The sequence below is a fragment of the Desulfovibrio sp. Huiquan2017 genome (assembly GCF_017351175.1).
Lineage (GTDB): Bacteria > Desulfobacterota > Desulfovibrionia > Desulfovibrionales > Desulfovibrionaceae > Pseudodesulfovibrio.
The window spans coordinates 1-56,040 of record NZ_JAFMPN010000011.1 but is presented as its reverse complement, the minus strand read 5'-3'; the positions used below and the strand labels follow the sequence as shown (position 1 = coordinate 56,040).

At 62.3% G+C, this 56,040-nt stretch carries 54 protein-coding genes (1 of these 54 only partly in view); 29 read left to right on the top strand and 25 right to left on the bottom strand.

Going from position 1 to position 56,040, the window contains the following annotated elements; translation table 11 throughout:
• The 5 genes from J0909_RS10800 to J0909_RS18410 all read left to right on the top strand — a co-directional run.
• On the top strand, positions 1-1,033 hold the end of the coding sequence (locus tag J0909_RS10800) for a molybdopterin-containing oxidoreductase family protein (protein WP_286181957.1). 1,142 nt of this gene lie to the left of the window's left edge; 1,033 of the gene's 2,175 nt are visible here — the last part of the coding sequence; the start codon falls outside the window, past its left edge; it ends in the stop codon at positions 1,031-1,033.
• Positions 1,033-1,788 carry a 4Fe-4S dicluster domain-containing protein gene (locus tag J0909_RS10795; RefSeq protein ID WP_207262751.1) on the top strand — a complete coding sequence of 252 codons (756 nt, stop codon included), beginning with the start codon at positions 1,033-1,035 and terminating at the stop codon, positions 1,786-1,788. Before J0909_RS10800 ends, J0909_RS10795 begins: the two co-directional genes overlap by 1 nt.
• A complete protein-coding gene (locus J0909_RS10790; RefSeq protein WP_207262750.1) occupies positions 1,778-2,509 on the top strand; it encodes a formate dehydrogenase subunit gamma in 732 nt (243 codons plus the stop codon). The genes J0909_RS10795 and J0909_RS10790 overlap by 11 nt, the downstream gene beginning before the upstream one ends.
• 65 nt (positions 2,510-2,574) lie before the next feature.
• On the top strand, positions 2,575-3,666 hold the full coding sequence (locus J0909_RS10785; protein WP_207262749.1) for a rhodanese-like domain-containing protein: 1,092 nt from the start codon (positions 2,575-2,577) through the stop codon (positions 3,664-3,666).
• Between the two features lie 62 nt (positions 3,667-3,728).
• On the top strand, positions 3,729-4,790 hold the full coding sequence (locus tag J0909_RS18410; protein WP_286181954.1) for a rhodanese-like domain-containing protein: 1,062 nt from the start codon (positions 3,729-3,731) through the stop codon (positions 4,788-4,790).
• On the opposite strand, the gene J0909_RS10770 is transcribed toward J0909_RS18410, so the two are convergent.
• On the bottom strand, positions 4,733-5,362 hold the full coding sequence (locus J0909_RS10770) for a TorD/DmsD family molecular chaperone (protein WP_207262745.1): 630 nt from the start codon (positions 5,360-5,362) through the stop codon (positions 4,733-4,735). The genes J0909_RS18410 and J0909_RS10770 overlap by 58 nt on opposite strands.
• Positions 5,363-5,462: 100 nt before the next feature.
• On the opposite strand from J0909_RS10770, the gene J0909_RS10765 reads away from it, so the two are divergent.
• A complete protein-coding gene (locus J0909_RS10765) occupies positions 5,463-5,756 on the top strand; it encodes a metal-sensitive transcriptional regulator (protein ID WP_207262744.1) in 294 nt (97 codons plus the stop codon).
• A gap of 26 nt (positions 5,757-5,782) precedes the next feature.
• Complete coding sequence (locus J0909_RS10760) at positions 5,783-6,040, top strand: EF-hand domain-containing protein (protein ID WP_207262743.1); 258 nt, start codon at positions 5,783-5,785, stop codon at positions 6,038-6,040.
• Positions 6,041-6,120: 80 nt separating this feature from the next.
• Here the strand turns inward: J0909_RS10760 and era are convergent, their stop codons facing one another.
• From era to J0909_RS10740, 4 genes are all read right to left on the bottom strand, one after another.
• A complete protein-coding gene (gene era, locus J0909_RS10755; RefSeq protein ID WP_207262742.1) occupies positions 6,121-7,029 on the bottom strand; it encodes a GTPase Era in 909 nt (302 codons plus the stop codon).
• A 9-nt stretch (positions 7,030-7,038) separates the two neighbouring features.
• Positions 7,039-7,449, bottom strand: a complete 411-nt coding sequence (locus tag J0909_RS10750; protein ID WP_207262741.1) for a DnaJ family domain-containing protein — start codon at positions 7,447-7,449, stop codon at positions 7,039-7,041.
• Between the two features lie 134 nt (positions 7,450-7,583).
• Positions 7,584-8,747 carry an ATP-grasp domain-containing protein gene (locus J0909_RS10745; RefSeq protein WP_207262740.1) on the bottom strand — a complete coding sequence of 388 codons (1,164 nt, stop codon included), beginning with the start codon at positions 8,745-8,747 and terminating at the stop codon, positions 7,584-7,586.
• On the bottom strand, positions 8,747-10,126 hold the full coding sequence (locus J0909_RS10740) for a sigma-54-dependent transcriptional regulator (protein WP_207262739.1): 1,380 nt from the start codon (positions 10,124-10,126) through the stop codon (positions 8,747-8,749). The genes J0909_RS10745 and J0909_RS10740 overlap by 1 nt, the downstream gene beginning before the upstream one ends.
• 143 nt (positions 10,127-10,269) lie before the next feature.
• Between J0909_RS10740 and J0909_RS10735 the strand changes: the two genes are divergently transcribed.
• The 4 genes from J0909_RS10735 (at position 10,270) to J0909_RS10720 (ending at position 13,265) form a co-directional block, all read left to right on the top strand.
• Positions 10,270-10,851 (top strand): 5-formyltetrahydrofolate cyclo-ligase, encoded by a 582-nt coding sequence (locus J0909_RS10735; RefSeq protein WP_207262738.1) that lies wholly within the window; start codon positions 10,270-10,272, stop codon positions 10,849-10,851.
• Entirely contained in the window at positions 10,839-11,603 is a 765-nt protein-coding gene (locus tag J0909_RS10730; RefSeq protein WP_207262737.1) for a purine nucleoside phosphorylase YfiH/LACC1 family protein, read from the top strand. Before J0909_RS10735 ends, J0909_RS10730 begins: the two co-directional genes overlap by 13 nt.
• A gap of 93 nt (positions 11,604-11,696) precedes the next feature.
• Complete coding sequence (locus J0909_RS10725) at positions 11,697-11,873, top strand: hypothetical protein (RefSeq protein WP_207262736.1); 177 nt, start codon at positions 11,697-11,699, stop codon at positions 11,871-11,873.
• A 3-nt stretch (positions 11,874-11,876) separates the two neighbouring features.
• On the top strand, positions 11,877-13,265 hold the full coding sequence (locus tag J0909_RS10720) for a B12-binding domain-containing radical SAM protein (RefSeq protein ID WP_207262734.1): 1,389 nt from the start codon (positions 11,877-11,879) through the stop codon (positions 13,263-13,265).
• Between the two features lie 117 nt (positions 13,266-13,382).
• Here J0909_RS10720 and rimO read toward each other — a convergent pair whose 3' ends face one another.
• Positions 13,383-14,708 carry a 30S ribosomal protein S12 methylthiotransferase RimO gene (gene rimO / locus J0909_RS10715; RefSeq protein ID WP_207262732.1) on the bottom strand — a complete coding sequence of 442 codons (1,326 nt, stop codon included), beginning with the start codon at positions 14,706-14,708 and terminating at the stop codon, positions 13,383-13,385.
• Between the two features lie 102 nt (positions 14,709-14,810).
• On the opposite strand from rimO, the gene J0909_RS10710 reads away from it, so the two are divergent.
• The 4 genes from J0909_RS10710 (at position 14,811) to purT (ending at position 20,928) form a co-directional block, all read left to right on the top strand.
• Positions 14,811-16,292: a two-component system sensor histidine kinase NtrB gene (locus J0909_RS10710; RefSeq protein ID WP_207262730.1), complete on the top strand. Its 1,482-nt coding sequence runs from the start codon at positions 14,811-14,813 to the stop codon at positions 16,290-16,292.
• Between the two features lie 40 nt (positions 16,293-16,332).
• Entirely contained in the window at positions 16,333-16,941 is a 609-nt protein-coding gene (rdgB, locus tag J0909_RS10705) for an RdgB/HAM1 family non-canonical purine NTP pyrophosphatase (protein WP_207262729.1), read from the top strand.
• Between the two features lie 747 nt (positions 16,942-17,688).
• Positions 17,689-19,200, top strand: coding sequence for a P-loop ATPase, Sll1717 family (locus J0909_RS10700; RefSeq protein WP_207262728.1), 1,512 nt, complete (start codon positions 17,689-17,691; stop codon positions 19,198-19,200).
• Between the two features lie 546 nt (positions 19,201-19,746).
• Positions 19,747-20,928, top strand: a complete 1,182-nt coding sequence (gene purT, locus J0909_RS10690) for a formate-dependent phosphoribosylglycinamide formyltransferase (protein ID WP_207262727.1) — start codon at positions 19,747-19,749, stop codon at positions 20,926-20,928.
• A 130-nt stretch (positions 20,929-21,058) separates the two neighbouring features.
• Here the strand turns inward: purT and J0909_RS10685 are convergent, their stop codons facing one another.
• Positions 21,059-22,228: an aminoacetone oxidase family FAD-binding enzyme gene (locus J0909_RS10685; RefSeq protein WP_207262726.1), complete on the bottom strand. Its 1,170-nt coding sequence runs from the start codon at positions 22,226-22,228 to the stop codon at positions 21,059-21,061.
• Positions 22,229-22,336: 108 nt separating this feature from the next.
• Here J0909_RS10685 and J0909_RS10680 point away from each other — a divergent pair, with 108 nt between their 5' ends.
• Together J0909_RS10680 and J0909_RS10675 are read left to right on the top strand one after the other, a co-directional pair.
• Complete coding sequence (locus tag J0909_RS10680; protein ID WP_207262725.1) at positions 22,337-22,924, top strand: DJ-1/PfpI family protein; 588 nt, start codon at positions 22,337-22,339, stop codon at positions 22,922-22,924.
• Between the two features lie 447 nt (positions 22,925-23,371).
• Entirely contained in the window at positions 23,372-24,139 is a 768-nt protein-coding gene (locus J0909_RS10675) for an exodeoxyribonuclease III (RefSeq protein ID WP_207262724.1), read from the top strand.
• A 167-nt stretch (positions 24,140-24,306) separates the two neighbouring features.
• Here the strand turns inward: J0909_RS10675 and thpR are convergent, their stop codons facing one another.
• From thpR to J0909_RS10640, 7 genes are all read right to left on the bottom strand, one after another.
• Positions 24,307-24,861 (bottom strand): RNA 2',3'-cyclic phosphodiesterase, encoded by a 555-nt coding sequence (gene thpR / locus J0909_RS10670; RefSeq protein WP_207262723.1) that lies wholly within the window; start codon positions 24,859-24,861, stop codon positions 24,307-24,309.
• Positions 24,862-24,863: 2 nt separating this feature from the next.
• Positions 24,864-25,043 carry a hypothetical protein gene (locus J0909_RS10665; RefSeq protein WP_207262721.1) on the bottom strand — a complete coding sequence of 60 codons (180 nt, stop codon included), beginning with the start codon at positions 25,041-25,043 and terminating at the stop codon, positions 24,864-24,866.
• Positions 25,044-25,204: 161 nt separating this feature from the next.
• A complete protein-coding gene (locus J0909_RS10660) occupies positions 25,205-25,447 on the bottom strand; it encodes a phosphopantetheine-binding protein (RefSeq protein ID WP_207262719.1) in 243 nt (80 codons plus the stop codon).
• A 179-nt stretch (positions 25,448-25,626) separates the two neighbouring features.
• Positions 25,627-26,946 (bottom strand): malic enzyme-like NAD(P)-binding protein, encoded by a 1,320-nt coding sequence (locus J0909_RS10655; protein ID WP_207262717.1) that lies wholly within the window; start codon positions 26,944-26,946, stop codon positions 25,627-25,629.
• A gap of 263 nt (positions 26,947-27,209) precedes the next feature.
• Complete coding sequence (locus tag J0909_RS10650; RefSeq protein WP_207262715.1) at positions 27,210-28,232, bottom strand: TAXI family TRAP transporter solute-binding subunit; 1,023 nt, start codon at positions 28,230-28,232, stop codon at positions 27,210-27,212.
• A 187-nt stretch (positions 28,233-28,419) separates the two neighbouring features.
• Complete coding sequence (locus tag J0909_RS10645) at positions 28,420-30,348, bottom strand: TRAP transporter permease (protein ID WP_207262713.1); 1,929 nt, start codon at positions 30,346-30,348, stop codon at positions 28,420-28,422.
• Positions 30,349-30,564: 216 nt separating this feature from the next.
• Positions 30,565-31,533, bottom strand: coding sequence for a TAXI family TRAP transporter solute-binding subunit (locus J0909_RS10640; RefSeq protein ID WP_207262711.1), 969 nt, complete (start codon positions 31,531-31,533; stop codon positions 30,565-30,567).
• Positions 31,534-31,854: 321 nt separating this feature from the next.
• Between J0909_RS10640 and J0909_RS10635 the strand changes: the two genes are divergently transcribed.
• Entirely contained in the window at positions 31,855-32,613 is a 759-nt protein-coding gene (locus J0909_RS10635; RefSeq protein ID WP_207262709.1) for an RNA methyltransferase, read from the top strand.
• A gap of 87 nt (positions 32,614-32,700) precedes the next feature.
• On the opposite strand, the gene J0909_RS10630 is transcribed toward J0909_RS10635, so the two are convergent.
• The 3 genes from J0909_RS10630 to J0909_RS10620 all read right to left on the bottom strand — a co-directional run bounded on the left by J0909_RS10630 (position 32,701) and on the right by J0909_RS10620 (position 36,571).
• A complete protein-coding gene (locus J0909_RS10630; RefSeq protein WP_207262707.1) occupies positions 32,701-35,181 on the bottom strand; it encodes an EAL domain-containing protein in 2,481 nt (826 codons plus the stop codon).
• 126 nt (positions 35,182-35,307) lie between these two features.
• Entirely contained in the window at positions 35,308-36,099 is a 792-nt protein-coding gene (locus J0909_RS10625) for a GGDEF domain-containing protein (protein ID WP_207262705.1), read from the bottom strand.
• Between the two features lie 10 nt (positions 36,100-36,109).
• Complete coding sequence (locus J0909_RS10620) at positions 36,110-36,571, bottom strand: hypothetical protein (RefSeq protein ID WP_207262703.1); 462 nt, start codon at positions 36,569-36,571, stop codon at positions 36,110-36,112.
• 170 nt (positions 36,572-36,741) lie between these two features.
• Here J0909_RS10620 and J0909_RS10615 point away from each other — a divergent pair, with 170 nt between their 5' ends.
• From J0909_RS10615 to J0909_RS10605, 3 genes are read left to right on the top strand one after another with little or no spacing between them, the layout of a single operon-like run.
• Positions 36,742-37,143: a hypothetical protein gene (locus tag J0909_RS10615; RefSeq protein ID WP_207262701.1), complete on the top strand. Its 402-nt coding sequence runs from the start codon at positions 36,742-36,744 to the stop codon at positions 37,141-37,143.
• A gap of 13 nt (positions 37,144-37,156) precedes the next feature.
• Entirely contained in the window at positions 37,157-37,720 is a 564-nt protein-coding gene (locus tag J0909_RS10610) for a hypothetical protein (protein WP_207262699.1), read from the top strand.
• A 55-nt stretch (positions 37,721-37,775) separates the two neighbouring features.
• A complete protein-coding gene (locus J0909_RS10605) occupies positions 37,776-38,582 on the top strand; it encodes a nitroreductase family protein (RefSeq protein WP_207262697.1) in 807 nt (268 codons plus the stop codon).
• Positions 38,583-38,826: 244 nt separating this feature from the next.
• Here J0909_RS10605 and J0909_RS10600 read toward each other — a convergent pair whose 3' ends face one another.
• Positions 38,827-39,321, bottom strand: a complete 495-nt coding sequence (locus J0909_RS10600; protein ID WP_207262695.1) for a 3D domain-containing protein — start codon at positions 39,319-39,321, stop codon at positions 38,827-38,829.
• A 303-nt stretch (positions 39,322-39,624) separates the two neighbouring features.
• Between J0909_RS10600 and J0909_RS10595 the strand changes: the two genes are divergently transcribed.
• Together J0909_RS10595 and J0909_RS10590 are read left to right on the top strand one after the other, a co-directional pair.
• Positions 39,625-40,899, top strand: a complete 1,275-nt coding sequence (locus tag J0909_RS10595) for a hypothetical protein (protein ID WP_207262693.1) — start codon at positions 39,625-39,627, stop codon at positions 40,897-40,899.
• A 146-nt stretch (positions 40,900-41,045) separates the two neighbouring features.
• Positions 41,046-41,390, top strand: coding sequence for an Hpt domain-containing protein (locus tag J0909_RS10590; protein WP_207262692.1), 345 nt, complete (start codon positions 41,046-41,048; stop codon positions 41,388-41,390).
• Positions 41,391-41,463: 73 nt separating this feature from the next.
• Here the strand turns inward: J0909_RS10590 and J0909_RS10585 are convergent, their stop codons facing one another.
• Positions 41,464-42,075 carry an OmpH/Skp family outer membrane protein gene (locus J0909_RS10585; RefSeq protein ID WP_207262691.1) on the bottom strand — a complete coding sequence of 204 codons (612 nt, stop codon included), beginning with the start codon at positions 42,073-42,075 and terminating at the stop codon, positions 41,464-41,466.
• Positions 42,076-42,388: 313 nt separating this feature from the next.
• Between J0909_RS10585 and J0909_RS10580 the strand changes: the two genes are divergently transcribed.
• The 3 genes from J0909_RS10580 to J0909_RS10570 all read left to right on the top strand — a co-directional run bounded on the left by J0909_RS10580 (position 42,389) and on the right by J0909_RS10570 (position 46,356).
• Entirely contained in the window at positions 42,389-43,999 is a 1,611-nt protein-coding gene (locus J0909_RS10580) for a flagellar hook protein FlgE (protein WP_207262690.1), read from the top strand.
• A gap of 126 nt (positions 44,000-44,125) precedes the next feature.
• Positions 44,126-45,475: a tetratricopeptide repeat protein gene (locus J0909_RS10575; RefSeq protein WP_207262689.1), complete on the top strand. Its 1,350-nt coding sequence runs from the start codon at positions 44,126-44,128 to the stop codon at positions 45,473-45,475.
• A gap of 2 nt (positions 45,476-45,477) precedes the next feature.
• The gene (locus tag J0909_RS10570; RefSeq protein WP_207262688.1) at positions 45,478-46,356 is read left to right on the top strand and encodes a carbohydrate kinase family protein; all 879 of its coding nucleotides are present in this window, start codon (positions 45,478-45,480) and stop codon (positions 46,354-46,356) included.
• A 77-nt stretch (positions 46,357-46,433) separates the two neighbouring features.
• Here the strand turns inward: J0909_RS10570 and J0909_RS10565 are convergent, their stop codons facing one another.
• Positions 46,434-47,462: a lytic transglycosylase domain-containing protein gene (locus J0909_RS10565; RefSeq protein WP_286181952.1), complete on the bottom strand. Its 1,029-nt coding sequence runs from the start codon at positions 47,460-47,462 to the stop codon at positions 46,434-46,436.
• A gap of 154 nt (positions 47,463-47,616) precedes the next feature.
• On the bottom strand, positions 47,617-48,807 hold the full coding sequence (locus tag J0909_RS10560) for a PhoH family protein (protein WP_207262686.1): 1,191 nt from the start codon (positions 48,805-48,807) through the stop codon (positions 47,617-47,619).
• A gap of 554 nt (positions 48,808-49,361) precedes the next feature.
• Here J0909_RS10560 and J0909_RS10555 point away from each other — a divergent pair.
• Entirely contained in the window at positions 49,362-49,586 is a 225-nt protein-coding gene (locus tag J0909_RS10555) for a flagellar biosynthesis anti-sigma factor FlgM (protein ID WP_207262684.1), read from the top strand.
• Positions 49,587-49,790: 204 nt separating this feature from the next.
• A complete protein-coding gene (gene dgt, locus J0909_RS10550) occupies positions 49,791-51,122 on the top strand; it encodes a dGTP triphosphohydrolase (RefSeq protein WP_207262682.1) in 1,332 nt (443 codons plus the stop codon).
• A 113-nt stretch (positions 51,123-51,235) separates the two neighbouring features.
• Here the strand turns inward: dgt and J0909_RS10545 are convergent, their stop codons facing one another.
• The 3 genes from J0909_RS10545 to J0909_RS10535 all read right to left on the bottom strand — a co-directional run bounded on the left by J0909_RS10545 (position 51,236) and on the right by J0909_RS10535 (position 54,370).
• Positions 51,236-51,598 carry a hypothetical protein gene (locus J0909_RS10545; RefSeq protein WP_207262680.1) on the bottom strand — a complete coding sequence of 121 codons (363 nt, stop codon included), beginning with the start codon at positions 51,596-51,598 and terminating at the stop codon, positions 51,236-51,238.
• 162 nt (positions 51,599-51,760) lie between these two features.
• Positions 51,761-53,650 (bottom strand): molecular chaperone HtpG, encoded by a 1,890-nt coding sequence (htpG, locus tag J0909_RS10540; RefSeq protein WP_207262677.1) that lies wholly within the window; start codon positions 53,648-53,650, stop codon positions 51,761-51,763.
• Positions 53,651-53,764: 114 nt separating this feature from the next.
• The gene (locus J0909_RS10535) at positions 53,765-54,370 is read right to left on the bottom strand and encodes a MerR family transcriptional regulator (RefSeq protein ID WP_207262675.1); all 606 of its coding nucleotides are present in this window, start codon (positions 54,368-54,370) and stop codon (positions 53,765-53,767) included.
• A 274-nt stretch (positions 54,371-54,644) separates the two neighbouring features.
• Here J0909_RS10535 and J0909_RS10530 point away from each other — a divergent pair, with 274 nt between their 5' ends.
• Positions 54,645-55,127, top strand: coding sequence for a DoxX family protein (locus J0909_RS10530; RefSeq protein WP_207262674.1), 483 nt, complete (start codon positions 54,645-54,647; stop codon positions 55,125-55,127).
• Between the two features lie 194 nt (positions 55,128-55,321).
• Here the strand turns inward: J0909_RS10530 and J0909_RS10525 are convergent, their stop codons facing one another.
• Positions 55,322-55,780, bottom strand: coding sequence for an RT0821/Lpp0805 family surface protein (locus J0909_RS10525; RefSeq protein ID WP_207262673.1), 459 nt, complete (start codon positions 55,778-55,780; stop codon positions 55,322-55,324).
• Positions 55,781-56,040 lie beyond the last annotated feature (260 nt).

Genomic DNA, 56,040 nt, shown 5'->3' with positions numbered 1-56,040 from the left:
TCAGGAGGACCGCATCGACGCGGGCAAGGTGCCCATGATGTTCGAGCACGAGGGATCCTTCCTGGTCACCCGCGATTCGGTCCTGGCCGACGATCCGTATCCCATCCGGGGCTGGTTCATCTACAAGACCAACCCCATGGGCACGGCCCCCAACCGCCGGAAGACCATCGAGATGATGAACAAGATGGACTTCGTCACCGTGGTGGACATCGCCATGTCCGATACCGCCTGGATGGCCGATCTGGTCCTGCCGTCGCAGTCCTACCTGGAGCGCAAGGACCCGTGTTCCGGGTTGCAGGGCTCCGTGGCCTGCGCCTGCGTGGTCAAGCGCGACCCGGTCATCGAGCCGCTGTACGAGTCCCGCGCCCTGTTCGACATCATGAAGGGCATTGCGGGGCGTCTGGACCTGGGCGAGTACTTCGACTTCACCATCGACGAATATCGCGAGCGGCAGACCCGCGAGATTCCCGAGGCGCTCGGCGTCATGGACCGCGACGGCGTGTACTACAACCCGTCCAAGGTTTACGGCATCTACGACGGGCGCATCTACAAGACCCTGTCCAAGAAGGTCGAGCTGTACAACCAGCGCTACGAGCAGATGGGCATCGACCCGCTGCCCAACTACACGCCTCCGGCCGGGCCGCCCGAGAACCGCTTCCGCATGGTCATCGGCCGCAATGCCATGATCACCCAGACTTCCACGGCGAACAACTCGCTGTTGCACGAGTTCGTGCCCACCAACACCCTGTGGCTGAACACCGGGGCCGCCGGTAAACTGGGCATCAAGGACGGCGATCTGGTCGAGGTGGCCAGCCCGGTGGGCCGGCAGGAACTCAGGGCCGAGGTCACGGACAAGATCCGTCCGGACACCGTGTTTATGCTTTCGGGCTACAACACTCTGTCGACCATGCAGCACCTGTCCCACGGCAACGGCGCCTCCATCAACGAGATCCTGGACGACGATTACGACGCCGTCACCGGCAACGCGTCCATGCACACCACGTTTGTCACCGTAACAAGGAAGGTGGCGTAATGGCACAGCAACTTGCCATGGTCATCGATGCGGCCAAGTGCATCGACTGCAAGGGGTGCGTGGCCGCCTGCAAGGTGGCCAACAACGTGCCCGAGGGCCAGTCCCGCAACTGGATCAAGCATGCCGACGTGCCGGTGGCGCCCGGCGTCGCCCAGGCCAAGGCCCGGTTCCAGCCCGGGGCCTGCATGCACTGCGAGAACCCCACATGTGTGGCCGCCTGTCCCACGGGCGCGACCTACAGGGACCCGGAGACCGGGATGGTCGTTATCGACGAGACCCTGTGCATCGGCTGCGGCAACTGCCTTCCGGCCTGCCCCTACGACGCCCGCTACCGCAACGCGGTCACACGCAAGGCGGACAAGTGCAACTACTGTCCCGAACGGCGCGCCGTCGGGCTGCCGCCCGCCTGCGTGGACACCTGCCCGACCAAGGCGCGTGTCTTCGGCGACATCAACGACCCGACCAGCGCGGCGGGCGTCCTCTACCGCAAGAACGAGGAGCGCCTGACCCGGGTGGCGGCCGGGACCGACACCAAGCCGAACATGTACTACCTCGGCGATCCCGGGCCCGAGGCCTGGGGGCGCAAGGCCGTGGTGCCCGCCTCCATGACGGTCATGAAGGAGTCTGCGCCGTTCATCAAGGGCATCGTGGCCCTGTCCGGCCTCGGCGTTCTGGCCATGCTGGGCCGCCAGCTCTTCGCGGGGGACGGCGACACGCACGACACGAAGCACAAGGAGGACGGCGATGCCCGGTAAAACCTACAAGCGGCACGACCGCTCCGACATCTTCATCCATTGGTTCAACGCGGCCTGCTGGCTGCTGCTCCTGCTCACCGGCGTGGGGCTCATCCAAAACCCGGACATCGATCCGTTCGGCTCGGGCTATCCGGCCTGGCTGCGTTCGGCGGTCGGCGGCGGGGGCAATCTGCTGGCCATCCACGAATTCATCGGCCTGGCCTGGATCGCGGGCTTTATCCTCTACCTGCTGGTCAACTTCCGGGGAGCCCGTTTCTTCCTGGCCGAGGTCTTCGCGGTCAGCCCGGCCCGGGACATGGGCTGGATGCTCAAGAAGATGATCCTCATGACCCTGGGGCCCAAGGCTCTGAAGATGGTCGGCGTCAGCCCGGACCTGCCGGACCAGGGATACTACAACATGGGCCAGAAGGCGTTCGCCCAGGCCTCGGTGGTCGGCGGCGTGGTCATTGCCGCCACCGGCGTGATCATGTACCTGTCCGACCGCACCTTCGGCGCCGAGTCCACGGGTATGATCGGCTGGGCCGTGACCCTGCATTTCCTTGCCGTGGGCCTGGTTTTCGCGGGCCTGCTGGTCCACGTTTACATGGCGGCCGTCTCGCCCGAGGAGCGGCCCGGTTTCAAGTCCATGTTCACCGGCGTGGTCCCGGACGACTACGCCCGGCACCATCACCGTCTCTGGTGGGAAAAGGTCAGGATCGAATCCGAGAGGGGCTCGGAGTAGCGACATAGAGGCAGCCGCCCCGGCTGGGGGACGGCAGAAAACAATTCTTAGGAAGGGAGTTTATCATGCACAGGAAATTGATTGCCGCGGCCCTGCTGCTGGCGTTTGCCGTGACGGCCGTGGCCGCTCCGGCCATGGCTCAAGAGCAGGTCAAATTCAAGCAGTTTCATTCCATCGTGGACTACAAGTTCGTGGCCAAGTACGCCAAGATGCCCAAACCCAAGGGCGTGATGATCATCGATTCCAGACCGTACAAGCCCAAGTACGTGGACGGCTACATCCCCACGGCCGTGTCCATTCCGGCCAGCCAGTTCGACAAGATGATCGACAAGCTGCCCGAGGACAAGAGCGCGCTGCTGGTCTTCTACTGCGGTGGCTATGCCTGCCCCCTGTCGCACAAGTCCGCCTTCGCGGCCGAGGCTCTGGGCTACACCAACGTCAAGGTCTACGCCGCCGGGTTCCCGGACTGGAAGAAGCACGCGCCCTACTACTCCATCGGCCTGGAGAACCTTTCCGCGCGCATCAATGAAGGCGGCAAGTATATGCTCATCGACGCACGGCCCTACAAGAAGTTTCTGGAAGGGGCCATCCCGTCGGCCATCGGCATTCCCGAGCGCGACTTCGCGGACAAGCGCGGCCTGCTGCCCGTGGACAAGGCCGATTCCACGCTGATCTACTATTGCGGCGGCTATGCCTGCGCCCTGTCCCACAAGTCCGCGGTCATGGCCCGCTCGCTTGGTTACAAGAACGTGCTCGTGGCCGAGGCGGGCTATCCCGGCTGGAAGGAGATGTTCGGCGGCACGGACAGCGCCGTGGTCGCGGGCGAGGCCGAGGGCGCGGTGGACACCGAGTGGTTTCTGAAGACCATCAAGGACAGTCCGTCCGCCATCCTGCTCATCGACGTGCGCGACCCCGAGGAGTTCGCAGCGGGGCATTTCCCGTCCGCCATCAACATGCCCGTGGACATGGTCGAGAAGCAGGCCAAGGAGATCCCCACGGACAAGCCCATCGTCTTCTCCTGCGTCACGGGAGCGCGCGCGGGCGAGGCCTATTACCTGTTCAAGGACATTCGTCCCGACGTGGAAAACGTCTTCTATCTTGAAGCCACCAATTCCTTCGGCGACGACAACAGCTACGAGGTCCATCCCAACAAGTAGGGGACGGCCACGGACGGCCGGGGTCGGCCCCGGCACGCCAAATCGCAAGGCGGGGAGCATTTATGTCGAGAAACATCATCCGTATGGCATGGCTGCTCCTCGCCTCGTGCGTTCTGGCCGCAGCGCCCGCCCGGGCCGACGAAAACGAGGTCTGGTGGGCATCGGCCCAGGCCGAGGCCCGGCGCGACGACTATCGCCTGATCGACGACGACGGGCTGAAAAGGTTGGTTGACGACAAGACGGACATGGTCCTGCTCGACGCCCGGGCGGATTACGAATTCGAGGCCGGGCACATCCCCGGCGCGGCCAACCTGGAGTTCGACCTGGGCGACGATCTGGATCTCTCCCCGGAGAAACGCCGGGCCCTGGCCGCTCTCATGGGGCCGGACCGGGATAGGCTGCTGGTCATCTACTGCCGGAGCTTCAGGTGACTGCGCAGCTCCATTGCGGCGCGCTGGGCAGCGCGTCTCGGCTACACCCGGGTATATCGGTATCCGGCGGGTTTTCACGGTTGGAAGGAGCGGCATCCCGACCGGATCGAGGGTACGCCCCAGGCGGTCCATGTACTGGCCGTTGGCGACGACTTCCCCACCTGCCGGGTGGCGGTGCTCAACGGCGACGAGGACCGGGAGTACCTGGAACTGCCCGAGGGGGCCCGGTTCCTGCAACTCTCGGAACTCAAGGCGCGCTTCGTGCTCATTCAGCTCTACAACACCCTGTGCAACGATTGCGTGGCCGAGACCAAGATGCTGACGCGGTTTTTCAAGAAGGTGGAGGCGGACCCGGAGCTGGCCGGGGTGCTCAAGATCATCGGCATCGGGGTGTACGATTCCAACTTGGCCGTGGTCCGGTTCCGCAAGCATTACGACGTGGCCTACCCGCTGTTTTCGGACCGAAGCGGGCAGATATTCGAGTGCCTGGGCCAGGCCGAGCTGCCCCTGGCCTACCTGGTCCGGGCCCGGGGCGACGGCACTTGGCGCATCGAATTGATCAAGCGGGGATACTTCGAGCCGGACGAGCGGTTCCTCGACGTGCTCCGTTCGGCGGTCAAGCGGCCGTCCGGGGGTCAGCCTTCGGCCACGACCGTGAGCAGGGCCAGGACAAGGTCGGCTCCGGCCAGGTAGACCTGGCCCGGTCCCGCCTCCGTCCCGGCCGCAGCCAGGGCCTCGCGGAAGCGGCTCACCCACGGAAGCATGACTTCTCCCGCGAATCGGGCGCCCTGTTCGGCTGCGCCAGGCTCGTCAGTCCAGCCCTTGGAGCAGAGGTGGAAGAGATATTCCAGCTCCAGGGACAGGTGGTCGGGCGGCTCGTTGGACATGGACCCGACTTCGAGCCCGACTTCGGTCAGCCGGTCGCGCATGGCCAGGGAGCTTGCGCCCATGACCCGGCGACCGGCGTTGGAATGGCAGGATTCGTAGAGCGGGACCGGCACGCCGCCCGGTGCGGCGATGAACAGGCGGACGTATTCCGCTTCCAGCGCCGAGAAGAAGCCTATGTCGGCGTAGGACGCGAGCGCGTCGCCGAAGGCCGTGATGGCGTCGGCCGGGAAGCCGGGAAATTCCTGGACACGGTCAAGGAGTTCGGGCACTGCATGGGTGGCCATTTGGGCCCACTCCTGTTCGCTCGGCCCCCGGAACACGGCGGCGCATAATTCCGTCATCTTGAGCAGAAAGAGATTCGATTGGGAAATGGACATGAGAGGGACCCCCGGATGCCTTGCGGATGATACCCTACGACAGTATGGTAAAGCCTGCGGCATGGCAATGGGAACATGGCTTGAGACAAAGGAGAACGAGATGGAAGAGCACCTGAGCGTCGAGGAACAGACCCTGAAGAAAAACGTGCTGTCCCGCATGAAACGCATCGAGGGACAGGTGCGCGGCATCCAGGGCATGATCGAATCCGGCAAGGAGTGCCAGGACATTCTGGTTCAGGTGCGGGCCGTGCGTTCCGCCCTGCAATCGGCCAACAAGCTGATCCTCAAGCGCTACCTGCTCAGGTGCTACGCCGAGTCCGTGGAGAGCGGCCAGGATTCCAAGGAGTCCCTGGACAAATTCATCTCCGTGGTCACCGGCTTCATCGAAGGCTGATCAGTCGAAATTCATGGAGTGATTGAATGAGAACATTGTTTTTTGCATTGGCTTTCGCCCTGCTGCTTTGCCAGCCCGTGGCCGCGAAGACCAACTATTACGTCAACTTCCATTCCCTGGACGCGGACGTGGACGGCTGGATGTCCAAGGGCGAGTTCCTGGTGGCCTTTCCCGACGGCGACACCTCGGTCTTCGACCAGGCCGACACGAACAAGGACGGTTCGGTGTCCCGCGAGGAGTGGGAAGCCTACAAGCAGGCCCAGGGCTCCAAAAATCACGAATAGCCGTCTTTGCCCGAACGACGAAGGGGGCGCCGTCCACATGGACGGCGCCCCCTTCGTCGTTTGGGCTTTCCGCGGCCGGGTTATTCGCCCAGGCCCAGTGTGCGCAGGAAGCCGGGGTCCTCGGTCCAGCCCTCGCGGACCTTGACCCATAATTCCAGGTGGACCTTTTGCCCGATGAGCTCGGCGATCTCCTGACGGGCCTGCGTGCCGATGGCCTTGAGGTTCGCGCCTTGCTTGCCGATAATCATGCCCTTGTGCCCCTTGCGCGAGGTGTAGATGACCGCGTTGATGACGACCATGTCCTCGCGGGAGTCCTCGTCCCATTGCTCGATCTCCACGGCCGTGGAATAGGGCAGTTCCTGACGGAGCGAATAGAACAGCTTTTCGCGGATGATCTCCGAGGCCATGAAGCGCAGGGGCACGGTGGAGATCTGGTCCTCCGGGAACATCTGCGGCCCTTCGGGGGTGTGCGCCAGAATCCGCTCAAGCAGCTCTTCCGTGCCCTTGGCCCTCAGGGCCGACACGGGCACGAATTCGGCTTCGGGCCACAGCTCGGAAAGCCGGGCCATGAACGGCAGGAGCTGATCTTTTTCCTTGATGCGGTCGATCTTGTTCACGGCCACCAGCACCGGGCGTCCGGACTCGCCGACAGGCTTGACCAGGGGGCCTATCTCCTTGTCGATGAGCTGGGGTTTGGCGCAATAGAGCGCCGCGTCCACCAGGACCACCACGGCGTCGGACGAGGCCAGGGCGTTCCAGGCCGACTCCAGCAGGAAGCGGTTCATCTTGCCGCGCAGCCGGTGGATGCCGGGGGTATCCAGAAAGACCAGTTGCGCGTCGTCCGTGGTCAGGATGCCGCTGATGCGGTTGCGCGTGGTCTGGGGCTTGGGCGAAACGATGGCCACCTTCTGACCGAGATAGGTGTTCATCAGGGTGGATTTGCCCGCATTGGGCGGCCCGATCAGGGCGATCATACCGAATTTATGCATGTATTTCCTTTACTGGTGTCCCTTGTCGGGATTGCCGAACCGTTCCTCTGCGAGGCGCACCTTTTCGACGATGCGGCGGTAATAGTCGCTGGACGAGTCCAGGGTCACCGGGCGGTTCCGGCGTTCGTTCATCTGCATTATCATGACGTTCAACTTCTGCACCTGGCGGTACCGCTCCTGCTCGTCATCCATATGTTCGAGCAGGTCGATGGCGCAGGTGATCTCCTTTTCCTCAAGGATGTCCGGCGGCAGGTGCCCGGAGCTCTTGAGGATGCGGTAGGCCATGCGCAGCTCAGGGGGCAGGTTCGCGGCTTCGTCGGGCGCAAGGGGCTGTCCCATGCCTTCGAGGTCGTCGAATTTGCCCTCCTCCTGGGCCTTGCGGATGAGCTCTTCGGCGATGACCGCCGTGACGTTGAACATGCGGGGGATTTTCCCATACTCCGATGGGGGAGTCAAAGGGTGTGTTGGCTGCGGAATCCGCACATGTTTCCGCGCCCGAGCACCTTCCGAAGGGCCCGGGCCGGGCGCGGCTTGCCATCCGCCGGGAGGCCCGCCTAGTCCATGATCGCGAAGCGGGTGAAGTCCTGGGCGAGGGCGGCTTTGAACGCTTCGAGTTCGTCTTCGGGAATGGCGGCGAAGGCAAAGGCGAAAACCGGGTACTGGTGGTAGTCGATTTCTCTAAATTCCAGGATGTTGGAGAAAAACGCCCGGAACCCGGCATAGTCGATGCCGCGAATGCGGGAGCGGTCGAGCCCGGAAGGCAGGTCGCCGATGACCATGAGGGTGGCCATGCCCCGGTTTTCGGTCAGGATGGCGTCCCAGTCCGGCCGCAGCTCCTTGAAATAACACTCGTAGGGGTTGAAGCCCCAGGCGAAGGAGGTCAGGTCGGCCACGCACCAGCCCGCGAAGCGCAGGGGGTTGGCCTCGATGGGGATGATGTCGCCGTCGGCGGTGACGCGCACTTCGATGTGGGTGACGAAATTGCGGAAGGCGCACTCCCTGGCCACCTCGCGGAGATAGTCGGTGAAGGGCAGCATCCAGGTTTCGATGATCCCGGCCGAGGTGTAGTAGAGGCGGTCCGAGACGTCGTCCTCGGAAATAAAATGGTGGTGCAGGATGTTGGTGATCACCGGGTTGCCCTCGGCGTCGAAGTAGACGTCGATGGCGTATTCCTCGCCCGGGATGGACTGTTCGACGAGGAACTCGCCGCCGCTGACCACGGTCTCGGGATATTCGTCGTTGAGGGCGGCGCGTTCGGCCGCGATGGCCCGGACCACGGCAGGCCAGTCGGCGGGCGTGTTGACCACGTGCACGCCTAGGGAGAAGAACCCGCGCGTGGGCTTGACGATGAACGGGCAGGGTATGTCCGGGATGGCGGATTCGGTCAACCCCTCGAAGGGAACGCGCAGGAAACGGTAGCCCGGATGCAGCGCGGCCACGGTCTCGCGGAAGAGCGCCTTGTCTTTGCAGATGTCGATCTGGCGGGCAAGGTCTTCATTGCAGCGGCAGCGCAGGACGTGTCCCAGTCCGTTTTCGGAGTTGGTGTAGACCTTGCCGCCCAGGGCGAGACGGGCGGAGAACTCGATTTCGTCGATATAGTCCAGGGGGGCGTCCCCGGCCAGAGTCCTGGCCTGGGGCGTGTCGAGCACGGGCAGGCCGAGTTCCAGGACGGAATCCACAAGGAGCCGGGAGACATAGGGGTAGTCGAGGACGATCATTATTTCGCCTTGCCCGTCAGGCCGTATTTTTTCAGTTTATATTGCAGGTTGGACTTGGACAGGCCGAGCATTTCGGCGGCCTTGACCTGGACGAAGTCGGTGCGGACCAGGGCGCGCTTGACCAGGGCGCCCTCGATCTTGTCCATGGTGTCGGCCAGGTTCAGCTTGGCGGGCAGCAGGTCCACGGCGGACTTGAACTGGGCTTCCTCGTCCTTGATCTCGGGCGGCAGGTCATCGGCGTCGATAACGTCGGCCCGCGCCAGGACCGTGCACCGCTCGACCACGTTTTCGAGCTGGCGGACGTTGCCCGGCCATTCGTAGGCCGACAGATAGTCCATGGCCGCCGAGGTGAAACCGGTGATCTCCATCTGGTTTTCCTTGTTGTATTTTTCAAGGAAATGCGCGGCCAGCAGCGGGATGTCCTCGCGCCGTTCGCGCAGGGGCGGCAGGAAGATGGAGACCACGTTGAGGCGGTAGAAGAGGTCTTCGCGAAACTCGCCCCGGGCCACGGCGTCCTGGAGATTCTTGTTGGTGGCGGCCACGATGCGGATGTCCACGTCAAAGGTCTCGGTGCCGCCCACGCGCTCGATCTGGTGTTCCTGGAGCACGCGCAAGAGCTTGACCTGGAGCTCGGGGGTCAGTTCGCCGATCTCGTCCAGGAAGAGTGTGCCCTTGTTGGCCTGCTCGAAGCGTCCCTTGCGCATGGCCGTGGCCCCGGTGAAGGAGCCCTTTTCATGGCCGAAAAGTTCGGATTCGAGCACCCCGGGATTCAGCGCCATGCAGTTGACCGTGATGAAGGGGGCCTCGCGCCGGGGCGAGGAGGTGTGGATGGCTCGGGCGATGAGCTCCTTGCCCGTGCCGGACTCGCCCAGGATGAGCACCGTGGATTTGCTCGGCGCGGCGCGATCGACCATGTCCAGGACCTGCTGCATGCCCTTGCCCCGGGCAATGATGTTGCCCTTGGAGTAGCGGTCGCGGATCTCCTTTTTCAGCCGGATGTTCTCCTGCTGGGTGGAGGCGTACTGCACGGCCTTGGAGATGGACAGGAGCAGCTCCTCGTTGGCGAAGGGCTTGGTGATGTAGTCGTAGGCCCCGATGCGCATGGCCTCCACCGCGGCCTCGATGGAGCCGAAGGCGGTCATGATCAGCACCGGGATGTGCGGATAGTTCTTTTTGCAGTGTTCAAGCACGTCCTGGCCGGTCAGGCCGGGCATCTTCATGTCCGTCAGGACCACGTCCACCTCGGAGTCTTCGAGATAGGCCAGGCCCATCTCCGGGTCGGACAAGGTGGTCACGTGGTACCCCTCGTCCTCCAGGATGGATTCCAGGATGAGCAGATAGTTTTTTTCGTCGTCGAGAATCAGGATGTTTGCGGCCATTCGGTCTCCGTTCGGGGTGGCTGATGCGTATCAACAGCCAAGATAGATCAAGACGGATCGAAAACCAAGGGGCATGTCGGTGTCACCCGGATTTCACCGCTTGGCGCTGGATTGTCCGCCCGGCTCATGGTATGGTGCGGGGCATGGAAGAAATGGAGAAGACCACATTGCGGAAGCGCCTCATGGAGCGCCGCGCCGCCCTGTCCGCCGACGAGGTGGCCCGGGCCAGCGAAGGCGCCGTGTCGCTCATCCGCACCCTGTACGAATGGAAGAACGCCACCGAGGCCTTGCTCTACTGGCCGGTGCGCGGCGAAATCGACCTGCGTCCCCTGGCCGCCGAGCTGTGGCGGCGCGGCTGCCGCGTGCTTTTTCCCCGCTGCCGCCCGGACCGGCCCGGCGAGATGGACCTGGCCTGCGCGGCCTGCGAAGACGAAATGACACCCGGCGCATTCTCCATCCTGGAGCCGGACGCGACCAAGTGTCCGGCCGAAGATTCGTGTCGCCCGCAGATCGCGCTCATTCCCGGCGTGGGCTTTGATCGCCAGGGCAACCGGTTGGGTTTCGGCGGCGGGTACTATGACCGGCTGCTGGCCAGGGACGCCATGCGCGACACTCTGATTGTGGGCGTGGGGCACGAGTTCCAGCTTGTCGATCGGGTCCCCACCCAGCCGTGGGACAAGCCGGTCCACGTAGTCTGCACCGACGAGAACTTATGGCGGCCATAGCTTTTTTCCCTTTTCAGTTCGTGGATGTCCCGCAGGTGGCCTGTGCCTTCACCTCCCGCCAGGGGGGCGTGTCCGAGCCGCCTCACGACTCGGCCAACATCTCCTTCGACGTGAACGACGACCCCGGAGCCGTGGCCGCCAACCGACGGGCGGTCTTCACGCGCATGGGGTTGACCGGCTGGTGTGAACTCAATCAAGTGCACGGCGACGTGATCGACTTTGACCCCACGCCCCATGCGCCCGAGGAGCACGCCACGGCGGACGGCGACGGCATGACCACGGCCGAGCCGGGCCATGGCCTGGTCATCAAGACCGCCGATTGCCAGCCCATCCTGTTGGCTCACCGCTCGGGCCGGTTCGTGGCCGGGCTGCACGCGGGCTGGCGCGGCAACAAGATGGATTTTCCCGGCTCGGGCGTGCGCCGCTTCTGCGAACACTACGGCTTGAAGCCCCGCGACGTCTTTGCCGTGCGCGGTCCGTCCCTGGGCCCGGGCGCGGCCCAGTTCGTCAACTTCCAAACCGACTTCGGCCCCGCGTTCCGCCCCTGGTACGACCCGAAGACCCGGACCATGGACCTCTGGCGGCTGACCCGCGACCAGCTTATGGACGCGGGCGTGCCGGAGAAACAGATCTTCGGCATGGACCTGTGCACCATGACCATGGACGAGACCTTCTTTTCCTACAGGAAGGCGTGCGCCAGCCCGGTGCGGGACACCGGGAGGCAGTGCGGGATTATCTGGATCAGGCCCTAGCCGGGCGGCGTCCGTCCGTTCCCGGCGCATGCATCGCGGCGGCGCCTTCACCCTCGGCGAGACTTTTCCGGAAAAACCCGCTACACCCTCCCCATGAGCCTGCTTGTCAAACTGATCATCATCCTTGGCTTGATTTTTCTAATTCTGGGCCAGTTCACCCGGTCCAAGCAGCAGCGCGCGGCGCGGCGCGACCGGATGACCAACATCCTGCTCATCGTGGTCATCGTCATGCTCGGGATGTCCATTCTGACCAACATCCTGCACCATTAGCCCATGACCCGGCCCGTCTTTCCGCATATTCCCCGGTCGAGCCTCCCCGGCCGGGAAGACGGCCCGTTCGTCCTGGGCATCAATCCATGGATCACCGACTTCGCGGCCTTCAACGTCTGGTCGCGTCCGGCCGGACTGCTCGCCTGCCTGGATATGCTTCGCGCCGCCGGGGCCTCGGTGGCTCTCCTGGATTGCCTGGACCCCACCTGGCGGTCCGACCCCGAGCGCGGCCTCAAGTGGCCCAAGACCGGCAAGTACGGTACTGGCCATTATCCCAAGGAAGCAATCGCCCCGCCCACGCCGCTGGCGTTCATGGACCGCCGCTACTCGCGCTATGGTCTGCCCCGCCAGCGGATCGTCGAGGCCCTGGAGGCCCTCGATCCCGTCCCGGACGCCGTGCTGGTCACGACCATCATGACCTATTGGTACCCGGGCGCGCTGGACATTCTCGACGTCTGCGCGGAACTGTGGCCCGACACTCCGCGTTTCCTTGGCGGCACCTACGCCACCCTGTGCGGAGACCATGCCCGGACCCACGCCAAGGCCCACCTCCTGCAAGGGCCGCTGGAAACATCCGCCAACTGGGCCAGGCTCTGTGACTTGATTGATTTTGATGCCGCACAACCTACCGGGAACAAGGCCCTTTCATTGGCTCTCGACCTTTATGCCGATCCGGCCTATTCCATTCTGCTCGGTTCGCGAGGCTGTCCCTTTCACTGCGAATACTGCGCCAGCCATGCCCTGTATCCCCATTTCCGCCAGGGCGCGCCCAACGCCGTCATGGCAACCATACGGGCGGAGTACGACCGGGGCGTGCGCGATTTCGCCTTTTACGACGACGCGCTGTTGGTCAACCCGGACCGCTGGCTCTGGCCGGTCCTGGATCGCATCGCGGGCTCGGACATGGACTTGCGGCTGCACACGCCCAACGCCATGCACGTGCGCCATCTCACTCCCGAGGTCTGCGCCCGTCTCAAGGCGGCCGGGCTGACCACGGTCCGCCTGGGGCTGGAGACCACGGATTTCGACCATCGTCACGACGTCAAGCTGACCCGCGAACAGTGGGAGGCGGGGGCGAGGAATCTTGTTGCGGCGGGCTTCGATCTCGACGACATCGGCGTGTACATCCTCTTCGGTTTGCCCGGCCAGGACTTGGGCAACGTGGAGCAGGCGGTTCGCCATGTGCGCGGCTATGGGTTCCGTCCTCATTTGGCGCATTACACGCCCATCCCCGGCTCGCCCATGTTCGACACGGCCTGCGCGGCGAGCCCGTACCCCATCGGGGACGAGCCGCTCTTCCAGAATAATTCCATCTGGCCCTGCGTGCCCGGCGGTTTCAACTGGGACGAGGCCAGGCGATGGAAGCAATTGCTCCATGGAGAGGCCGGATAGCGGACGGCGAATTGGACGGGCATTTCCTTGCCCGCCGCGTGTTCTTCAACGAAAAGGCCGCCCCGTGGGCGGCCTTTCTTATCGTCTGATGGCTTGGGAACGCATTTCCCGGAGGCCCTACACGAGCCCCGAAAGATCATACGTGTCGGCCTTCTCTATCTCGACGTCGAGAATCACGCCCGGCTCCAGGCGGGCGTCGGGCGGAGCGCCGACATAGGTCACCCCGTCCACCTCCGGGGCCTGGAACCATGCCCGCCCGACATACAGGCCGGGCCATTCCTCCGACTCCCGTTCGATGACAACGGGCACGGTCTCGCCCACGTATCCTTCCAGGATTTCGGCGCTGATCTCGGCCTGGAGGGCCATGAGCCGGTCGCGGCGGTCCAGCTTGACCGCTTCCGGGACCTGGTCGGCCATGGCGGCCGCGGGCGTGCCTTCCTCGGCCCAATAGGGGAAGACCCCGAGGTGGTGGAACCGGGTGTTGCGGACAAAGTCCATGAGGGTTTGGAAATGATCCTCGGTCTCGCCTGGGTAGCCGACGATGAAGGTGGTGCGCAGGGCGGCCTCGGGGAAGAATTTGCGCACCCGCTCCACGACTTTTTCCGGGTTGCGGGCGAACGGGCGGCCCATGGAACCGAGCACCTCCGGGTGGGCGTGCTGCAAGGGGATGTCGAAATAGGGCAGAAACGGCGCGCCCGTGTCGCGCAGCAGTCCGAGCAGGGATTCGGTCAGCCCGGCGGGGTAGAGGTACATGATGCGCAGCCAGTCGAGGCCGGGAATGGCGGCCAACCCCTTGAACAGGGCGGGCAGGTCGTTGCCCGGGCCGAGGTCCGAGCCGTAGGCCGTGGAATCCTGGCCCACCACGATGATCTCGGGCACTTGTCCGGCCAGCAGCCGGGCTTCGTTCAGGAGGAAATCCACGGGCCAGCTTCTGTGCGGGCCCCGGATGGATGGGATGGTGCAGAATCGGCAGTTGTGGGAGCACCCTTCCGAGACCTTGAGGTAGGCGTATGACGGGCCGGTGGACAGGCTGCGCGGGGTGTCGCCGGACAGCCGGACGTCGAGGGCGCGGGCGGCCATGGCGGGCCATTGCTCGATTTGTTCGGTGTTCAGCCACAGGTCCACTTCGGGCAACTCGCTCTTGAGGTCGTCGCCGTAGCGCGAGACCAGGCATCCGGCCACGCAGAGAAGCGGCCTGCGTCCCGTTTTGGCGAAGGCTTCGGCGGCCTCGCCCACCACATCCAGGATGGTGGCCACGGACTCCTCGATGGCGGGTTGGATGAAGCCGCAGGTGTTGACCAGCACCAGGTCGGCTTCGGCCGCATTGTCCGCCGGGACCATGCGCGGTCCGAGCGCGCCGAGCAGCCGCTCGGTATCCACCCGGTTCTTGGGGCAGCCCAGGCTGACGGTGTATGTTCGCACGGGAGGGGCGGCTTTCGGCATGTCATTTCCTTTGATAACGTTTCCTGAATGGGGTAATCTTCAGTCGGTGCAAAGTCCAGCCCGGACGCGCGCCAACTGAGCATAGGACGGGGAGGAGGTCAAATGATTGAAGGTTCCGTCGTGGACGACAAGCGCTACATTATCGGCGTGATCGGGGATATCCCCGCGCTGCTGGCCTTCTGGGAGATGTTCAAGGATCGGAGCAACGACGAGATCCTCAAGGAAATCGGCGTGGTGGCCGTGGCTCTGCCGGGCGAGGCCGTGCTCCCCGAAGCCCATGATTCGGGCCGCATCATCCCCACCTATGCGGGCTACAAGGCCATGCTGGAGAAGCATCCCGAGATCAACATGGTCATCGAGGCCACGGGCCGACCGAGCCTGGTCTACGAACTGCGCAAATATCTGCCCCCGTCCATCACCCTGGTAGAGCGCGGCGCGGCGCATTTCTTCATCAACCTGCTGGCCTCCAACCGGATGTGGGTGGCCTGCAAGGTGGATCTGTTGCAGACCCAGAACATGCTCAAGACCATCATCGACCAGATGGACCAGGAAATCCTCTTTCTGGACCGGACCGGCAAGGTCCTCGGCATGAACCAGACCGTGCTGGACCGCTCCGGCCTGCCCAAGCGCGTCCTGGAGGGCAAGAGCTACTGCGAGATCTTTTCCCAGTCCGGCGAGAACGAATGCGAGAAGTGGGAGGACCCCTTCGAAAAGACCCTGCGCACCCGCGCTCCCGCCGAGTCCACCACCAGCTTCGTGGACCCCGACGGGCGGGTCCAGTATTTCCGGGTATACACCAGCCCGGTGGCCGACGAGGACGGCGCGATCAACCACGTGGTCGCCATCCGCCGCGACATCACCCATCGCCGGGCCATGGAGAATCGGCTGCAACAGGCGGAGCGGCTGGCCTCCATCGGCGAGCTGTCCACCTACATGGCCCATGAAATCCGCAACCCGCTTTTCTCCATCAGCGGCTTCGCCAATTCGCTCATGCGCGAGAAGGATGTGAGCGACAAGGCGCGCGAGAAACTGTCCATCATCCTGGACGAGTCCCGGCGGCTGGACGAGGTCCTGCGCAGCCTGCTCAATTTCACCCGGCCCACCGAGGCCCGGGTGGCCGAAGTGGACCTGAACGAGGTGGTCTCGGCCACCATGGACGTCATGCAGTTGCCGTGCTCCAACCAGAATGTGGAGCCGCACATCTCCCTGGATGAAGGCATGGCCAAGGTCCACGCCAACCCGGACATGATCAAGCAGTGTCTCATCAATCTCATCAAGAACGGCCTGGAGGCCATGTCCTCGGGCGGCAAGCTGTTCGTGACCACGACCATGAGCCAGGATATGGCCATGCTCGCCGTGGAGGACACCGGCATGGGCATCCCGCTGGACATCCGCGACAAGATCTTCAGTCCGTTTTTCTCCACCAAGGACAAGGGCGTGGGCCTGGGCCTGGCCCAGATTCACAAGATTGTGGGCGAGCTGGGAGGCCGGGTGGACCTGATCTCCATGGAGGGGGTCGGCACCAAGGTGACCCTGTACCTGCCGCCCATCCTGGCGGTTGAAGATTCCGGCGACTCCGCGTAGGTTCGTCCCCCTGAAACACACCACCTCAGGGGGAAGATGTATGGATACCATCGTTCTGGCGACCAACAACAAGGGCAAGATCCGGGAGCTGTCCGTCATGCTCGAGCCCTTCGGGGTGGCCGTGAAGAGCCTGGCCGAATTCCCGGAGATCGGCGATATTCCCGAAACCGGCGAGACCTTTCTGGACAACGCCTTCATCAAGGCGCGCGCCGTGGCCAAGATCACCGGCATGGTGGCCGTGGCCGATGACTCGGGCATCGAGATCGACGCCCTGGGCGGCCGCCCCGGCGTCTACTCCGCGCGCTATGCGGGCGAGCAGCACGACGACCGCGACAACAACGAGAAGATGCTGGCCGAAATGAAGGACGTGCCCGACGACAAACGCACGGGCCGCTACCGCTGCGTCATGGCCGCCTCCGCGCCCAACGGCACGGAGATCCATGCGGACGGGGCCTACGAGATCACCGTCGGCCACGGCTACAAGGGCAAGGGCGGTTTCGGCTATGACGTCATCGTCATCGACCCCGAGTCCGGTCTGCACGTGGCCGAGCTCGACCCCGAGGTCAAGAACGGCCGCTCCCACCGGGGCAAGGCCATGAAGAAGCTGTTGGAGCAGTGGCCCGGGTTTTGGGAGAAAGCCAACAAATAGTTTTGTGATTGCGTTGGGATGCCTCCGGCGGCTGCTCGCCGCAGGGGCGTCTCCGACGGGCAGGGCGCTGCCCTGCACCCGCCAGGGAGCAAAGCCCCCTGGACCCCCCATGTCGCCTTCGGCGAGGTTTGTACGAACGCCCCTCGCCGTGCCGGTTTGCGATTTGCGCAAGAAAAACGACAAACGCCGTGCCATGATCGAATCATGGTGCGGCGTTTTCCTTGCGCAAATCGCGGGGTGTTTTTTGGGGGGGAGGGGGCAGGCGGAATGGCGACGGAGATGAGGGGCTTTGGATTTTAGTTGGAGTTCTTTCCCCAACCCGCTTTTCGAGCTCGCTCCTTAAACAGGAGTCGGTTTATTCCGTTTATTTTAATTGGTTCTCTGCCTGAGCTGGGGGTAAAGGAATTGCCCAAGGGCCTGTTCTTTAGCAAGTCACCGCAGAACTGCTGGCATTGCTGTCGCAAGTTCTGTAGCAAAAATCAAAAGGCAAGTTTGGTGGGTTGTTTGAGAAGAACCTTTCAACAGCCTGAGAGCATGTGTCTCGCCAATTTTGATTAGTGGCCAAAGGAGCAAATTTGAGAACAAGGGGAGGTCGAAATCTCCACACAGTGGATTTTTCCCTACGCGATTTAGCTTACTTAATAAAGTATAGACAACTGATATTTATTTGGTTTATGTGTTTCGGGATGATAAATTATACACTGAGGATATTGTCGTATTACTCATCCTTTTGAATTTGAGGTCCCAATGTCGAACCCGTTTTTACAATTACAAAAAGAAGCCAAGGCCGGTAGGTTAAAAATCAAGAATGTCTTTTCAGAAGAAAACATTCGAAAAATGTTCGGCCATGAGGCGGCTGAAGACGAAGATGTCGCTAGATTGAAAGAGTATTACTTCAAGAATGACATTTATGAACAAGTTGCTGCTGATTTAAAGCTTAGAGTTTTGGTCGGGCATAAAGGGATCGGCAAGTCTGCATTGTTCAAAATTGCGGCAGCTGAAGATGTCGACAAAGGAATTCTTCCCATAGAAATTCAGCCAAACGATGTAGTGGGGATCGGAGAAAATTATGAAGATTTCTTACGTATCATTCGCGATTGGGATAAGGGGTTAAAGGACATAATCGCTGACAAAATCATCAAAAAATTTGCCAAGGACAAGGTCGAAAAGATATCCACAGTCTCATTCCCAACGAATAAGTTAATATCAAGTGTTTTGGATCTGTTAAGAAAAAATGACATTGTCGACAGTTCAAAGAAGGCAATTTTTGATAACTTTGAAAGCAATAAGAGGGTCAATGTTTATATTGATGATCTTGATCGAGGGTGGGAAGGCAAACGAGAAGATATCAGAAGAATTTCTGCGTTATTAAATGCAGTTAGGGATATTAGTAATGAGATGGTCAATGTCCATTTCAAGATATCACTTCGATCTGATGTGTATTATCTTGTTAGAACATCAGATGAATCTACCGATAAAATAGGCGGTTCTGTCATTTGGTATACATGGGAAAGGCATCAAATTCTTGCGCTGCTTGTTAAAAGAGTGGAAACATTTTTTGGTAGGGATGCATCGGAAGTCGACTTAATGGCAATGCATCAATCTCAGATGGCCAATTACCTCAATCCAATTATGACCCAGACTTTCGAAGGAGTCGGTAAGTGGGAAAATGCTCCTGTCTATCGCATCCTGATGTCGTTGGTCAGGAATAGACCAAGAGATTTGGTCATGATTTGTACTCTTGCTGCCAGAAATGCCCGCAAAAAAAATAGGGACAAGATTCTTACAGAAGATTTGCAGGCCATTTTTGAGGATTACTCACTTGAAAGAGTCCAAGATGCTGAAAATGAATTTAAGTCGGAGCTTCCAGACATTCGGCGACTGCTTTTTGCTCTTAAGCCATCAGCAAAAAAAAATCGCAAATACTCGGAGTCGTATGTGTACACAACGAATCAGGTTGAAGCGAAGATTCAAATGGCAATGGCTAAAGAGCCTTTCTTCTTTTCGAATGGCTTGGATCACCCCGCGACTGCAGAGCAATTGCATTATTTCTTGTATAAAATTAATTTTTTAACGGCTCGAAGAAAGAACAAGGATGGTGTGATCGTGCGAAAAACATTTGAAGAGAATAAATATCTCACAGGACGATTCGTTGATTTCGGATTTGGATGGGAGGTACACCCGGCGTATAGGTGGGCTCTTGAGCCGGATGACCACGATATCATATATGAGAGGCTTGAACTAATCGATTTTGAGTAGGAAGGACAAATTTTTGGGGGGAGCTGTATCCATCTGGAGTATATTTTAAACAAATAAGTTTTTTGCTCCAAAGCGTCCGCTTTTAAGCTGAGAAAGGGCCTAGATCGACAACGTGTCAATCAAGGCCTTTATTTTGAAAATTTGCCAATTACCGATGATGCTGTCGCTATGTGGAAATTCGTATCGGAGTTTGGTGCAAAGCTATGACCAACAACTCTACAACGCTTCCCCCCACGTCTGGCCCGACGCAAACGCCCAATGTAAATTGAAGCCGCCCAATATCTCTACGCCGGGCACATCGCGGGCCGCCATGGTTTTGGAGGAGATGCGGGCCGTATCCACGCCGTCGACCGTGACCTCGGCCTTGGCGTAGCCTTCGGCGGCGGACGGTTTTCACGCTGTATTGGGTCTTCCATGGCCAGTCTGGTCCCATGAGCCGTATCCCCCCGGAAATCGAAAGGGGAAATCCTTTCAATTTAGGGGAAATTTTGGCATAGAGCATTCTTTGTGCAACGCCTGATTTTAATCAATTCAGAGGGATTGGATATGACAGTATTGGGAACGGCCAAAACCGCATCGGCAAAGAAAATGATGCTCCTTGGTGGCGGCGAGCTTGGCAAGGAAGTTGTGATCGAAGCGCAGCGTCTCGGCATCGAGACGATTGTGGTCGATCGTTATGAAGATACCCCTGCCATGCAGGTGGCCCACCGCTCTTACACCATGTCCATGTTGGATGGCGACGCGCTTCGCCGGGTCATTACGGAAGAGAAGCCGGACTATATTGTGCCCGAGATCGAGGCTATTGCCACGTCTACTTTGGTCGAGCTGGAAGAAGAGGGATTCAATGTCGTCCCGACCGCCAAGGCGACGAAGCTGACAATGGATCGTGAAGGCATTCGGCGTCTTGCCGCCGAGGAGGTCGGCCTGACCACCTCGCCGTACCGCTTTGCCGATACGGAAGAGGAATACCGGGCGGCAGTGGCTGAAATCGGTATCCCCTGCGTGGTCAAACCCATCATGAGTTCTTCCGGAAAAGGGCAGTCCACGGTGAAAAGCGAGGCTGATATCCAAAAGGCCTGGGATTATTCCCAGTCCGGCGGCCGTACCGGTGAAGGGCGTGTCATCATCGAAAAGTTTATCCCCTTTGATTACGAGATCACCCTGTTGACCGTGCGGCACGTTGATGGAACCTCGTTTTGCGAGCCGATCGGACACCGGCAGGAGAATGGGGATTACCGTGAGTCCTGGCAGCCGCAACCCATGAGCGAGGCGACCCTTGCGAAGGCTCAGGAATATGCCCGCAAGATCACGGACGCTCTCGGTGGACGTGGCCTTTTTGGGGTTGAACTCTTTGTGAAAGATGGTGATGTCATCTTCAGTGAAGTGTCCCCTCGTCCTCACGATACCGGCCTGGTCACTGTCATCTCTCAGGATTTAAGCGAATTCGCCTTGCATGTGAGAGCTGTTTTGGGCTTGCCTATTCCGGGTATCCGGCAATACGGAGCCGCCGCTTCGAGTGTGATTTTATCCAACGGCACCTCGGTCAAGCCCGCCTTTGATGGCCTTGGCGTCGCGCTTCGTGAGGCGGATACAAAGGTTCTGATCTTCGGGAAAGGCGAATGCGCCGGAGTCCGTCGTCTCGGCGTTGCCTTGGCCCTTGCCGACGACGTTGAGACTGCCGTAGAGAAGGCAAAAAGAGTTTCTTCCGCCGTAACTGTTTTGTATTAGCGGCAAGTTAAACCGATTTCATTCAAAGCGTCCGCTTAAGCCAAGGGCCTTGATCGACAACAAGTTGATCAAGGCCCTTGTTTTGATGAGCGGGTAGACCTGTTTTGATTTACGGTTTTGGGCGGCAACCTTAGAGGACGCTTCCGCAAGCGGCACCCGACGCGAACGCCCAATGCAAATTGAAGCCGCCTAAATGGCCGGTCACGTCGAGTGTTTCCCCTATTACATATAATCCGGGCACGTCGCGGGCCGCCATGGTCTTGGAGGAGATGCGGGCCGTGTCCACGCCGCCGACCGTGACTTCGGCCTTGGCGTAGCCCTCGGTGCCGGACGGGGTGATGGCGAAGCGGTGGATGGCCTCGCAGGCCGCCTCGATTTGCGCCTTGGACAGTTGGCTGACCTGCGCCTCGGCCAGGGGGGCGTCCAGGAGCAGGGGCGGTAGCCGTTTGGGCAGGACGCGGGCCAGGAGGTTGCGCAACTGCTGGTTGGAGGCGCGGTTTTCGGTGAGAAAATCCTCCAACGGCAGGCCGGGCAGGAAGTCGATGGTCACGAGTTGGTGCTCACGCCAGTAGCTGGATGCCTGGAGTGCGGCCGGGCCGGACACGCCCCGGTGGGTGAAGAGCAGGGGATCGGTGAAGCGTGCGCCGCCCGTTTCCACTGTGGCGGGCAGGGCGTTGCCCGCCATCTCCGCGCACAGGGCTTGCCGCTTTTTCGGAAAGACCAGCGGCACCAGGCCGGGCCGGGTCGGGGTGAGGGCGAGGCCGAATTGCCCGGCCAGCCGGAAGCCCAGGTCCGTGGCCCCGACCTGCGGCCAGGAAGGGCCGCCCAGGGCCAGCACCAGGCTGTCGCCGGTCACGGTCTCGCCGCCGAACTCCACGGAAAACGGGCCGTTGCCGGATACCTGTCCGATCTCCCGTCCAATCAAAAATTCCACGCCCGTCCGCGTGCAGCGCTCCTGCAGAGCTCCGGCCACCCGGCCCGCGCCTTCGAGCGTGAAGAGCTGGCCGTGGTCGCGCTCCTCAAAAGTGACGCCGTGTTCCCCCAGAAAACCGACCACATCCCACGGCGAGAGCCGGGCCAGGGCGGATTTCACGAAGTGAGGGTTGGCGCAGAGGTAGTGCGAGGGCGAGACGTCCAGATTCGTGAAGTTGCATTTGCCTCCGCCGGACACGCGCACCTTGCGGGCCGTCTTGGCCCCGTGGTCGAGGAGTGCGACCTTGCGTCCGCGCGCTCCGGCGGTCATGGCGCACCACAGGCCCGAGGCCCCGGCTCCGAGGATGATGGCGTCGAATCGGCTCATGGGGCGGTTCTACGGCAAGGGGGCGGGATTGTCACGAAACCGTGTTGACAAAATACCGGGTGGGGCTATGATTTCGGAAGCTGTAACACTCTACCCTGGAGGAAGAAAATGGCTGCCAAGAAAATACTGATGCTGGTCGGCGACTTCGTGGAAGATTACGAGGCCATGGTTCCCTATCAGATGCTCCTGATGGTCGGGCATACGGTCCACACCGTCTGCCCGGGCAAGAAAGCGGGCGAGTTCGTGGCCACGGCTGTGCACGATTTCGAAGGGCACCAGACCTACTCCGAGAAACCGGGCCACAATTTCGGGGTGACCACCACCTTCGAGGAGATCAAGGCCGAGGACTACGACGCCCTGGTCCTCCCCGGCGGCCGCGCCCCGGAATACCTGCGCCTCAACCCGGACGTAATCAAGTGCGTGCAGCACTTCGCCAAGGCGGGCAAGCCCATCGCGGCCGTCTGCCACGGTCCGCAGATCCTGACCGCCGCCGACGTGATCAAGGGCAAGACCTGCACGGCGTATCCCGCGGTCAAGCCCGACATCGACGGCGCCGGGGCCACTTGGTGCGAGGTCAACGCCACGGCCTCCAATGCCTGCGTGGACGGCAACATTGTTACCGCCCCCGCCTGGCCCGCCCATCCCGAGTGGATGCGCGCCTTCCTGAAGGTCCTTGGTTCGACCATCGAACCGTAGCCGCCGTTTTCCGCAAGATGAAACGGCGGCCCGGGGAAATTCCCCGGGCCGCCGCGCTTTTCATCATGCCGGGTTTCTGCTATGAGCAAAACAACAATTGCTTACATACGTGGAGGATGCGAACATGATGGGTTATTTCTGGTTTTTCCTGGGGCTGTTCCTGACCATCGCCGCGCTGGTCATGCTCAAGATCAGCACCCCCAACGAGCACTAGTTTTCGCCGTTCGCGCGGCATGAGGGGAATCGGCCGCGCCGGTTCCCCTTCGTTTTTTGGGAGACGGGAGGAAATCCCGTCTTCCCTGCGCGAAGTACAAGGCAGCCCGCGCCGAAGGCGCAACATGGGATGCAAGGGTGGGAGCCCTTGCCCGCCGGAGGCGAAGTCATCCGACCCTTGCCGCGAAGCGGTATTCCCCTCCTGATTCCCCTTCTTCACTAGGAGAACGCCCAATGATCATCTATTCCTGGAACGTCAACGGCTACCGGGCCGTGCTCAAGAAGGATTTCCGCGACTGGCTGGACGGTTGCGGCGGCGACGTGGTCATGCTTCAGGAGACCAAGGTCGAGCCGGATCAGCTCGCCCCGGAGGAGCGCGAACCCGACTCCTTTTCCAATCACTATTGGAACTGGTCCAAGAAAAAGAAGGGCTATTCCGGCGTGGCCTGCTTCAGCAACCCCGAGCCCCTGGCCTGGGATACCGGACTGCCCGACGAGCGCTTCCGCGACGAGGGCCGCGTGCTGCACCTCGAATACCCGGATTTCCACCTCTTCAACATCTATTTCCCCAACGGCCAGATGTCCGACGAGCGCCTCGATTTCAAGATGGGCTTCTACGACACCTTCCTCGAACACGCCGAAAGCCTGCGCAAGACCAAGCCCATCGTGGTCGGCGGCGATTTCAACACCGCCCACAGGGAAATCGACCTCAAGAACCCCAAGGCAAACAGTGAGCGGTCCGGCTTCCTGCCCGTGGAACGCGCCTGGATCGACAAGTTCATCGAGCACGGTTACGTGGATACCTTCCGGCTGTTCGAGGACGGCCCGCACCACTATTCCTGGTGGTCCTACCGCTTCAACGCCCGCAAGAACAACGCGGGATGGCGTATCGACTACTTCTTTGTGTCCGAGGAACTCAAGGACAAGGTCGTCCGCGCCTGGATCGAACCCGACGTCCTCGGCTCCGACCACTGCCCCATCGGCGTGGAAATCGACGTGTAAAGACGAATCGGGGGAAGGGAGGGGAAAACTTTTTGAGAAAAAGGTTTTCCCCTCCCTTCCCCCGAACCCCCATCCCTCCTCTTTCCCAAACTTTTTGTGTGCCTGCGGCAAGGGCGCGCGTCCTCGTGGGGGCGTGCGTTTTGGTGTTTGTTAAAGTTGTGGTTGAATTATTGGGCGGGGAATTCGGCCAGGGGTGTGTGGATGGCTCCCTCGGGGGCCAGGGTGCTTTGCCAGAGGATGAAACGAGTTACCGTGAAGGGCGGCCATTCGGCGGCACCCGCCGCGTCGAGGACCGCGTTCCAGTCGCCGGGCCCGGGCCTGCGCACCCGGCCAAGGGTCAGGTGCGGACGGAAGGGCTTTTTTTCGCGGGGGATACCGATGCCGGCCAGTGCGTCCTCGATGGATTGGGCCAGGATGGCGCAGGATTCGCTCCCCTGGGTCAGGCCGAGCCAGAGGACCTTCGGGCGTCTCGCGTCAGGGAACGCCCCGGCGGTACCGGGCTGCATGAGGAAGGCGGGGAAATCGACGGCGGCCAGGGCCTTCCGGATGGCTGGAATGCGCGTCTCGTCGGTCTCGCCCAGGAATTTCAGGGTCAGGTGCCAGGTCCCTGGCCGGGACCAGTTGATGCTGGCATCGGTAAGCTCGGAAAGACTTGCTATCAGAGGGGAAAGTGCTTTTCGGTAAGCGTCCGGCAATCCGATGCCGATGAACAGCCTGGGCATGCTCAGCGGCCCTTTTCATCCAGCGCCTGGCCGAAAATGGTCAGGTCGCCGAGGATGTCGGCCATGGCCGCGCGCAAGTCTTCGGGCAGCCCGTCAGCCTCGGCGATGGCCGATAGTTGGTCCGGGTCGATACCGTTTTTCTCGGTCAGTTCCCGCAGATCGTCGAGGGTGATTTCGTCCATGCCGGGAGCATAGACGACAACGCTTCCTCGCGCAACGCGCCGTAAGGAATGCTTCAAAAAGACGCATTCGCTTCAAGCGTATTCCCGAATTTTTTCCCAAGGGGAAAGGGAGGTCCCGCGCCGGTGACGATATCGGGGGGCGGAACCGCCTGGCTCATCGTCTAGGGCACATGCTGTTCGAGGTAGTCGATAACGTCGTTGATGGTGCGCCAAGACTCGGCGTCCTCGTCCCTGACCTCGATGTTGAACTCTTCCTCCAAGGCCAGCAGATACTTGAACCGCTCCAGCGATTCGGGGAGGAGTTCTTCGGCCAACTCGGTTTCCGGGGAGATGGCCTCCCAGTCCAATGCCGTTTCCGAGGTGAGCCCTGCCCGGATGATGTTGAAAATTTCTTTCCGTTCCATGCTATTTCTCCTCTTTCGAGTTGCGGGCCTTTCGGCGGACGGATGCGGCGTATCCGGCCTCCGTGCCGGTATTTCCTCCCTACCCCCGAAGCCGGGCCTTGATCAAGACGGACGCTCCTTCCGGGTCAAAAAAAAGCCGGGCGCATGCCCGGCCTTTTTATGTCTGTGGGTGGGGCTGCCTAGAAATCGTAGCCGAAGGAGTCGACCACGAGCTTGGTGCGGGCCTTGGAGGCCTTCATGCGGGCTTCCAGGCTTTTGACGTACTGGTCGAGGTCCAGTTCGATTTGGGCAACGCCGGTTTCCATGGCGGCCTTGGCCACGGCCGGGGCGAGCCATGTGAGCACGCGCGGGTCCAGCGGTTTGGGGATGATGTAGTCGATGCCGAATTCGAGCTTGTCCACGCCGAAGGCCTCGCAGATATCCTTGGAGACCGGCTCCTTGGCCAGGCGGGCCAGGGCGTCGGCGGCGGCGATTTTCATTTCCTCGTTGATGGTCTTGGCCCGGCAGTCGAGTGCGCCCCGGAAGATGAACGGGAAGCCGAGCACGTTGTTGACCTGGTTGGGGAAATCGGACCGGCCGGTACCCATGATGATGTCCGGGCGCACCTGCTTGACCGCGTCGTAGGTAATTTCCGGGTCCGGGTTTGCGCAGGCGAAGATGATGGCGTTGTCGGCCATGGTCTTGACCATGTCCTGGTTGATGGCATCTTTGACGGACAGCCCCAGGAACATGTCGGCTCCGGCCATGCAGTCGGCCAGCGACCCCTTGTTTTCGGCCTGGGCGTAGGCCTTTTTGAATTCGTTCAGCCCGTCGCGTCCGGCGTGGATCAGGCCCCGCGAATCGAACATGAAGATGTTCTCGCGCTTGACGCCCATGTGCACGTAGAGGTTGGAGCAGGCGATGGCCGCCGCGCCCGCGCCCGAGACCACGATCTTGATCTCGTCGATCTTCTTGCCGGAGATTTCCAGGGCGTTGATGATGCCCGCGGCCGAGATGATGGCCGTGCCGTGCTGGTCGTCGTGGAAGACCGGGATGCCCATTTCCTTTTTCAGGCGGGTCTCGATCTCGAAGCACTCGGGGGCCTTGATGTCTTCCAGGTTGATGCCGCCGAAGGTGGGCTCCAGCAGTTTGCAGAAGGCGACCACCTCGTCCGGGGTCTTGGCCGCGATGTTCAGGTCGTAGACATCGATGTCGGAAAAGATCTTGAACAGGACGCCCTTGCCCTCCATGACCGGCTTGCCCGCTTCGGGACCGATGTTGCCCAGGCCGAGCACGGCGGTGCCGTTGGAGACCACCGCCACCAGATTGCCCTTGTTGGTGTAGTCGTAGACCTTTTCCGTGTCCGCGTGGATGGCGCGGCAGGCTTCGGCCACGCCGGGGCTGTAAGCCATGGACAGGTCCTTCTGATTCCTGCATGGCTTGATGGAAACGACCTCCAGTTTGCCCTTGCGTTTGCTGGAGTGGTAGTTGAGCGCTTCTTCCTTGGTGAACAGTGCCATGATGAGGCCTCCTTCAGTTATGGCCAGTCGTTTTGGGGCGGGAAATGGAACGCGGCCCGTTGCGGCTCGTGATCGGCAACCTTTCCGGCAGACTGGTGTGACCGCAATACAGATGACCAACGGTACGAAGGTTTTTCAATTACAGTCAAGCAGTATCCATCCTTACATGGCAAGGGGTTGCGTATCCTTGGCGGCCTGTTGGTTGAGCGCTCGGTCAAACAGGCCGGTTGGGCTGTTTTTCGTCTTGAGGGGGCAGAGACGCCCTAGGGCATGAGGATGGCCGGGATGGGCACGCCGCGTTCGGCCCAGAAGCGGACCGCACCGGGATGCAGGGGGATGGGCAGGTTGTTGACGGCGGTCTGCGGGCCCATGTCCCGGGACGCGCCGTGGATGGCGCGCAGTTCGTCGAGCCGGGGCTGGGTGAATACGGCCTCGAGGCTGTCGTACACGGCCTGGGCGTCCAGCCCCGCGCGGGCGCACCATAGGGCTGCGTCCTGGAAGGTCTGCACTGGGTCGTCCTGGCCCACATAGGTCCCGGCCGGGATGGTCGCCCGCGAATAGAAGGGATAGAGTTGGTAGAACCCCGAGACCACGGCCGCTTCGTGCAGATTCATCAGGTGTACCGGCTGGTTGCGTGCCACCTCCATGATCGTCGTATTGGGAGCGCTCGTCAGGGTCCAGACCCCGTCAACTGCGCCCGAGGCGAGGTCGGCGAAGGACTCGTCGTATCCCTTGTGCAGGACCGTCAACTTCCCCCGGAGCTTGAGGTGGCGGAAGAATCGTTCGGCCGCCAGGGCCGCGCCCGAACCGGAATTGCCCACGGCAATGGTCTTGCCACGCAGGTCGAGGACCGTGTGGAAGCCCGAGTCCGAGCGCACCACCAACTGGGCCGGCGCCCTGTACAGGAAGGCCATGCTTCGGGCGTCGGCGTATTTCTTGTTGGCGCAGAGCAGGGCGCCCGTGCGTCCCAGAAAGGCGTCGCTCGCATTGACAATGGCCATGTCCGCCCGGTTCGCGCATAGGGCCAGGAGGTTGTCCTTGGAGCCGTTCGACCGCCGGACCTGCACGTGCAGGGAGGGCGCGTCGCGGGTGATCATCTCCGCCATCTTGTCGGTGAAGGCATTGAAGGTGCCCCCGTGCGGGCCGCCGTTCATGATCAGCACTTGAGGGGAGGCCGAAGTCGAAGCAGGCGTGGCGCGAGCGTCGTTCGGTTTTTCCGAGGTACAGCCCAAGGCTGCGGCGGCCAGGCCGCACAGCAGGTACAGAACGGGAAACAAGCGGGGCATTGAACCTCCGGGGCCGGTGGATTCGCGCCGCGCCGGGCGGCGGCGTCCGGATGTTCGAGTTCTTGCCACATGACGTCCGTCAAGACAACGAAGACCGCCCCTGCCCCGCAGATTATAATGTCTTGAGAGTATCGCGTGCGAGGGGGACGGGGAGCGGCCGGCCACTCCCCGTCCCCTAATCGTCGGCTCAGGCCGGGGTCAGGCCGAGGAAGCGCTTGAGCGGCTTGATCCAGATGAAGCTGAGGAACCAGGCGTAGGCGAACACGACCACGGTGATGGCGCTGAACCAGAGGATGATGTCGCGGGTGGGCGCGTCCAGGGAGAAGGCCGGGACATAGGCGAAGAGGAACGGGGCGAGATAGAGGAACTTGGCGAATTTGAACGAGGTGAAGGCGGTGCGCCACATATTGGCCCCGGCGATGGTCGCGCCTGCGAAGGCGGCGATGCACACCGGCGGGGTGATGTTGGAGTCCTGCGAAAGCCAGTAGACGATCATGTGCGCGGCCACTTCGTTGACGCCCAGGTGGGTCAGGGCCGGGACCGCGACCACGGCGGTGATCAGGTAAGCGGCGGTGACGGGCACGCCCATGCCGAGCACCAGCGAGGCCAGGGCGATGAGCAGGATGGTCAGGATCAGGTTGCCGTGGGCCAGTTCGATGACGATGTCGGCAAAGGTCAGGACCAGGCCGGAGTAGGTCAGCACGCCGATGATGACGCCGATGACGCCTACGGTGGCCCCGATTTTCAGGGAATTGATGGTTCCTTCGCGCGAGGCGGCCACGAACGCCCCCAGTTCGGATTTGAGTCCTGCCGGGGTCTGTCCTCGCCAGACGTAGAGCGCGGCCGCCGCGATGAGGCCGTAGAGCAACAGGATGCGGCCGGACAGGTATGGCTTGACCTCGGTCACTGCCTCGGGCCCCGCGGCCTTGCCGACGAGTTTGACCACCCAGGGGCAGAGGACCATGAAGGCCATGACCAGGAGCAGGGTCGGGTCGATGCGCCGCCCTTCGTCCTTGAAGGACAGCCCGATGCAGGCGGCCAGGCCGACGATGGCCGAATAGCCGGGCGAGTAGCCCGCGAGCATGAAGATGGTGATCAGGATGAGCGGCAGGGTGTAGGGCCACTCCTTGCGCAGGATGTCCATGGCCCCGGCCTTGTGGCGCTCACCGACGATGTTGTTCTTCTTGGCCTCGTAATGGACCATGACGAAGACCGAGAAGAAATACATGAGGGCCGGGAAGATGGCCACGAGCATGATGTGGGAATAGGGCAGGCCGGTCATTTCGGCCATGATGAAACCGCCCGCGCCCATGATCGGGGGCATGAACATGCCGCCGATGGATGCGGCGGGTTCGATGCCGCCCGCCACGTGGGGCTTGAATCCCGCTTTTTTCATCATCGGGATGGTGAAGGTGCCGGTGGACACGGTGTTGGCGATGGCCGAGCCCGAGATGGACCCGAACAGCCCCGAGGCGATGACCGAGACCTTGGCCGGGCCGCCTATCTTGTGGCCCACGGCGGCCAGGGGGAAGTCGATGAAAAACCGCTGAGCCCCGCACTTTTCCAGGAAGGCCCCGAAGAGCACGAACAGGATGATGTAGGTGGCCAGCACGTTGGCCATGATGCCGAACACGCCGTCCGAACGGTAGAAGATGGAGGTGCACAAGTCCGGAAAGCTCGCGCCCGCGTGGGCGATGAGCTCGGGCATGTGCGCGCCGTACATGCCGAACAGGAGCATGAGGACGCCGATGACGACGAAGATGTTGCCGACCACCCGACGGGCCAGCTCGATGCCCAGCAGCACGCCGATCATGGCCATGGTCTTGTCCATGCCGTTCTCCATGCCCGTGCGGTAATTGATGGCCTCGAAATTGAGGATCCAATACCCCACCGAGACGAGGGATGCGAGCATGAGCAGGTAGTCCACGGCCCGCATGATCCTGCTTCTGGACTTGTTCAGGAGAAAGACGAGGATGTACGTGATGATCACGTATATGCCCCGGTGGAACTGGGTCGCCGCCGGTTCGAAGATGGCCGACCAGGAATAGAACAGGACCATGGCCACCGACAGGAAGTCGAAGAGGTATTGTTCGAATCTGTTTAATTTGTCGTACATTGCGCGCTCTCGGCTGTCCCGCCGGGACAGCGGTTGAAAATGTGCCGCGCCGCGGAGACGGACCGGGCGGCGAACGCCCATGGCGGGAGATCGGCCGGGCCGAGCGAGGCGGATCGGTTTCATGCGCGCGGCCCGGCGGGCGGGATCGGAGTCCGCCGGGCGCGCGATGCGGGCGGACCGTGCGGCCCGCCCGTGCACGATGTCGGGAGCGGGGGCCTACTTCAGGACGCCCATTTCCTTCCAGAACTTCACCGCACCGGGGTGCAGGGGCGTGGCGGCCGGGTTTATGCCCTTGAGGCCGTCGGCCACGCTCATGGCCTTGAACGTCTTCTTCTGTTCGACCATGTGCTTCAGGCCCGCTTCGGACCAGACGGCCTTGAGGAGTTGATAGACGTCCTCGGCGGGCACGTCGGCGTTGGCCACGAGCAGCGCGGAATCGAAGAAAGAGGGGGTGTCGTGATCCACCCCGCGGTAGGTGCCCGCCGGGATGGTCAGCTTGCCGAAGTAGGGGTAGGCCGCGTAATAGCCGGAGTTCTCGGCATCCGCCCCGACGTCCACCAGGTCGATGTCGTTGGTCTGGGCGGCCATGATGACGGCCCCGGACGGGTAGGCGGTCAGCAGCCAGAAGGCGTCGAGCTGCTCGTTGCCGAAGGCCTGGGCCGCGTCGTTGTAGCCCATGGCGTTGCGCTCGATCTTGTCCCAGATGCCCAGGTGGGTGAAGAACCGTTCGCAGTTGGCGAACGCGCCGGAACCGGCGTTGCCCACGCCGACTTTTTTCCCGGCCAGGTCCTTGGCAGAGGCGATGCCCGACCCCTTGCGGACGACCAACTGGGCGGGCGCGCCATAGAGATAGCCCACGGTCAGGATGTTCTCGTACTTGTTCGGATCGCCGGTCAACTTGCCGTTACGGCCGAGATAGACCTCGCCCGCGTACACGGTGCCGAAGGCGCAACGGCCCGCATTGACCGTGCGCAGGTTCTCGGTGGAGCCGCCCGAGGACTGGGCCTTGATGGAAAAGTCGGGATTGTCTTTGATGGGACCGAAGACCTGGATGGCGTTGGCGACGATCTGGAAGGTGCCGCCCGCCGGACCGCCGCCGAAGACATAGCGTTTTTTGGCGTGCGCTTCGAAAGACATGCCGAAAACTAGGGCAAGGGCAAAGACCAGGATGTAAATCCGTTTCATGTTTCCTCCTAAGGAACCACAGAAGTTAATAAGGACCGCAACTTTTTACCGTCCCCGCAGTGCGTGGGCGGCAAGACACACCCCCGGGGGAAGGCTATTCCACCCGGTATCCCCTTGTCGCACAGAATGACGGATAATTCAATGTCGTTTTCCGGTAATGCCGCTCTCTCTGCCTGAATTAACTATCTTTTACATAACCAGTTCTTATGTCCCCGAGGCCGGGAACGCGGGGCCGGCGCCTGCGGCGGCGCGCAACGGGCGTTTTGACATCCCCGGCCGGTGTGGTACATGCCTCGTCGTCAATGCCCAAGGAGGGTATCCATGCTGGATGAACTCGTGGTGGTCCTGTTCCGCCCCAAATACCCGGAGAATATCGGCTCCGCCGCCCGCGCCTGCCTGAACATGGGCGTGTCCCGTCTGGTGGTGGTCGATCCGTACAACTTCAATATGGACAAGGCCCTGCCCCTGGCCACGGTCCACGCCCGGCACATCCTGGAGTCGGCGCGTATCGTGGACACTCTGGCCCAGGCCGTGGAGGGCTGCACCGCGATTTTCGGCACCACGGCCCGCACCGGGGGCTGGCGAAAGGGGATCATGAGTCCCGAGACCCTGGCGAACGTGGTGGACGAGCGGCTGCGCACGGGCGGCCGGGTGGCCGTGGTCTTCGGTCCCGAGGACAAGGGGCTGACCAACGAGGAGACCGCCGTTTGCTCCGGGTTGATGACCATCCCCACCAATCGCGAGGGCACTTCCCTGAACCTGGCCCAAGCGGTGGTCGTGGTCCTGTACGAATGCTTCAAGCGCTCCCTGGCCGCCCCCCTCGTGGCGGATGGCCCGCCCGAGGAGCGCCCGACCACGGTCAAGGAACAGGAAGCCCTGTTCTCCAATCTCCAGGAAACCCTGCTGGCCATCGACTTCCTCAAGGACGACAACCCGGACTACTGGATGCTCCCGGTGCGCCGGTTCTTCAGCAAGATCAACTTGAAGCGCAACGAGTTCAACCTGCTCATGGGTGTCTGCCGCCAGGTACGCTGGTTTGTGGACAAGTATGGCCCGAGGGGCGGGGGCGGCGCGCGCTGACGCGCCCGGTTCGTGCGTTGGCCGAACGAAAACGCCCTGTCCGGCATTGCCGGGCAGGGCGTTTTCGCGTCGGGCGTCCGCGTCGGGCTACTCCCCGGGTTTGCAGTCGCGCCTGGCCGCATCCATCTTTTGCCGGATTTGTTCGGCGGTCCCGGTGGTGCGTTGCTTGAGCAGCTCCCGGGCCGTGGCCGCGCTCATGGGTTCGTGGAAGTAGAAGCCCTGGACGCAGTTGCAGGACAGGTTGAGCAACGAGCAGAGCTGTTCCGGGTTTTCCACGCCTTCGGCGACCACGTTGAGGTCCAGGGAGTGCCCCAGAGCGATGACCGCCCTGACGATCTCCATGTTCTCCGGGTCGGTGCGCATGCGCGTGATGAAGGCCCGGTCCACCTTGAGGGTGTCCACCGGCAGTTGCTGGAGTTGGGCCAGGGAGGAGTAACCCGTGCCGAAGTCGTCGATGGAGAAGTGCACCCCGGCCTTCTTGAGCCGGTTGAGGATGCGCAGGGAGGATTCGGGGTTGCCCATGATGGAGGACTCGGTGATTTCGAGCTTGAGGCAGGAGGGCGGCAGCCCGTACCGATCCAGGGTTTTGACCACAATCTTGTCCAGCTCGACGCGTGCGAACTGTTTGCTCGACAGGTTCACGGACATGAAGATGTCGTCCACGCCTTCGGTTTCGTTGCGCCACCCGGCCAGGGTGCGCAGGGCCTGTTGCAGGACCCACTCGCCCAGCGGGATGATCAGCCCGGACTCTTCGGCCATGGGGATGAACTCGCCGGGCGGGATGGCTCCCCGGTCCGGGTGGTCCCAACGGGCCAGGGCCTCGAAGCCGACGATGTCCGAACCGGCCAGATCCATGATCGGCTGATAAACCACGCGGAATTCGTCGTTGGCCAGCCCCCGGCGCATGTCGTTTTCCAGGGTCAATTGATCCACGGCCGTTTCGAGCATGCGTTCGGTGAAGACCTTGAAGCGGTTGCGTCCGGCCTCCTTTGCGCGGTGCATGGCTATGTTGGCGTGCTGGAGTACATCGGCGGCCTTGCCGTCCGTCACCGGGCTGAGGACGATGCCGAAACTGGCCGTGGTCTGGACCTCGTTGCCGTTGAAGCGGAACGGCTCGGACAGTCGTTCGCGCACGCGCTTGATGATGCGGATGGCCTCGCCCGGACTGGACAGCTCGTCCAGGAGCAGGACGAATTCGTCGCCGCCGAATCGCGAGACCGTGTCCAGGGCGCGCATTTCGCTGGTCAGCCGGATGCCCGTTTCGGTCAGGACCATGTCGCCGAAGCGGTGGCCCAGGGAATCGTTGATGATCTTGAAGCGGTCGAGGTCCAGGAAGACGACCGCGAAGAAATAGTTCTCGCGCCGTTTGGCCCTTCGCATGGCCTGGCCCAGCCGGTCCAGGCACAGGGTCCGGTTGGCCAGGTTGGTCAGGGGATCGTGCAGGGCCTGGTGGCGGAGCTGCTCTTCCATGGCCTTGCGATCGGTGATGTCGCGGAAGCTCAGGCGCATGCCCAGCGGCTTGCCGCCGATGCCGGACACGGCCCGGCCGACCGCGCCGAGCCAGCGGGTCTTTCCGTCGGCGGTCAGGATGCGGAAGTCCAGCGGAGCGCCCCGGTCGGAATTGGCCTCCACCAGATAGGCGTCCCAGGCGTCCAGGTCGTCCTTGAGGATGATTTCCCGGATCAGGCCGGGGCTTTCAAAGAACCGCTCGGGCGGATGGCCGGTAATCCGCTGGCAGGCCGGGGAGCAGTAGTGGACCGCGCCGTCCGTGCCGATCCATATCTCCCAGTCGTAGCCGAAGTCCGCGATGGTCCGGTAGCGCTCCTCGCTTTCCTGGAGCACGCGGACCAGCTTTTCCCGTTGTCCCTGGATCTGGATCTTCTTTCGCTCGGTCATGCCCGCCTGCCGGATGACGTACAGCGAAAGCAGGGCGCTGGACAGAAGGATGCCGAGGAAGATCAGGGCCACATGGTCGCGGTACACGCCGATTTCGGTCTGCACTTCGTCGGTGTACAGTCCTGTGCCGAGGACCCAGCCCCATGGGGCGAACAGGCGCACGTGCGAGAGCTTGCGGACGATGCGGTCGGGCTGGTCCTGCCATTGCCAGTAATAGTTCACGAAGGCGTCCGGAGTGCGCCTGGCCACGCGAACGAATTCCATGAAGATCCGCTTGCCCTCGCGGTCGCGGTAGTCGGTCAGGTCCCGGCCGTTCAGCTCCGGGCGGTAGGGGTGCATGATCATGCGGGGGGTCAGGTCCGTGATCCAGAAGTAGGCCTTGGCGTTCGGGCCGTAGCGGGTGGCCTTGACGAAACCCGCGCCCAATCGTTCGGCGTATTCCAGGGAGATTTCGCCCCGCATGGCCATGTCGTTCAGGTGCGTTAGGGTGCCGATCACGGTGTCGGTGATCTCCACGACCTTTTCCTTCTCGACATCGAGCAGGGTCGTTTCCACGGACGGCAGGAGATAAAGGAAAATGGAACCGGTAAAGAGCAGAAGCATCAGGACCGAGGGCAAAAGGACCTTGATGGGGGCGTACTTGAGGTAGTGCGTGTTTTTGTCCTGCGGCATGGCGGCGGGTCATCCTGTTCGGAGTGTCTGACTATCGCACTCTCCATATAGCGTATAAATGGAAAAAAAGGAAATGGGTCGAAACGATTGTTTGCGACGTCGCGTGCGGGGCCCGGAGGGGCGGCCTCAGTTCGGGAACATTCGGGGCCGAACCACAGTGACTTTGTCCCGTCCGGCGTTCTTGGATGCGGCCAGGCCCGATTGCAACCGCTGGGTGAAGTCCGTGGTGGTATCTTCCTCCTCGGCCTGGACCACGCCCAGGGAAAGGGTCATGCGGATCTTGCCGCCGAAGAGCTTGTGGCCTACGAGCATGCGGAGCTTCTCGGCCACGATGGCGGCCCGGTCAACATCCGTGTGCGGGCAGAGGATGACGAATTTGCCGCCGTGCCAGCGGAAAAGGAGGTCGTTGGTCCTGATCTGCGCTTCCAGGTAGTGGGCCAGGTTGGCCAGGAGGCGGTCTCCGGCGGAATAGCCGTGGGTTTGGTTGATGGTCCGGAATTCGTCCACGTCGAGCATGATCCCGGACAGGTCCAGCCCATAGCGCCGGACGTTGCCCAGCTCCCGGGTCATGACCTCTTCGAATTTGCCCCGGTTGTAGGCCTGGGTCAGGCCGTCCAGCACCGCCAGGCGCTGCATCTGCTCGGCCAGATCGTCCGCCCGGGCTGCATCCCGGTTCATCCCGGCCAGGATTTTCTTGAATACGAGCAGCCCCTGGGCCGCGAGGACCAGAAACCCGGCCACCATGCACAGGTAGGCCAACTGCATGAGCCTGTCGTAGTTCCCGCCCGGGTCCAGGCGCAGGGTGTAGACCACTCCGAAACAGACGCACAGCAGCACGGCCAAGGCCAGGACGCTTGCGGCGTACAGGACCTTGTGGCGCGCCGTGGGCCGTGGGGCGGCGGGGTGATCCGTGGGCATGGGGGAGCGGTTATTTCAGGGCGCCTTCAAACGTATAGTAGAGGCTGCCGCTGTCCTTGTCGTTGTCGTAATTCAGCTCGATGGAAAAATCGGGCCACATCCAGCCGTAGCGGAAGCCTATGCCCCGGCCCGCGCCGTAGCGCTGCATGAGCATGTCCTTGAGGAAGAATTGGTTGACCCTTCCCTTGAAGGCGACGCCCACGCGGTAGAGCTTGTCCTCGTGGAAATAATAGGCCACGGACATGATCTCGGCCTTGCCGAAGGTCTTGGGCTCGTCGCGTTTGAAATAGGTGTTTTCGAAGCCCGGTTCCTGGACCGGAACCAGCCCTTTGTCTTCGGACGGGGAAGAACCCCATGTCAGGCCGCGAAAGCCGGTGGGGTGGGGGCTATGGACGTAGTCGGAGGCCATGGCCGGGACGGCCGTCAGGACGGCCAGGGCGAGGAGGAGGATCAGGGCGCGGAGTTTGTTCATTGCCGGTGTCATCTCTCTGAGGATAGAAAAGCATCCAGGATGAGGGCATTGTACGGATTTATAGACGAAAGGCAAGAAGCGGAACTCCTTTCCCGGCGGGGCGGGCCGCGCTTGCGCATTGTCAGCCCGTGATGGGATGTGGTATCGGAGACCATGCGAAGGAGACGCCCATGAAACGATTGGCCGCACTCGCCCTGGCGCTGGCCTTGTTCGCCTGCACCGGTCCCGGTCCCGATGCCGACCGCGTGGACGCCCTGGAGGCCGAGGTCAAGGCCCTGAAGCAGGAGGCGGCCGCGCGCGACAAGGCGGTTCGCGAGGAGTTGGCCCGCGTGCGCGGGAACCTTGAGGACATCCGCGCCCTGCTTGAGTCCGGCAAGGACGGGGGCGAAACCCTCCGTGAACCGGCCCCTTCGGATGAGGAATTGGACGCCAAGGCCAAGGGCTTTGTGGCCGAGAATCTCGATCGGCTCATGGATCTGACCCGCAAGCTCCTGGACAGGATGGAATCCGAACTGGACGACAACACGCCCCCGGCCGCCGGGGAACCGCCCGTCAAGGGCGACGAAATCTGATGGAGACCTTTTGATGAAGACATATATGAAACGGCTGGCCTTTTCGGCCCTGGCCCTGGCCCTGCTGACCGCCGGGTGCGCGGCCGGCAACGCCATCAAGCTGAAGTACGCGCTGATTTCCACCGACTCCCCGTGTGCGGGCGAGATCACGGTCTTTCGCTTCGAGGACAAGCGGCCTGCGGTGGCCCTGGGCAAGACCTCGGACAACCAGACCATCACGTCCCTGTCCGATGTGGCCGAATGGGTGGGCTGGGCCCTGTTCGACGAGTTGGAGAACGCCGGTTGCAAGCCCAAGTACCGGACCGTCACGCTCACGCCCGACGACAATCCCGTGGTTACCGGCGAGGTCCTGGAATTGTCCCTGAACCAGACCGGCATGACCACATACAAGGGCCGCGTCTCCGTGCGCATCAAGGTTTTGCGCGGCGGCGAGACCGTGCACGTCGAGAAGTATATCAGTGAAGTGGAGGACGTGGTCGTGCCCGGCTATTCCTCCGAGGCCGACATTCTGGCCGAGGCCCTGCGCGGGGTCATGTACGAGGCCATTCCGGCCATTGCCGCGGCCGCGAGGAAGTAGCCCGGTTCCGCCCGATTTTCCCCGGTCCGCCGGGCAGCCCCTCCGAGGAGCATACATGTTTGCCGACAAGGATATCTGCAAGCGCTGCGGCGCGTGTCTGAACGAATGTCCCTTCGACCTTATCGTCGAAGACCGCGAGGGCTTTCCCAAGCTCCGCCCCGCCGCCAGGAAAACCTGCATCAACTGCGGGCACTGCGTGGCCGTCTGTCCTGTGGGGGCCGTGACCCTGCCCGAAATGCCCGCCGTGACCCCGGGCCTGTCCCCGGCCCAGTGCGCGCCGTTGGACCGTGGTCTCAAGCTGTCCCCGGCCCAGGCCGACCAGTTCCTGTCCGGGCGGCGTTCGGTTCGCACCTACCGGGACAAGCCCGTGCCCGAGGACGTTCTCAACCACCTTTTTGCCGTGTCCGCCTTCGCGCCCAGCGCCAAGAATGGCCAGCCCGCGCACTGGATCGTGACCCGCACGCCCCAGGCCACCCGCCGCCTGGCGGGCATGACCGTGGACTACATGGCCACCAATTCGATCATGCCCGGCGTGGTCAAGAACTGGGCGCGCGGCGTGGACAAGATCCTGCACGGCGCTCCCCACGTGGCCGTGGCCCATGCCCCCGAGGACGGCTTCAACCCGGCCGAGGACTGCGCCCTTGCCGCCGCCTATCTCGAACTCGCGGCCCACGCCCATGGCCTGGGCGCCTGTTGGGCCGGGTTTCTCATGGAGGTTGCCGAGGGTTGCTGCAACATTCGTAGGGAACTGGGCATTCCCGAGGGCCACGGGGTGTACGCCGCCCTGATGCTCGGCTATCCGAAATACCGCTACCCGCGCATCCCGGCCCGGAAGAACGTCGTGATCGATTGGTTGGATTAGCGATGGGCGGCTCGTTATTTCGAGCTTACCCATGGTGCAGTGGGCCGCTGTCGGGTGCCGTGCATCCGATGCGCTCCGGGTTTTGACGATGCGTTTCCTGGATAAAAGGCAAGCGCCCCGCTCGATACGATATCGAGCGGGGCGCTTGCCTTTCAACTCGTTCTCTCCGCAGCCGCAAGCCGCTTGTGCTCAAGGCGTAAAAAAGGCCCCGTGACGGGGCCTTTTTTCGCAGCGGCAGGGGCGACTAGATGTCGAGCAATGCCGCCTTGATGTTCTTGCGGCCGAATTCCTTGGCTTGGGATTCGTCCCACATGAAGATGTCGATGCGCTGGTGGAAACGCTTGTTCATGAGGTCGTTGATCTCGAAGATGCCCAGACCCTCGATGCGGACCTTGCGGCCGAAAACCCAGCCTTGGTCGAAAAGGTCGCGGGACACGGCGATGGTCCCGGAACGGACCTTGCGCATGGATGCGGCGATGAGCGGGTCGTCGTCGCATTGTTCGGAAGTGGGGTTGTAGGCGGTCACGGTGACCGTACGCACCGGGGACATGTTTTTGGCCTTTTGCAGGAGGCGGGCCTCCTCGACCATGATCTTGCGCGCGTCGGCCGTCTTTTGGGCCAGCTCCAGGCGGTGGGACAGATCGTCGATCTTCTGTTGCTTGACCACCACCACCACCGCCATGATCACCAAGGCTGCGCACAGCACCGGGGTGACGGTGTAGTTGAAGAATATTCGCATACAGGGTTGCTCCGTTGTCGTTTTTAAGTCCGTGGCATATAATGACCGGCCAATACCTTGTCAACGCCTAAGTCTTTTCAATGCAAGACACGGACCTTGGCTAATTAATATACTTGTTTTATTGGATATATTCTTCATTTGCTTCTCCTGAACCTTGCGGGCGTCAAAGGAGAGACCAGGAAAAACAGCCTGTTGCGGCAGGAGGATTTTAAAGCTGTAAATTATTTCTTGATATAGAATATCACTTTGAATATAGTGTCGTCGAAAAAGCGGTAAACACATCTGATTTCATCAAGGATACAAATGGATTCGACGACATTTAGAGTACTTCCCGTGGAACGCGGGGAGGCTTGCCTGCTGTCCACGAGACGCGGGACCTATCTTTTTGACGGGGGCGGGTTGAACGGCGGGTTGCCTCGGCTGCTGCGTGAGCGGCGGGTGGGCAGAATTCGGGCTGCGGTGTGCACATCCGCATCGCCCGGGCGGCTGGGCGGCATCCTGGATCTCATGGGCAGCGGGTATCCGGTCAGCGAGTATTGGCTGCCCGAGGGGCTGCGCGCCTTGGCTACGGCCGTGCGCGGGTTCGACGGCGGGTTCCCGGATTGGCTGGTCCGTTGCGGCTGGCCCGTGCCCGTTGCAGCCTCCTTTCCCGTGCCAGGCACCCTGCCGCCGGTGGGGGATGGGCCGCTCGGCGGGGGCGCGATGCTGGCCCTGCTTGGGGCGGCGGCGTGCATGGGCGGGTTGCCGGACCGTCCACGGCCGTTGACGCCGAAATCCACCCTTGCCTCGGTCGCAGAAATGCTGCTTTCCCGGGCCGCGGGCCCGGGGGGCGGCGGGCTGCTGCCGCTCTGCCTGGACGGCCTGGGCAAGGCCGGGGGGGACGATCCCGGGGCATGGGCCGTGCTCTGCGGCAGGCTGCTGGCCCGTCGGGCCGAAGGGTTGGCCGTGTCCTCCCACGGGGTGGCCCGGGAGATGGCTGGAACTTTGGCTTTGGCCGTGACGGCCGAGGGGCTGTTGGCCCGGGACGGGGGCCGGGTGCGCTGGTTCCGCCAGACCGGGCGGCTGGAGGAGCACCTGGTGCCCCGGCATCCGGTCATGTGCCTGAACGGTCTGCCGCAGCCGGACGAGGCTGGTTGCGCCGGGGGACTCTCGGCGGGCCGCCTGTCGGCTTCGTCCGTGTTCCAGGCTATCCGGCGGCTGGGTGCGTCCGGCGCAGGCCTGGTCTTCCGCTACGGCGACGCCGAGTGCGGCGCGCTGTTGTGCGGCAATTCCAAACTTTCGTTCCTGGGACGGCGCGGGACCCTGTTGCTGACCCGGCCCTCGGTGGTAGCCGCTCCACAGTTGGGCGGCCTGGGCGGCGAGGAGGCCTATGCCCGTATCCGTTCCACCGATCCCGTATCCGACGTCTGGGTGCGTTCGCATGGATCCCACGCCCGCCGGGTGGCCGAGGGGTTTCGTCGGCAGGCGGTCCGGTGCTGTCTTCGCAACTGCCGTGATCGTACCCTTCAGGAGATCTTGTTCGCCTTTGTCCGGGGCCGATGGCGGCGACTGTCCGGCGGGTCCTGTACCTGTATGTGAGCCGAGAGTCGGCGATTTCAGCCGTTCAGGAGCGATTAAAGGGCCACAGCCCTCCCTTTCACCTCATAGGCTCGGTGAAATCACTTTTCAAGCTGTATTTCGGGTGGTAGGTTGACCATTGTAACAGAACCGAAGGGGGAACCATCATGCGGGATTTGTTCGACATCGACCAGTTCCTGGCCAGTCTGGCCCATGACAAGGAGCTGGCCCGGGAACTCGTCGATGCCTTTCTTGAGGATTGCCCGAAGCGCGTGGCTGAATTGACCGAAGCGCTGAATGCGAAAGATGCGGCCAGGGGGACCAAGCTGGCCCATTCTCTCAAGGGCATGTGCGGCGTGGTTCGCGCGGATGTCCTGGGAAGATTGGCTCTGGATATGGAATATGCCGGTCGGGACGGAAATCTGGACGTCATGCGCGAGAGGCTTGGCGTCTTCATCGGGGATCTGGAGCGGGCCCGGGAGCTCATGATCCGTTTCCGGGACGACGGCTGAAGCGGAACCCGGAAACGGGAAAGGCCTGTCCACTCGTGGACAGGCCTTTTTTTATCGCGGGTCGGATGCGGGGTTATTCCGCAGTCTTGGCCGGAGCCTTGTCCGCCTCGGCGGCCGGGGCGGGCGTTTCAGCCTTGGGAGCCTCGGTCGTGGAAGCCGCCGGAGCCTCGGCCTTGGGAGCTTCAGGCGTGGAAGCTGGAGCCTCGGCCTTGGGCGCTTCAGGCAGGGAGAAGTCCATGGTGACCTTGTTCATGGCGGCCACGATGTCCTTGGTGATGTCCACGGCGTCGTCGGACGCGATGACGGCCTGCTTGCTCAGGATCAGGCTCAAGCCCTTTTCCTTGCGGTAGGTATCCAGGACTTCGTTGAACTTGGCGTCCACCATGCCGACGATACGCTGCTGTTCGGCGGTCATGGTGTTCTGCAGCTCGCCCATGGCCAGCTTGTAGGCGGCCACATTCTCTTCGGTCTGGTCGGCCTGCATGGCCTTGTAGGCGGTCTCGGCCTTGTCCTGCAAGGGCTTGCCCATCTCCTGAAGGTGGGCCATGGCCTCGGTGGCCAGTTTGTTGTCCTTGAAGGCGGCGGCCTCGTCCACGATGCCGATCTTGACCGACGGCTCCTGGTTGCAGGCGCTCAGGCCCAGGGCCAGGACGGCGACGAAGAGCAGGGGAAGAATCCGTTTCATTACTATATCTCCATGGTTTCGTTTGATGTCACTCTGATTGCAAAGCCACGTAAGCGTACGCGTGCGGTCGGTGTCTGGCAAGGGAAAGATCATTTGCTCCGGCCGGGGACGTCTCCAGGAGGCTCGGGGCGCTCCGCCCGTCACCCGGCAGGATGTGCCGGGAGCGACCGGGGTTTCCGTTCGGAGATATAGAGTTTTTTCAATGGCACACCCTTTGCTTTTAACGCTTTCGAGAAGGACTTGGGAATTTCTTGCCGGGAATGGGTATCCCGGCGGTTCCCGCGAATCCGGCCCGCGCCGGATCGGAGGAAGTATGAGTTTCGGAAGCATGTACGTGGGTGCCACAGGCGTCATCGCGCACAGTCAGGGCATGCAGGTCCTGGCCAACAACCTGGCCAACGTCGATACCATCGGCTACAAGCGCTCGGGCATCCTGTTCGGTGACCTCATGAGCAAGCAGGTGGCCACGGGCAGCGCCACGTACGATTCGGGCGCCGCGCGCGTCAGCCAGATGGGCATGGGCGTCGCCGTGTCGACCATCCGGGGCATCTTTACGGACGGGCCCTTGTCGGGGTCCACTGCGGCTACGGACCTGGCCATCTCGGGCGACGGATTCTTTGGGATCAACGACCCCTCGGGGAACGTCCGGGGAGCGTCGCACTACACCCGGGCCGGAAATTTCCGTTTCGACAATCAAGCATATCTAGTCAATGCCGAAGGGTATCGCCTGCAGGGCTTCGCCTACGACCGGGAGACCGGCCAGTGGGCCTCCGGCGTCTCTGACGTCCAATTGCCCTATGAGGACATTGTTGAGGACGGCCAGAACGTCCGTGTGGTTCGCTCCCAGCCGTCCGCCACCTCCTCGGTGGAGGTGATCACCCAACTGGACCACTCGGCGACCAGCCGCATCTCCGACCCCAATAACCCGTTCTTCGCCATGCTCGGGGCGTACGCCGCCAACCAGAGCAACGCCGGTTCGACCTTCGGTGAACCTGGGCCGCAGTATTCCACGCCCATGAAAGTGTTCGACGCGGACGGCAACAGCTATGAGATGACCGTCTATTTCGACCCGGTGGAGACCACGAACCTGTCCAACGCCGTGCCTGGCTATACCTATTGGGAATACCTCATCGCCATGCCCGAGGGGTCGGACGGGTCGGCAGCCTATGGCACCTCGGCGGCCGGACTGGCGGGCATGGGGGTACTGACATTCGACGATCATGGGGCGCTGGTCGATATGTCCGCCTTCACCCCGGGCTCGGCGGGCAGTACCGATCCGTCTGACTGGGTCCCGGCCGAATTCAGCGAGGACGGCCAGCCGCAGTTCAACTACACCTTCGGCAGCAACGGCGCCGCCACGGGCGCGGCTTCGACCATTTCCTACGACTTCGGGATAGATTCCAGCACGGGGATGTGGTCCACGGGCGGAGCGAGCAATGCGGCGGCCGTGGGGACCAACGCGGCCTCGCTCCCCGGGATGGACTCCATCAACCGCGACGCCCGCGTGACCACCAGCAAGAGCCTGCCCTCCGCCACCATGTACGGTCTTCAGGACGGCTACGCCTGGGGCTACCTCAATTCCGTCAGCGTGGACGAGAAGGGCGTTCTCAGCGGACATTTCAGCAACGGCCAGACCGAGGAGATGTATCGGGTGGCCATGTACAAGTTCAACAGCCCGTGGGGGCTCAAGCGTGACGGCGGGACCAACTTCGTGGCCACCGACGCCTCGGGCGAGGCGATGCTCGGCCAGGCCGGGGACCGGGGGCGCGGGACCATCAGCCAGAATTCCCTGGAGGAAAGCAATGTGGACATGGCCAAGGAGTTCGCCACAATGATCGTCACCCAGCGTGGCTACCAGGCCAACACCAAGGTCATCACCACCTCGGACTCCCTCCTGAATACGCTCATCTCGATCAAGCGATAGAACGCCCCCGACCGCCTTTTCGGGCGCTGTCCGGTCGATCCGGGCAGCGCCCTTTTTTGCGCATGGCCTTGAATTTCCCTGGCAAACCGGATAGGCAGATCAGGATTCCCAACCAAGGAGCATGTTGTGACGGACATAGACGACGCCCGCGACGCACAGACCATCCTGGAACTGATCCGAGAGGTGGAGCGGGAGGCCCCCGGCGGAGCCGAGGCCCTGTACATGGCCGCCATGCTGGCCGAGTCCCCCCTGCCCTACGATTTCGCGTTGTCCGTGGACGGCACCCCGCACAATCCGGCCCTGGTCAACCCGGCCGCCGCGTTCTTCGCGGCCACGGCCATTATGGACCCGCTGGTCAACCGGGGGTTGGTGGACGCGGACGCGGACCGGCAGGTCTTCGCCCTGCCCGCCGATGTGCGCGACGCCCTGCGCGCTTCCCTGGACCGCGACCTGGCCGCCGAATGGGCCGGACGGGCCATCTACGCCCTGAACCTTATCCTGCCCGATGCGGACCCGGGAAACTGGGCCCTGACCGAATGGCTCCTTCCCCATGTCCTGGCCTGCCGCGGCCTGGCCGCCGACCTCGACGTGCGCACCGCCGCCGCGAACCGGGTCCTGCACCAGACTGGCTTTTCTCTCTATTTCCGGCAGCGCCATCGGGAAGCCTCGGAGCTTCTGGAAGCGGCCATGGCCGTGGACGTGGCCGTCAAGGGCGACCGGCACCCGGACATTGCCGCCGATCTTGAAGGACTGGCCATGGTCTATTGGGCCGGGCGGGATCTCGCCCGGGCCGAGGCGACCTTCCGGGCCTGCCTGGATTTGCAACACGAGATTTTTACCGAAAACAACCCGGCCACGGCTCCGGTCCTGAACGGACTGGGCATGGTCCGGCAGGCGCGCGGCGACCTGGCCGGGGCCGAGGCCGCCCTGAACGAGTGCCTGTCCGTGCTCCGCGCGGCCGACGAGGATCGCAGCCCGGCTGCCGCCTCCTGCCTGCATAATCTGGCCTTGCTCATGGATGCCTTGGACCGTCCCGAGGACGGTCTGCGCAACGTCCTGGCGAGCCTGGAGCTGACCACCGCCCTGTACGGCGAGCATCACCCGGAGACCGCTTCGGCCCACAATCTGGCCGGGCTGCTTTTCGAGCGGCTGGGCAAGGCCCCCGAGGCCGAGGCTCATTTCCGCAAAAGCCTGTCCATCCGGGAGCGCGCCTATGGCGAGGACCACCCCGAGACCGGCCAGGCGCTGTGCAACCTGGCTCTGTTCCTGGACGGCCGGGGACGGGCCGGGGAGGCCCTGGACTGTTTCGAGCGCGGATTCGCGGCCTATGAAGCCTCCCTTGGTCCGGACCATCCGCAGGCGGAGGAAGCCCTGGACAATCTCATCGCCTTTCTGGAACGGACCGCGTCCTCGGATTCGCCCTTGCGCGGGCGGGCCGTGGAGCGCCTCAAACGCATCGTGGAAAAAGCGGGGTAGTCATGCAGCCGATACTTGCCGTGGGGTTGGGGGAGATTCTTTGGGACGTTTTGCCGCAAACCCGCCTGATGGGCGGAGCGCCCGCCAATTTCGCCTATCACGTCAACGTGTTGGGCGGGGTCGGAGTGCCCGTGTCCCGGGTCGGCGATGACAACCTGGGCCGCGAAGTCCTGTCCCTGCTCGTCTGTCTGGGCCTGAATATCGACGCCGTGACCTTGGACCCGGACCATCCCACGGGCACGGTGGACGTCCGCGTGGATGAACACGGCGTGGCCGCCTACGTCTTCCCGGACGATGTGGCCTGGGATTTCCTGACCCTGGATGACGCGTCCCTGACCCTGGCCTCCAACGCGGACGCCGTCTGTTTCGGCACCCTGGCCCAGCGCGCCGGGATCTCTCGGCATGCCGTCCACCGCTTCCTGGCCGAGGCGACCAAGGCACTCAAGGTCTTCGACATCAACCTGCGTCAGGATTTCTATTCCCCCGAACTCATCGCCGAGTCCCTGGACGCGGCGGACATACTCAAGATCAACGACATGGAACTGGGCGTCATGACCCGGCTGTTCGATCTCCCCCGGGGTGAACGGCCCGCCCTGCGCGCACTCATGGAGCGGCACGGGCTCGACCTCGCGGTCCTTACTCGGGGGGCCGAAGGGAGCCTGCTGCTGTCGCCCGACGCGGTCTCGGACCTGCCCGGCAATCCCGTGGAGGTGGCCGATACCATCGGGGCGGGAGATGCGTTCACCGCCGCCCTGGTCCTCGGTTGTCTCAAGGGGTGGCCGCTGGACCAGATCAACCGGTACGCCGCCCGGGTGGCGGAGTACGTGTGCGGCCAGTCCGGTGGCATGCCCGAGATGCCCCGCGAATTGGTCATCGGATAGCCCGCCTGTATCGGACGGGACGCGAGGAGAAAAGCCGCCCTGGGGGCGGCTTTTTTTTGTGACCATGCGCCGGACGGCTACTGGACCAGCAGTTCCTGGCCCGGATGGATCGTCGCCCGGGTGCTCAACTTGTTCAGCTTGCAGAGGCGGTATAGGGTCATGTCGTGGCTCCTGGCGATTTCCGTCAGGGAATCCCCCCGCTTGACCACGTAGGTCTCGGGCTTGAGGGTCTCGCGGTATTTGGCCATGAGCGGGTGGTAGCGTTCGGCGAACTCCCCGGCCGCGCCTTCGGGCAGGAACAGGACGTGCTGGCCGGGCGGGATGACTTCGCTCAAGATCTGGGGGTTGAGGTCCCGGATGTCCTTGTAGTAGGTGCCCGCCGCCTTGGCCACCAGGGTCAGCGGAGTGGGGTATTTGGCCCGCAGCTTGACCCGGTCGAACCGGCGCGGTTTGTAGTAGTCCCCGGGATGCATGTCGAAGCCGTAGCGCGCCGGGTCGGTCAGTATGAGCTTGGCCGCGATGGCCCGGAGCACGTAGCGCTGGGTCTCCTCGGGCAGATGCAGGTGGTAATAGTCCTGGACCTCCTGCATTTTGATCCGTTTTTCCAGCCCCTGCTCGCCCATGTTGTAGGCCGCGCAGGCCAGGGTCCATGAACTAAACTGGTCGTGCAGGTCCCTGAGGTAGGACGCGGCCGCCCGGGTGGCGAAGTAGAAGTTGCGCCGTTCGTCGATGAAGCGGTCCACGGTCAGCTCGTAGTTGCCCGCCGTGGAAGCGATGAACTGCCAGATGCCGCGTGCCCCCCGGCCGGATCCCGCCTTGGGTCTGAGCGCGGATTCGATGACCGCGACGTACTTGAGGTCGTCGGGCATGCCCGCGCCCCGAAACACGGTTTCGATATGCGGGAAATAGCGGCCCGTGCGCTTGAGCCAGAGGATGACCTGGGCGCGGTCCCAGAGCATGAGCAGGAGTTCCTTTTCCAGCCGCTCACGCACCTCGGGCAGGTGCAGGGGCACGAATTCGCCGCAAAAATACAGCGGCCCCTTGATGCGGATGGCCGATTCCAGCGACGGGAAGGCGGCGGCCCGCATGGGGGCGAGCATCTCCATGTCCGCAGCCTCCGCCCGGCCCGGGCCGAGCGGAGCAGCGAACAGTGCAAAGCAGAAAAGAATCAGTCCCGCCGCGAGGGGGAAAGCGGACCGCCGGCTGGGCATGTATGCTCCCGTCAATGCCGGGCGGGGACAAGCCTCCGCAACCGGCCGATTACAGTTTCGATTTCAGCACGATGTCCGTGATGGGGCCGCGCGAGCGGTCGCCCTTGAGGACCATGTGCGCATAGTTCTTGTACCCCTTGAGCTTGCGGACTGTCCAGTTCAGGCCGTTGTTGGACTCGTTGAGGTACGGATTGTCCACCTGCCGGGTGTCTCCCAGGCAGATACATTTGACCCCTTCGCCCATGCGGGTCAGCAGGGCGCGGGTCTCGCCGCGCGACAAGTTCTGCATCTCGTCCACGATGACCACCGCGTTCTCGATGTTCATGCCGCGCAGGAAGGCCACGGGCTGGACCTCGAACTTCTTGGGGTTGAACTTGAACGAATCGCTCTGCGGGTCGAGCCAGATGCGATTGCAGGGCCGGATGTCGTGCAGCTTGATGAGCAGGTCCTGGATGTACTTGATGTACGGCAGCATCTTCTCCTCGATGTCGCCGGGCAGGTAGCCCATCTTGGCTCCGATCTCCACCACCGGCTTGACCAGGTAGATCTTGCGGTAGGGGTTGTCCTTGCGCTCCAGCATCAGGTACAGCGCGGCGGCCAGGGAGAGGAAGGTCTTGCCGTAGCCCGCCTCGGATTGGATGGAGACCAGGTCGATGCCCTCGCACAACATTAGTTCGAGGGCCAGGTTCTGGTACACGCTGCGTGGCCGCACCCCCCATATTTCATGGGTGTAGCCGATCTCCTTGGGCCCGTCCGGTCCATGGAAGATGGGTGTGCCGTTTTCCCAGTGGAAACTGTTGCGTACCGGCTCCTCGCCGTCTTCCACGAATCCGGTGTAGCGCTGGGACTCGGACCGAAACGGGTCGGAATCGCGGTATTCCTCGCTGGGAATGCCGTAGCACTTGGCCTTGATCTGGAGAATGCGGTCATTGGTGATCAGCGTCGCCTCTTCCGGTCCCACATGCAGGATTTCCTTGAGAATCCTGTCGTCCATGAGCGTGTCCGTCAGGGTCATGGCGAAGTCCGGGGGGAAGATGTTGACGGCGTCGTCTTCGAGGATGGCCCGCACCGCCTGGGAGACGATGTGACCGATACGCGGGTCTTTTTTCAGGCCGTCCAGTTCATCAAGGACGGTGTAGGGGATGTATATCTGGTTTTCCACCCCGTTGCGCAGGGCGATGATGCATTTGGGATTTTCAATGAGGACGTTGGTGTCGAGGACGAAATGCTTTTGGGCCATAATCCCCCGTCCGGCGGTTGGAGTTGATTCCTGGTTTTTTCACGACGTGTCCCCGTGGCCGGGAATCAGCGAATCAATTTCATTGTGCGCCTCCGCTAAAGGTTCAACCCGTTATGCGAACCATGACTATTTTTCACGAAAAAGTCTAGACGGAACATGCCCCGGGGAGCGGGCTGAGGTCATGGCGAACGGGTGACGATCCGGCGGCCCGGCAAGTCCGCGCGGCGTGGCAAAACCCGAATAAAATCCTTGGCGCGCGGGGTGTTGCGGCCGGCTCAACGTAAAATATCGGGTCTATATCTATTTGGAATTAAAGAATAATATTAATCCGGAAAATCCGGTTGCCGCCCCTAAGCATTCACGCTCCGCGGCCGATAAGAGTAGCAACCAAGTTTCTCCCGGGTTGTGTCCGGGGGGAGGGAAACGCATCCGCATGGTTGCGGGAGGGCGCGGGCGCATGGACGCGGTCGAGGCTGTCGCAGCGGATGAGGGGAGACCTTGGGGAAGGGCGCTTGCGCCCTCCCCGCAGACTTCAATAACCCAGGGAGGGGTTAATGAAGGTTTACGAAGACTGCCGCAGATCCTCTGCGGCCCACATGGAAACCGAGCGCGTGTTCGACGGCTTTGACGACGTTGACACCGGCCGCCATCGGGACACCGCCGAGGAGCGGGCGGACAAGATCGCCCGGCTCAAGGAGGCCGTGAACTCCGGACGGTACGAGCCCGACGTCATGGACATCGCCCAGTTGCTGACTTCGGCCATGGACCCGACGCTCTGATCGTGAACGCATCGGTGCTCAGGGCCGGGGCGGGACGTTGTTCCCGCCCCGGCCCTGTCGTTTTTCCGCCACGCCTGCCCAGCCCGCGCGCACGGGGGCGGCGTTCCCGTTTTTTTCCGTTACTCCGGGAGGTTGACCACAGCGGGATAATCTGATGATCTGCGGAAGGCCCTCAAACCGCATACCGTCTTCGGAGGAACGCCCATGGGCTCCGCACCCCGCATGGATTGGAACAAATTGCTCGACGTCACGCGTCCGACTCCCGACAAGCCCGGCAGGGATGTCCGCAGCCCGTTCCAGAGAGATATCGACCGGATCACCTTCAGCGACGCCTTCCGCAGGCTGGCCCGCAAGACCCAGGTCCATCCGCTCAATGAAAACGACCACATCCATTCGAGGCTGACCCACAGCCTGGAGGTGGCCTCCGTCGGCAAGAGCCTGGGGATGCACGTCGGCAGGTTCTTGCAGGAAAACGGCGAATTGCCCATGGCCACGCCGCCCGACGCGATCGGGGAAATCGTCCAGGCGGCCTGCATGGCCCACGACATCGGCAACCCGCCCTTCGGACACAGCGGGGAAGCCGCCATCAAGAACTGGTTCCAGAGCCACCCCGAAGCCATCCAGTCGCTGGCGGTCGAGTGCCGCACGGACTTCACCCGATTCGACGGCAACGCCATGGCCATCCGCATCCTGCTCAGCACGGGCTTCTACCAGGACGGTTTCAACCCCACCAACGCGGTCATCGGGGCCGCGCTCAAGTATCCCTGGCCCTCCTCCTTCGATACGGGCAAGGACAAGTTCAGTTTTTTCCAGACAGAGGCCCGGCTCGTTCACGCTGTTGCGAAGAAGCTCGGCCTGATCGACCTGGGGGACCGTTTCGCCCGCCATCCCCTCGCGTTCCTGGCCGAGGCCGCGGACGACATCTGCTACCGGACCATCGACATGGAGGATGCCACCGAACTGGGCATCGTGCCGGAAGATTTCATGCTGAAGAAGTTTGCTCCCGCCCTGGAATGGGCTCCCCGCAAGGCCGACTATAAAAGATATGCCCGCCTGCACTACCGGCAGCGCAACAGCATCATCCGGACCAAGCTCATCGGCCTGGCCACTGAAGAAATCATCGACCTGTTCACCGTCAACCACGAGGCCATCATGACGGGGGCGCTGGATCCGACGGCGAGCCTGATGGAATTTTCCCGGAACGGCATCTGCCGTATCATCCATTCCGCCTACAAGGAACTTTCCAACGACCTGTTCTATTCCAGGCGCAAGGCGATTCTGGAGATCGGGGCGGGCAACGCCATTAGCGTGCTGCTGGATCAGATCATGGCGGAGGCCCCGCGCATCTGCACCGGGGAGGAATCCACCCACAAGGAAAAGATCGTCCGCCTGCTCGGAGCCGACAATATGGACCGGATCGTCAAAGGCGCCGACTGCCACTACAAGGTGGCCATAGCCGTTCTGGACTACATCTCCGGCATGACCGACCACTATGCGACCGATCTGTGCCGCAAGTTCCTGGGGTTGGGATACTGAGGGGGCGGGGAGACGGGGAAACGGCCGGCCCGGAACCATTCCGGAACCGGCCGTTTCGCGTTAGGAGGTGCAATGTCCCTTTGTCGAGGCCGATGGGGGCGGGACGTTGAGGCCTAGCCGCCGAACCAACCGGGGGACAGGACGTTCAAAGCCTTGGTGTAGTGTACGCGCAGCTTTTCCAGCTTTCCGCCGATGCGCGCTTCCTGGCTTTCCAGGCTGGCCGGGCATGCCGCCAGCATGTCCGAGGATATGGCCTCGATTTCCTTGACCAGGGACTTGATGAGATTGATTTCATCGGCCAAATCGCCGCTCTTCTCGGAGGCCAGGACGTCGTACAACCGGGCCTTCCAGGCATTGAGCTCCATTTCGAGCCCCTTGCAATAATGGGCGACGGCCGCTTCCTTGCCTGCCGTGTTCGGGCAGCCGTCGATGCCGGTACAACTGGGGCAAGGGCCGGGGTAATCCATATTGGGCATGATTTCTCTCCTCATGGTTGAAGGTTATCCCTGCTCTTCGCATACCATGTATTGCTTATTTATCCCGTTATAATTTTATCCGGATGCCTTGTTCGCGGGCGCAAAAAAAAACGGATTCGGGGTTGCCCGAATCCGTTTCGTTTTTGTGAAGAGGTGCAGGAATTACTTCTCGGCGGCCACGTACCAGCCGCTCGATTTGGTCAGCAGGTCCTGAACCCGGCCCACCAGGGCGTGGGGGTCGGTCAGGTAGCCTTCCAGCAGCAGAGCCGATTCATAGAGTTGCCGGGCGGCCTGTTCGATGAATGGATCGTTCTCGTCCTTTTCCAGGATGGTCAGCATGTTGCGGATGAGCGGATGGTCCGGGTTGATCTCCAGGACCTTCTTGGGGATGGAGGTGTCCTTGCTCATGACGCGCATGATCTTGTCCATGGACGAGGTCACGTTGCCGTCCGGGTTGGCCAGGCAGACCGGAGACTCGGACAGTCGGGTGGACGCCTTGACCTCGGTCACGGCGTCGCCGAGGACGTCCTTGATGCGCTTGAGCAGGTGGTCCAGCTCGGTCTTCTGCTCGTCGGACAGGGCCTCGGGCCGTTCGGCCTTTTCCACGTCTTCGAACTTGTCGAGCTTGTCCATGTCCGCGTGCTCGGCCGAGACCAGGGCATAGCCCTCATATTCGCGCAGGGCATCCATGACGAACTCGTCGATGGGCTCGAAGAGATACAGAACCTCCAGGTGCTTGCGCCGGAAGACCTCCAGATGCGGAGAGAGGCCGAGCGCCTGGCGGCTCGGGCCGTAGGCGTAGTAGATTTCCTTCTGGTCTTCCTTGGCCCGGGATATGTAGTCGGCCAGCGAGGTCAGCCCCGTGTCGTCGTCCAGGGCCGAGGAATTGAAACGCACCAGCCCGGCGAACTTGTCCTTGTTCAGGAAGTCCATGTAGCCCGCCTTGAACAGCTCGCCGTGGGCGCGCCAGAACTCGGCGTAGCGGTCGGCGTCGTCCTTGGTCATCTTGGCCAGGTGGTCGAGCACCTGCTTGACCAGGGTGGAGCTGATCTTGCGCATGAGCAGGTTGTCCTGCAACGTCTCGCGCGAAATGTTCAGGGGCAGGTCCTCGGTGTCCACCACGCCCTTGATGAAGCCCAGATACTCAGGGAGCAGATCCTTGTTCTGTTTTTCAATGAGCACCCGGCGCACGTACAGGTCCAGTCCCCGGTTCTCGCGGCCCAGGCCGAACGGGTCGTCGCCGCGCTTCGGAATGAACATCAGCGCGTTGAACTGCACGGGCGCGTCCACCGAGGTGTGCAGGGTCTCGAAGGGGTCGTCCGGGTCGAAGGTCAGGAATTTGTAGAATTCGGCGTACTGCTCGGGTTTGATCTGGAATTTGGGCTCACGCCACAGGGCCTGGATGGTGTTGACCCGCTCGTCGCCCACGAAGATGGGGAAGTTGATGAAGTTGGAGTGCTTCTTGACCACCTGCTTGATGTGCGCCGTGTTGGTGAACTGGGAGGCCTCGTCGTCCTTCAGGTGAACCTTGATCTCGGTGCCGTGCGGGCGGTCCTCGTCCAGTTCCTGCAACTTGTAGTCGGTGCGGCCGTCCGAGGTCCAGGTAAGGGCCTTGGCCCCCTCGGCCATGGACCGGGTGGTCACCTCGACCTTGTCGGAAACCATGTATACGGAATAGAAGCCCACGCCGAACCGGCCGATGAGCGAATCCAGTGATTCCTTGCCTTCTTCGGCCAGCTTGGCCAATTCGGCCGTGCCCGAGTGGGCGATGGTGCCGATGTTGCTCATGAGCTCGTCGCGGGTCATGCCGATGCCGGTGTCGGTCACGGTCAGGGTCTTGGCGTCCGCGTCGCAGGTGATGCGGATCTCCGGGGCCAGTTCATCTTCGGCGCCCTCGGCCTGGCTCTTGAAGCGGGCCTTCTCCAGTGCGTCGGATGCGTTGGAGATCAGCTCGCGGAGAAAGATTTCCTTGTTGGTGTACAACGAGTGCACCAGGATATCGAGGAGTTGGCTGACTTCAGCCTTGAATTTGTGGGTGGTTTTCTTGCCCATGAAAAGTACCTCCGTAGGGGATGACGTGCGCCCGCCGGGTGCACGGCATCGCGTACCCGGCGGGACTTTTTCATAGAGAGAGTATGTTCGGGAATGGCGTCCCGGGAACCCGTTCTAAGTAGATACGGATTTGATCTTGTCAAGCAGGTACTTTTCCATTTCACGCCGATCTTTGCGCAAACGGATCATTTCCGCCTCCATGACCGCGAGTTTTTCCTTGAGCTCCTGGTTCTCGGCCTTGAGCGTTTCGGTCTCCTGTATGGCGGCGGAGATGCGCAGGGCCGTCTCCTCCAGCCCGGTGCGGATGTCGGCCACGTCGGGCGATGTCGTGTTTTCGGCGTCGAGCACCGAGCGGATGCCCTCGCCCACGGACCGGGCGATCTCCAGCCCGATGGCCGCGGCCATGCCCATGACCTGATCCATGGACCCGGCGGCCTGGACCGGCGCGGTCCCGCTCGTGGCGGCGGGCACGGAATCCGCCTGCAATGGGTAGTCCTGGGACAGTTGGTCCATGACGTCGCGGGCCGTGTGTCCTTCCTTGAGCAGCCGGGAAATGGTCGAAAAGATCTCCACCGCTTCGGGCTTGAAGCGCTTCTGGCGACCGCGCCCCACACTCGGCAGATGCTGAGCGAAGCGGTTCTTCCAGTAATGCACCGTGGATTCGGGCAGGTCGAGCTCGCGGGCGATATCGGCCACGGACAACACTTTCTTGCCGGTCATGACATGCTCCCTTGACGTGCTTGTGGTCCTTGTTGTTTTTCATTGGAGTAGCGGAAATATCGCTTTCCGACAAGAAAAAACAGATTCCATCATACTCATTTCACATGAAATTTTATTGACCACAACAAACTGCAATTCGTTCTCATTGTAATTCTTGAATTTTTCTAGACTTTTTTGTGGAAACCGGCTCGGTCACCGTGGATTTGCGCTTGGGAGCGGAACTCTTTATGGTCGAGCGGCCGCATTGAAGACAGGTCGAAGGGAGATGCCCCGCATGAAATCGCTGCTCGCCTCCAAAGCGTTCTACACCTTGATCCGAGTGACCCTCGGCCTGCTCTTCGTCTACGCCGGTACCCTCAAGCTCATGAACCCCGAAGGGTTCGCCGTGACCATTAACATATACGGTTTGGTCACTTGGAAAATGGCGGGCTTTCTGTCCTACGCCATCCCCGTGGTGGAGATCCTGTCCGGTCTGGGGCTCGTCCTCGACGTGCGCGGGGCCCTGGCGATGGTTGTGGCACAGTTGTTGGGGTTCATGGTCGTCCTGCTGTATGCCCTTTATCTCGGCCTTGATGCGGACTGCGGCTGTTTCGGCACTCCCAAGAACACGGACAATGCTCCTTCCGGCCCGCTTCCGGCCTTTTTCCGCGACGCCGTCATGCTCGCCGGTTGCCTCCTGCTCTACGCTCAGCGCCGTGCCGCCTGTTTCCGTCCCCGGGCCTTGGGCCGGTTGTTCGGCACAAGCGAACGCCGCTAGGCCCGCCGTTCGCGGCGATCACCCGATGGGGCGCGGGGCTCGGGAAGGGGCAAGCCTATTGAGCCCGCCCGATTCCCGCGGCGAAGCGGCTTGCAACTTCCGATTTTTCTTTCGATGGGCCGAGGGGCCAGGATGCGAGAAAAGGCGGGACCGTTTCGACAGTCCCGCCTTTGCCTGTGCCGTGCGCCGCGCGCCTACTGGACGAGTTGCCAGGAGCCGTCGGGCTGGCGGTAGGCCTTGGCGTAGACGGTTTGCGAGGAGCCGTCGGCCATGTGGGTCTTGATGGTCACGTCGCGCTCCACGCGGCCGTCGCGGTATTGCCGGGGCGGCTCGGGGATGGCCTCGTAGTGGGTGCGGGTGTCGGGGTTGACCCATCTGTCGGTGTAGCCCGAGGGGGTGGACTCCAGCGTGGAGGCCAGTTGCGCCTGGTCGGCCTTTTCCATCTCGTTGCCCACGATGTAGCCGACGAGTAGGCCCGCGCCAGCGCCGATGGCCGCGCCCGAAATCTTATTTTTGAAGGTCAGGGCCCCGAGGGTGGCGCCTGCCAGGGTGCCGATTCCGGCGGCGCTTTGCGCCTGGGTGGTCTGGCAGCCCGCCAGCGGGGTCAGCAGCAGCATCAATGACGCGGCGGTCTTCAATATGGCGTTTTTCATGACGTATTCCTCCTTGCAGCCTCACGGCCTGTTTCTGGTTCCGGCCGCTCGGCCTTGCTCTCAGGCAGGAAGAAGCATGGGATGTGCCATTTGTATCTTTTTAGAATTGCTATGTATTCGTTGAGGTGAGCAGAGGCGTGCGCACACAAACTGCGCACCGGATGCAAGAAACGTCCGTGGACGGGAGCGGCTGCCGCCGCGCTGGGGGGGCGGGGCGCGACAAAAATACCATGTCGGCACTCCCGAGTTTTGCTGGTAAC

Bases quoted from the DNA above. Each gene is read 5' to 3' on its own strand.
- J0909_RS10710 (WP_207262730.1), top strand. From the start codon at position 14,811: ATGATTGAAGGTTCCGTCGTGGACGACAAGCGCTACATTATCGGCGTG.
- J0909_RS10700 (WP_207262728.1), top strand. From the start codon at position 17,689: ATGTCGAACCCGTTTTTACAATTACAAAAAGAAGCCAAGGCCGGTAGG.
- J0909_RS10665 (WP_207262721.1), bottom strand. From the start codon at position 25,043: ATGGACGAAATCACCCTCGACGATCTGCGGGAACTGACCGAGAAAAAC.
- J0909_RS10610 (WP_207262699.1), top strand. From the start codon at position 37,157: ATGAAGACATATATGAAACGGCTGGCCTTTTCGGCCCTGGCCCTGGCC.
- J0909_RS10660 (WP_207262719.1), bottom strand. From the start codon at position 25,447: ATGGAACGGAAAGAAATTTTCAACATCATCCGGGCAGGGCTCACCTCG.
- J0909_RS10560 (WP_207262686.1), bottom strand. From the start codon at position 48,807: ATGGCCCAAAAGCATTTCGTCCTCGACACCAACGTCCTCATTGAAAAT.
- J0909_RS10625 (WP_207262705.1), bottom strand. From the start codon at position 36,099: ATGCCCACGGATCACCCCGCCGCCCCACGGCCCACGGCGCGCCACAAG.
- J0909_RS10650 (WP_207262715.1), bottom strand. From the start codon at position 28,232: ATGCCCCGCTTGTTTCCCGTTCTGTACCTGCTGTGCGGCCTGGCCGCC.
- J0909_RS10730 (WP_207262737.1), top strand. From the start codon at position 10,839: ATGGCGGCCATAGCTTTTTTCCCTTTTCAGTTCGTGGATGTCCCGCAG.
- J0909_RS10600 (WP_207262695.1), bottom strand. From the start codon at position 39,321: ATGCGAATATTCTTCAACTACACCGTCACCCCGGTGCTGTGCGCAGCC.
- J0909_RS10640 (WP_207262711.1), bottom strand. From the start codon at position 31,533: ATGAAACGGATTTACATCCTGGTCTTTGCCCTTGCCCTAGTTTTCGGC.
- J0909_RS10770 (WP_207262745.1), bottom strand. From the start codon at position 5,362: ATGTCCATTTCCCAATCGAATCTCTTTCTGCTCAAGATGACGGAATTA.
- J0909_RS10740 (WP_207262739.1), bottom strand. From the start codon at position 10,126: ATGGCCGCAAACATCCTGATTCTCGACGACGAAAAAAACTATCTGCTC.
- J0909_RS10620 (WP_207262703.1), bottom strand. From the start codon at position 36,571: ATGAACAAACTCCGCGCCCTGATCCTCCTCCTCGCCCTGGCCGTCCTG.
- J0909_RS10605 (WP_207262697.1), top strand. From the start codon at position 37,776: ATGTTTGCCGACAAGGATATCTGCAAGCGCTGCGGCGCGTGTCTGAAC.
- htpG (WP_207262677.1), bottom strand. From the start codon at position 53,650: ATGGGCAAGAAAACCACCCACAAATTCAAGGCTGAAGTCAGCCAACTC.
- J0909_RS10565 (WP_286181952.1), bottom strand. From the start codon at position 47,462: ATGGAGATGCTCGCCCCCATGCGGGCCGCCGCCTTCCCGTCGCTGGAA.
- J0909_RS10580 (WP_207262690.1), top strand. From the start codon at position 42,389: ATGAGTTTCGGAAGCATGTACGTGGGTGCCACAGGCGTCATCGCGCAC.
- J0909_RS10760 (WP_207262743.1), top strand. From the start codon at position 5,783: ATGAGAACATTGTTTTTTGCATTGGCTTTCGCCCTGCTGCTTTGCCAG.
- J0909_RS10655 (WP_207262717.1), bottom strand. From the start codon at position 26,946: ATGGCACTGTTCACCAAGGAAGAAGCGCTCAACTACCACTCCAGCAAA.
- J0909_RS10790 (WP_207262750.1), top strand. From the start codon at position 1,778: ATGCCCGGTAAAACCTACAAGCGGCACGACCGCTCCGACATCTTCATC.
- rimO (WP_207262732.1), bottom strand. From the start codon at position 14,708: ATGCCGAAAGCCGCCCCTCCCGTGCGAACATACACCGTCAGCCTGGGC.
- J0909_RS10530 (WP_207262674.1), top strand. From the start codon at position 54,645: ATGAAATCGCTGCTCGCCTCCAAAGCGTTCTACACCTTGATCCGAGTG.
- J0909_RS10735 (WP_207262738.1), top strand. From the start codon at position 10,270: ATGGAAGAAATGGAGAAGACCACATTGCGGAAGCGCCTCATGGAGCGC.
- J0909_RS10545 (WP_207262680.1), bottom strand. From the start codon at position 51,598: ATGCCCAATATGGATTACCCCGGCCCTTGCCCCAGTTGTACCGGCATC.
- J0909_RS10765 (WP_207262744.1), top strand. From the start codon at position 5,463: ATGGAAGAGCACCTGAGCGTCGAGGAACAGACCCTGAAGAAAAACGTG.
- J0909_RS10630 (WP_207262707.1), bottom strand. From the start codon at position 35,181: ATGCCGCAGGACAAAAACACGCACTACCTCAAGTACGCCCCCATCAAG.
- thpR (WP_207262723.1), bottom strand. From the start codon at position 24,861: ATGCCCAGGCTGTTCATCGGCATCGGATTGCCGGACGCTTACCGAAAA.
- J0909_RS10635 (WP_207262709.1), top strand. From the start codon at position 31,855: ATGCTGGATGAACTCGTGGTGGTCCTGTTCCGCCCCAAATACCCGGAG.
- rdgB (WP_207262729.1), top strand. From the start codon at position 16,333: ATGGATACCATCGTTCTGGCGACCAACAACAAGGGCAAGATCCGGGAG.
- J0909_RS10745 (WP_207262740.1), bottom strand. From the start codon at position 8,747: ATGATCGTCCTCGACTACCCCTATGTCTCCCGGCTCCTTGTGGATTCC.
- J0909_RS10785 (WP_207262749.1), top strand. From the start codon at position 2,575: ATGCACAGGAAATTGATTGCCGCGGCCCTGCTGCTGGCGTTTGCCGTG.
- purT (WP_207262727.1), top strand. From the start codon at position 19,747: ATGACAGTATTGGGAACGGCCAAAACCGCATCGGCAAAGAAAATGATG.
- J0909_RS10570 (WP_207262688.1), top strand. From the start codon at position 45,478: ATGCAGCCGATACTTGCCGTGGGGTTGGGGGAGATTCTTTGGGACGTT.
- era (WP_207262742.1), bottom strand. From the start codon at position 7,029: ATGCATAAATTCGGTATGATCGCCCTGATCGGGCCGCCCAATGCGGGC.
- J0909_RS10725 (WP_207262736.1), top strand. From the start codon at position 11,697: ATGAGCCTGCTTGTCAAACTGATCATCATCCTTGGCTTGATTTTTCTA.
- J0909_RS10525 (WP_207262673.1), bottom strand. From the start codon at position 55,780: ATGAAAAACGCCATATTGAAGACCGCCGCGTCATTGATGCTGCTGCTG.
- J0909_RS10555 (WP_207262684.1), top strand. From the start codon at position 49,362: ATGAAGGTTTACGAAGACTGCCGCAGATCCTCTGCGGCCCACATGGAA.
- J0909_RS10680 (WP_207262725.1), top strand. From the start codon at position 22,337: ATGGCTGCCAAGAAAATACTGATGCTGGTCGGCGACTTCGTGGAAGAT.
- J0909_RS10750 (WP_207262741.1), bottom strand. From the start codon at position 7,449: ATGTTCAACGTCACGGCGGTCATCGCCGAAGAGCTCATCCGCAAGGCC.
- J0909_RS10590 (WP_207262692.1), top strand. From the start codon at position 41,046: ATGCGGGATTTGTTCGACATCGACCAGTTCCTGGCCAGTCTGGCCCAT.
- J0909_RS10585 (WP_207262691.1), bottom strand. From the start codon at position 42,075: ATGAAACGGATTCTTCCCCTGCTCTTCGTCGCCGTCCTGGCCCTGGGC.
- J0909_RS10535 (WP_207262675.1), bottom strand. From the start codon at position 54,370: ATGACCGGCAAGAAAGTGTTGTCCGTGGCCGATATCGCCCGCGAGCTC.
- J0909_RS10615 (WP_207262701.1), top strand. From the start codon at position 36,742: ATGAAACGATTGGCCGCACTCGCCCTGGCGCTGGCCTTGTTCGCCTGC.
- J0909_RS10685 (WP_207262726.1), bottom strand. From the start codon at position 22,228: ATGAGCCGATTCGACGCCATCATCCTCGGAGCCGGGGCCTCGGGCCTG.
- J0909_RS10645 (WP_207262713.1), bottom strand. From the start codon at position 30,348: ATGTACGACAAATTAAACAGATTCGAACAATACCTCTTCGACTTCCTG.
- J0909_RS10675 (WP_207262724.1), top strand. From the start codon at position 23,372: ATGATCATCTATTCCTGGAACGTCAACGGCTACCGGGCCGTGCTCAAG.
- J0909_RS10795 (WP_207262751.1), top strand. From the start codon at position 1,033: ATGGCACAGCAACTTGCCATGGTCATCGATGCGGCCAAGTGCATCGAC.
- dgt (WP_207262682.1), top strand. From the start codon at position 49,791: ATGGGCTCCGCACCCCGCATGGATTGGAACAAATTGCTCGACGTCACG.
- J0909_RS10595 (WP_207262693.1), top strand. From the start codon at position 39,625: ATGGATTCGACGACATTTAGAGTACTTCCCGTGGAACGCGGGGAGGCT.
- J0909_RS10720 (WP_207262734.1), top strand. From the start codon at position 11,877: ATGACCCGGCCCGTCTTTCCGCATATTCCCCGGTCGAGCCTCCCCGGC.